Annotated in this window: 59 protein-coding genes, 1 pseudogene and 1 riboswitch (2 of these 61 running past the window's edge); of the genes and pseudogenes, 24 read left to right on the top strand and 36 right to left on the bottom strand. The window is 44.7% G+C overall.

Features of this window, described 5'->3' with window-relative positions:
• Together IEV27_RS08660 and IEV27_RS08655 are read right to left on the bottom strand one after the other, a co-directional pair.
• A protein-coding gene (locus IEV27_RS08660; RefSeq protein ID WP_188377073.1) for a VOC family protein crosses the window boundary here: on the bottom strand, positions 1-143 show its start. The gene continues 268 nt to the left of window position 1, outside the view; only the first 143 of its 411 coding nucleotides appear in the window; its start codon is at positions 141-143; the stop codon falls past the left edge of the window.
• A complete protein-coding gene (locus tag IEV27_RS08655) occupies positions 143-781 on the bottom strand; it encodes a class I SAM-dependent methyltransferase (protein ID WP_188377072.1) in 639 nt (212 codons plus the stop codon). Before IEV27_RS08655 ends, IEV27_RS08660 begins: the two co-directional genes overlap by 1 nt.
• 309 nt (positions 782-1,090) lie before the next feature.
• On the opposite strand from IEV27_RS08655, the gene IEV27_RS08650 reads away from it, so the two are divergent.
• Positions 1,091-2,287, top strand: a complete 1,197-nt coding sequence (locus IEV27_RS08650) for a cytochrome P450 family protein (RefSeq protein WP_188377071.1) — start codon at positions 1,091-1,093, stop codon at positions 2,285-2,287.
• A gap of 113 nt (positions 2,288-2,400) precedes the next feature.
• On the opposite strand, the gene IEV27_RS08645 is transcribed toward IEV27_RS08650, so the two are convergent.
• Positions 2,401-2,595 (bottom strand): aspartyl-phosphate phosphatase Spo0E family protein, encoded by a 195-nt coding sequence (locus IEV27_RS08645; RefSeq protein ID WP_229735017.1) that lies wholly within the window; start codon positions 2,593-2,595, stop codon positions 2,401-2,403.
• Between the two features lie 150 nt (positions 2,596-2,745).
• Between IEV27_RS08645 and IEV27_RS08640 the strand changes: the two genes are divergently transcribed.
• Positions 2,746-3,612, top strand: a complete 867-nt coding sequence (locus tag IEV27_RS08640) for a methyl-accepting chemotaxis protein (RefSeq protein WP_281063586.1) — start codon at positions 2,746-2,748, stop codon at positions 3,610-3,612.
• Between the two features lie 202 nt (positions 3,613-3,814).
• Entirely contained in the window at positions 3,815-4,849 is a 1,035-nt protein-coding gene (locus IEV27_RS08635; RefSeq protein ID WP_188377069.1) for an ATP-grasp domain-containing protein, read from the top strand.
• An 89-nt stretch (positions 4,850-4,938) separates the two neighbouring features.
• On the opposite strand, the gene crcB (IEV27_RS08630) is transcribed toward IEV27_RS08635, so the two are convergent.
• The 5 genes from crcB (IEV27_RS08630) to IEV27_RS08610 form a co-directional block, all read right to left on the bottom strand.
• On the bottom strand, positions 4,939-5,301 hold the full coding sequence (crcB, locus tag IEV27_RS08630; protein WP_188377068.1) for a fluoride efflux transporter CrcB: 363 nt from the start codon (positions 5,299-5,301) through the stop codon (positions 4,939-4,941).
• The gene (gene crcB, locus IEV27_RS08625) at positions 5,298-5,675 is read right to left on the bottom strand and encodes a fluoride efflux transporter CrcB (RefSeq protein ID WP_188377067.1); all 378 of its coding nucleotides are present in this window, start codon (positions 5,673-5,675) and stop codon (positions 5,298-5,300) included. The genes crcB (IEV27_RS08630) and crcB (IEV27_RS08625) overlap by 4 nt, the downstream gene beginning before the upstream one ends.
• Before the next feature lie 152 nt (positions 5,676-5,827).
• Positions 5,828-6,508, bottom strand: coding sequence for an LrgB family protein (locus IEV27_RS08620; protein WP_229735015.1), 681 nt, complete (start codon positions 6,506-6,508; stop codon positions 5,828-5,830).
• A 1-nt stretch (position 6,509) separates the two neighbouring features.
• Positions 6,510-6,881, bottom strand: a complete 372-nt coding sequence (locus tag IEV27_RS08615; RefSeq protein ID WP_188377066.1) for a CidA/LrgA family protein — start codon at positions 6,879-6,881, stop codon at positions 6,510-6,512.
• 225 nt (positions 6,882-7,106) lie between these two features.
• The gene (locus IEV27_RS08610) at positions 7,107-7,640 is read right to left on the bottom strand and encodes a 2'-5' RNA ligase family protein (protein ID WP_188377065.1); all 534 of its coding nucleotides are present in this window, start codon (positions 7,638-7,640) and stop codon (positions 7,107-7,109) included.
• Positions 7,641-7,783: 143 nt separating this feature from the next.
• Between IEV27_RS08610 and IEV27_RS08605 the strand changes: the two genes are divergently transcribed.
• The 3 genes from IEV27_RS08605 (at position 7,784) to IEV27_RS08595 (ending at position 10,220) form a co-directional block, all read left to right on the top strand.
• Positions 7,784-7,969 (top strand): hypothetical protein, encoded by a 186-nt coding sequence (locus IEV27_RS08605; RefSeq protein ID WP_188377064.1) that lies wholly within the window; start codon positions 7,784-7,786, stop codon positions 7,967-7,969.
• 70 nt (positions 7,970-8,039) lie between these two features.
• Positions 8,040-8,786: a DUF4397 domain-containing protein gene (locus IEV27_RS08600; protein WP_188377063.1), complete on the top strand. Its 747-nt coding sequence runs from the start codon at positions 8,040-8,042 to the stop codon at positions 8,784-8,786.
• Between the two features lie 636 nt (positions 8,787-9,422).
• The gene (locus tag IEV27_RS08595) at positions 9,423-10,220 is read left to right on the top strand and encodes a LysM peptidoglycan-binding domain-containing protein (protein ID WP_188377062.1); all 798 of its coding nucleotides are present in this window, start codon (positions 9,423-9,425) and stop codon (positions 10,218-10,220) included.
• A 124-nt stretch (positions 10,221-10,344) separates the two neighbouring features.
• Here the strand turns inward: IEV27_RS08595 and IEV27_RS08590 are convergent, their stop codons facing one another.
• From IEV27_RS08590 to IEV27_RS08550, 9 genes are all read right to left on the bottom strand, one after another.
• Positions 10,345-11,052: a LutC/YkgG family protein gene (locus IEV27_RS08590; RefSeq protein ID WP_188377061.1), complete on the bottom strand. Its 708-nt coding sequence runs from the start codon at positions 11,050-11,052 to the stop codon at positions 10,345-10,347.
• Entirely contained in the window at positions 11,049-12,476 is a 1,428-nt protein-coding gene (locus IEV27_RS08585; RefSeq protein ID WP_188377060.1) for a LutB/LldF family L-lactate oxidation iron-sulfur protein, read from the bottom strand. The genes IEV27_RS08590 and IEV27_RS08585 overlap by 4 nt, the downstream gene beginning before the upstream one ends.
• 15 nt (positions 12,477-12,491) lie before the next feature.
• Complete coding sequence (locus IEV27_RS08580) at positions 12,492-13,208, bottom strand: (Fe-S)-binding protein (RefSeq protein WP_188377561.1); 717 nt, start codon at positions 13,206-13,208, stop codon at positions 12,492-12,494.
• Between the two features lie 23 nt (positions 13,209-13,231).
• On the bottom strand, positions 13,232-13,939 hold the full coding sequence (locus IEV27_RS08575; RefSeq protein ID WP_188377059.1) for a FadR/GntR family transcriptional regulator: 708 nt from the start codon (positions 13,937-13,939) through the stop codon (positions 13,232-13,234).
• A 166-nt stretch (positions 13,940-14,105) separates the two neighbouring features.
• The gene (locus tag IEV27_RS08570; RefSeq protein ID WP_188377058.1) at positions 14,106-15,692 is read right to left on the bottom strand and encodes an L-lactate permease; all 1,587 of its coding nucleotides are present in this window, start codon (positions 15,690-15,692) and stop codon (positions 14,106-14,108) included.
• Between the two features lie 216 nt (positions 15,693-15,908).
• Entirely contained in the window at positions 15,909-17,828 is a 1,920-nt protein-coding gene (locus IEV27_RS08565) for an endonuclease MutS2 (RefSeq protein WP_188377057.1), read from the bottom strand.
• 363 nt (positions 17,829-18,191) lie between these two features.
• The gene (locus IEV27_RS08560; protein WP_188377056.1) at positions 18,192-18,404 is read right to left on the bottom strand and encodes a hypothetical protein; all 213 of its coding nucleotides are present in this window, start codon (positions 18,402-18,404) and stop codon (positions 18,192-18,194) included.
• A gap of 22 nt (positions 18,405-18,426) precedes the next feature.
• Complete coding sequence (locus IEV27_RS08555) at positions 18,427-19,110, bottom strand: LppM family (lipo)protein (RefSeq protein WP_188377055.1); 684 nt, start codon at positions 19,108-19,110, stop codon at positions 18,427-18,429.
• A gap of 21 nt (positions 19,111-19,131) precedes the next feature.
• Complete coding sequence (locus IEV27_RS08550; RefSeq protein WP_188377054.1) at positions 19,132-19,554, bottom strand: hypothetical protein; 423 nt, start codon at positions 19,552-19,554, stop codon at positions 19,132-19,134.
• 192 nt (positions 19,555-19,746) lie between these two features.
• Here IEV27_RS08550 and IEV27_RS08545 point away from each other — a divergent pair, with 192 nt between their 5' ends.
• Genes IEV27_RS08545 through IEV27_RS08500 form a run of 10 tightly spaced genes read left to right on the top strand, consistent with a single transcriptional unit; the run spans position 19,747 to position 28,649 of the window.
• Entirely contained in the window at positions 19,747-20,106 is a 360-nt protein-coding gene (locus tag IEV27_RS08545; protein WP_188377053.1) for a hydrogenase maturation nickel metallochaperone HypA/HybF, read from the top strand.
• Positions 20,103-20,762, top strand: coding sequence for a hydrogenase nickel incorporation protein HypB (gene hypB, locus IEV27_RS08540; protein WP_188377052.1), 660 nt, complete (start codon positions 20,103-20,105; stop codon positions 20,760-20,762). The genes IEV27_RS08545 and hypB overlap by 4 nt, the downstream gene beginning before the upstream one ends.
• On the top strand, positions 20,747-23,026 hold the full coding sequence (gene hypF / locus IEV27_RS08535; protein ID WP_188377051.1) for a carbamoyltransferase HypF: 2,280 nt from the start codon (positions 20,747-20,749) through the stop codon (positions 23,024-23,026). The genes hypB and hypF overlap by 16 nt, the downstream gene beginning before the upstream one ends.
• 14 nt (positions 23,027-23,040) lie before the next feature.
• On the top strand, positions 23,041-23,262 hold the full coding sequence (locus IEV27_RS08530) for a HypC/HybG/HupF family hydrogenase formation chaperone (protein WP_188377050.1): 222 nt from the start codon (positions 23,041-23,043) through the stop codon (positions 23,260-23,262).
• Positions 23,249-24,355 (top strand): hydrogenase formation protein HypD, encoded by a 1,107-nt coding sequence (hypD, locus tag IEV27_RS08525; RefSeq protein ID WP_188377049.1) that lies wholly within the window; start codon positions 23,249-23,251, stop codon positions 24,353-24,355. Before IEV27_RS08530 ends, hypD begins: the two co-directional genes overlap by 14 nt.
• Before the next feature lie 2 nt (positions 24,356-24,357).
• Positions 24,358-25,368, top strand: coding sequence for a hydrogenase expression/formation protein HypE (gene hypE / locus IEV27_RS08520; RefSeq protein ID WP_188377048.1), 1,011 nt, complete (start codon positions 24,358-24,360; stop codon positions 25,366-25,368).
• 30 nt (positions 25,369-25,398) lie between these two features.
• A complete protein-coding gene (locus tag IEV27_RS08515) occupies positions 25,399-25,881 on the top strand; it encodes a cytochrome b5 domain-containing protein (RefSeq protein ID WP_188377047.1) in 483 nt (160 codons plus the stop codon).
• A complete protein-coding gene (locus tag IEV27_RS08510) occupies positions 25,881-26,786 on the top strand; it encodes a hydrogenase small subunit (RefSeq protein WP_188377046.1) in 906 nt (301 codons plus the stop codon). Before IEV27_RS08515 ends, IEV27_RS08510 begins: the two co-directional genes overlap by 1 nt.
• Positions 26,779-28,185 (top strand): nickel-dependent hydrogenase large subunit, encoded by a 1,407-nt coding sequence (locus IEV27_RS08505; RefSeq protein WP_188377045.1) that lies wholly within the window; start codon positions 26,779-26,781, stop codon positions 28,183-28,185. Before IEV27_RS08510 ends, IEV27_RS08505 begins: the two co-directional genes overlap by 8 nt.
• Entirely contained in the window at positions 28,185-28,649 is a 465-nt protein-coding gene (locus tag IEV27_RS08500; RefSeq protein ID WP_188377044.1) for a hydrogenase maturation protease, read from the top strand. Before IEV27_RS08505 ends, IEV27_RS08500 begins: the two co-directional genes overlap by 1 nt.
• A gap of 43 nt (positions 28,650-28,692) precedes the next feature.
• On the opposite strand, the gene IEV27_RS08495 is transcribed toward IEV27_RS08500, so the two are convergent.
• Both IEV27_RS08495 and IEV27_RS08490 read right to left on the bottom strand, forming a co-directional pair.
• On the bottom strand, positions 28,693-31,044 hold the full coding sequence (locus IEV27_RS08495; RefSeq protein WP_245345407.1) for an immune inhibitor A domain-containing protein: 2,352 nt from the start codon (positions 31,042-31,044) through the stop codon (positions 28,693-28,695).
• A 241-nt stretch (positions 31,045-31,285) separates the two neighbouring features.
• Complete coding sequence (locus IEV27_RS08490; RefSeq protein WP_188377042.1) at positions 31,286-32,224, bottom strand: LCP family glycopolymer transferase; 939 nt, start codon at positions 32,222-32,224, stop codon at positions 31,286-31,288.
• Positions 32,225-32,367: 143 nt separating this feature from the next.
• Between IEV27_RS08490 and IEV27_RS08485 the strand changes: the two genes are divergently transcribed.
• Positions 32,368-33,018 (top strand): YdeI/OmpD-associated family protein, encoded by a 651-nt coding sequence (locus tag IEV27_RS08485; protein ID WP_188377041.1) that lies wholly within the window; start codon positions 32,368-32,370, stop codon positions 33,016-33,018.
• Positions 33,019-33,113: 95 nt separating this feature from the next.
• Here the strand turns inward: IEV27_RS08485 and IEV27_RS08480 are convergent, their stop codons facing one another.
• From IEV27_RS08480 to IEV27_RS08465, 4 genes are all read right to left on the bottom strand, one after another.
• A complete protein-coding gene (locus IEV27_RS08480) occupies positions 33,114-33,716 on the bottom strand; it encodes a class I SAM-dependent methyltransferase (protein ID WP_188377040.1) in 603 nt (200 codons plus the stop codon).
• Positions 33,717-33,728: 12 nt separating this feature from the next.
• Positions 33,729-33,899 (bottom strand): hypothetical protein, encoded by a 171-nt coding sequence (locus IEV27_RS08475; RefSeq protein ID WP_188377039.1) that lies wholly within the window; start codon positions 33,897-33,899, stop codon positions 33,729-33,731.
• 94 nt (positions 33,900-33,993) lie between these two features.
• Complete coding sequence (locus IEV27_RS08470; RefSeq protein ID WP_188377038.1) at positions 33,994-34,893, bottom strand: DMT family transporter; 900 nt, start codon at positions 34,891-34,893, stop codon at positions 33,994-33,996.
• Positions 34,894-35,008: 115 nt separating this feature from the next.
• A complete protein-coding gene (locus IEV27_RS08465; protein WP_188377037.1) occupies positions 35,009-35,722 on the bottom strand; it encodes a sulfite exporter TauE/SafE family protein in 714 nt (237 codons plus the stop codon).
• Positions 35,723-35,830: 108 nt separating this feature from the next.
• Here IEV27_RS08465 and IEV27_RS08460 point away from each other — a divergent pair, with 108 nt between their 5' ends.
• From IEV27_RS08460 to IEV27_RS08445, 4 genes are all read left to right on the top strand, one after another.
• Positions 35,831-36,208 carry a VOC family protein gene (locus IEV27_RS08460; protein ID WP_188377036.1) on the top strand — a complete coding sequence of 126 codons (378 nt, stop codon included), beginning with the start codon at positions 35,831-35,833 and terminating at the stop codon, positions 36,206-36,208.
• Between the two features lie 158 nt (positions 36,209-36,366).
• Positions 36,367-37,641: an L-lactate MFS transporter gene (locus IEV27_RS08455; protein WP_188377035.1), complete on the top strand. Its 1,275-nt coding sequence runs from the start codon at positions 36,367-36,369 to the stop codon at positions 37,639-37,641.
• A 214-nt stretch (positions 37,642-37,855) separates the two neighbouring features.
• A riboswitch (SAM riboswitch) is annotated at positions 37,856-37,961 on the top strand.
• Between the two features lie 83 nt (positions 37,962-38,044).
• Positions 38,045-38,527, top strand: coding sequence for an OsmC family protein (locus tag IEV27_RS08450; protein ID WP_188377034.1), 483 nt, complete (start codon positions 38,045-38,047; stop codon positions 38,525-38,527).
• Complete coding sequence (locus tag IEV27_RS08445) at positions 38,524-40,137, top strand: sodium:solute symporter family protein (RefSeq protein WP_188377033.1); 1,614 nt, start codon at positions 38,524-38,526, stop codon at positions 40,135-40,137. The genes IEV27_RS08450 and IEV27_RS08445 overlap by 4 nt, the downstream gene beginning before the upstream one ends.
• 361 nt (positions 40,138-40,498) lie before the next feature.
• Here IEV27_RS08445 and IEV27_RS08440 read toward each other — a convergent pair whose 3' ends face one another.
• From IEV27_RS08440 to IEV27_RS20015, 3 genes are all read right to left on the bottom strand, one after another.
• A complete protein-coding gene (locus IEV27_RS08440; protein WP_188377032.1) occupies positions 40,499-43,666 on the bottom strand; it encodes a bifunctional cytochrome P450/NADPH--P450 reductase in 3,168 nt (1,055 codons plus the stop codon).
• A gap of 80 nt (positions 43,667-43,746) precedes the next feature.
• Positions 43,747-44,322, bottom strand: coding sequence for a TetR/AcrR family transcriptional regulator (locus IEV27_RS08435; RefSeq protein ID WP_188377031.1), 576 nt, complete (start codon positions 44,320-44,322; stop codon positions 43,747-43,749).
• 357 nt (positions 44,323-44,679) lie between these two features.
• The gene (locus IEV27_RS20015; RefSeq protein WP_188377030.1) at positions 44,680-45,426 is read right to left on the bottom strand and encodes a L,D-transpeptidase family protein; all 747 of its coding nucleotides are present in this window, start codon (positions 45,424-45,426) and stop codon (positions 44,680-44,682) included.
• Between the two features lie 977 nt (positions 45,427-46,403).
• Here IEV27_RS20015 and IEV27_RS08425 point away from each other — a divergent pair.
• Positions 46,404-47,054 (top strand): LysE family translocator, encoded by a 651-nt coding sequence (locus IEV27_RS08425; protein WP_188377029.1) that lies wholly within the window; start codon positions 46,404-46,406, stop codon positions 47,052-47,054.
• 34 nt (positions 47,055-47,088) lie between these two features.
• Here the strand turns inward: IEV27_RS08425 and IEV27_RS08420 are convergent.
• The 10 genes and pseudogenes from IEV27_RS08420 to IEV27_RS08375 form a co-directional block, all read right to left on the bottom strand.
• Positions 47,089-47,526 (bottom strand): annotated as a pseudogene (locus IEV27_RS08420) (DinB family protein); the annotation flags it as partial.
• 118 nt (positions 47,527-47,644) lie between these two features.
• Positions 47,645-48,124 (bottom strand): hypothetical protein, encoded by a 480-nt coding sequence (locus tag IEV27_RS08415; protein ID WP_188377028.1) that lies wholly within the window; start codon positions 48,122-48,124, stop codon positions 47,645-47,647.
• Between the two features lie 120 nt (positions 48,125-48,244).
• Entirely contained in the window at positions 48,245-49,681 is a 1,437-nt protein-coding gene (locus tag IEV27_RS08410) for a sodium:solute symporter family protein (protein ID WP_188377027.1), read from the bottom strand.
• Between the two features lie 14 nt (positions 49,682-49,695).
• Complete coding sequence (locus tag IEV27_RS08405) at positions 49,696-49,908, bottom strand: hypothetical protein (protein WP_188377559.1); 213 nt, start codon at positions 49,906-49,908, stop codon at positions 49,696-49,698.
• Between the two features lie 25 nt (positions 49,909-49,933).
• The gene (locus IEV27_RS08400; RefSeq protein ID WP_188377026.1) at positions 49,934-50,869 is read right to left on the bottom strand and encodes an ornithine cyclodeaminase family protein; all 936 of its coding nucleotides are present in this window, start codon (positions 50,867-50,869) and stop codon (positions 49,934-49,936) included.
• A gap of 112 nt (positions 50,870-50,981) precedes the next feature.
• Complete coding sequence (locus IEV27_RS08395) at positions 50,982-51,116, bottom strand: YrzI family small protein (RefSeq protein WP_188377025.1); 135 nt, start codon at positions 51,114-51,116, stop codon at positions 50,982-50,984.
• Between the two features lie 35 nt (positions 51,117-51,151).
• Positions 51,152-52,348, bottom strand: a complete 1,197-nt coding sequence (locus IEV27_RS08390; RefSeq protein WP_188377024.1) for a hypothetical protein — start codon at positions 52,346-52,348, stop codon at positions 51,152-51,154.
• Positions 52,348-52,812, bottom strand: a complete 465-nt coding sequence (locus IEV27_RS08385; protein WP_188377023.1) for an RNA polymerase sigma factor — start codon at positions 52,810-52,812, stop codon at positions 52,348-52,350. Before IEV27_RS08385 ends, IEV27_RS08390 begins: the two co-directional genes overlap by 1 nt.
• A gap of 274 nt (positions 52,813-53,086) precedes the next feature.
• Positions 53,087-53,530 (bottom strand): RDD family protein, encoded by a 444-nt coding sequence (locus IEV27_RS08380; protein WP_188377022.1) that lies wholly within the window; start codon positions 53,528-53,530, stop codon positions 53,087-53,089.
• Positions 53,531-53,639: 109 nt separating this feature from the next.
• Complete coding sequence (locus IEV27_RS08375) at positions 53,640-54,350, bottom strand: GntR family transcriptional regulator (RefSeq protein WP_188377021.1); 711 nt, start codon at positions 54,348-54,350, stop codon at positions 53,640-53,642.
• A gap of 173 nt (positions 54,351-54,523) precedes the next feature.
• Here IEV27_RS08375 and IEV27_RS08370 point away from each other — a divergent pair, with 173 nt between their 5' ends.
• The gene (locus tag IEV27_RS08370) at positions 54,524-56,437 is read left to right on the top strand and encodes a beta-glucoside-specific PTS transporter subunit IIABC (protein WP_188377020.1); all 1,914 of its coding nucleotides are present in this window, start codon (positions 54,524-54,526) and stop codon (positions 56,435-56,437) included.
• A 12-nt stretch (positions 56,438-56,449) separates the two neighbouring features.
• Positions 56,450-57,671 carry the 5' portion of a 6-phospho-beta-glucosidase BglA gene (gene bglA, locus IEV27_RS08365; protein WP_188377019.1) on the top strand. It continues 242 nt past the right edge of the window, so 1,222 of the gene's 1,464 nt are visible here — the first part of the coding sequence; it begins with the start codon at positions 56,450-56,452; the stop codon falls past the right edge of the window.

Below are 57,671 nucleotides of genomic sequence, written 5' to 3'. Positions count from 1 at the left end.
GGTAAACCAAACAGCAATCCGTGATAGCCGTTATGGTTGAATTCACCAATTTTCTCAAGCTTCAGCACTTGTTCGTAAAAGGTCCGCATCTCCTCAAGTTTATTCGTAGGACGGGCAATTCTCATGTAATTCCATGCTTCCATTAATCGTTCCCCCTTTTCCTCAATTCGATGACACCACCGCAGTGAGAGACCGGATGAAACTCACACGTGCAGACGCCTTTTAACATGTTTTTCAATTCCTCCACCACAAAATAAAACTCATCGTCGTCCCAAACATCTATATTGTCCATCCTGCACGCCTCTAGCTGTTGACGTGATTGAAAAGCAACATCACCTATAAGAATTTTACCTTTTTCCTTTAACAAAGGAAGCAGACGCTTAATGACGCGTACCTTTTCTTCATCTCTTACATGATGTAAAGCATAGGTGCTAATGATCGAGTCAAAGGCTTTCGATTGAACTTCGGCAGGAAGACCTTTTGAAATATCCCATTCCAGCAACTGAGCGTCAGGCATCTTAGATTGAGCAATAGAAATCATTTGCCTTGAAAAATCGATTCCTATGATTTCGTGATGATGCTCATAAAGCTTTGCTGCTAACACACCTGTGCCAAACCCAATATCCAAAATTGTCGATTGGTTTTGCTGCATGACTTCGTTATAAATGACAGTTAAAATTTGTTTATATCCCGCAAAAGGGTACTGGTTATTTTCTTCACTTAATTGGACGGTCTTATCATAGTGATTCGCCCACAAATCAAATCCTTTTTCGTTTAACATGAATGCTCCTCCAATATCGCTGTTTCGTCGAGCATCATCATGCGCTCGGCGATCAGCTGTTTATTTCCTCCACTTTTAAAATTTTCACGTTCTCTTTTATGTATTCCATTTAATCGACTACCTTTTTCATAATTATTTAAATTTTACCACTTGACTCAATTATTTGTCATATAAGACAAAATGTTTCACGTGAAACATTTCTATGATTAATAAATTTTCCATATATTGTTTGAGTTCCATCTTCCCTTTCTTTTATACTTAACCTATACTGACCGATCAGTCAGATCATAGGATAGGGGGATTGATCCCATGGAAAGTATGGAAACGATCTATGAATCTCAATTTAAAAAAGGAGCTTACCCTTTTTTTAAAAAATTACGTCAAGAACAACCTATATTTCCGATGTCGCAGCAAAGCGATCAATCGACGTGGCTGGTAACCAAATACGATGATGTCAAAGAGCTATTAAAACAGCCCAGCTTTATTAAAGATCAAAAGAAATTATTTCAAACCGCAGCCAATCAAGCGAAGTCAGATGACGTTAACATTTTTGAAAATATGATGCTTGATGTTGATCCTCCTGACCACACGAGACTCCGCAAGCTTGTACAGCCATTTTTCAATCCTAAAACCATTAAACAATTAGAACCTAGAATTGTTGAAATAGCCGATCAGCTGCTTGCACAAATGGAACAGAAATCATCCCCGGTGGATCTAATCGATGATTATGCGTTCCCTCTTCCCATCATTGTCATTAGCGAGCTGCTAGGTGTTCCTTCAGAGGACCGTGATCGCTTCCGTAAGTGGTCCAACACAATTATCGCTGCTTCTAATGAATTCGAAACTGATTTCATCGAAGACGTGGAAGCTTTCACGAGTTATTTAACAAGCCTTTTTGAAGAGCGCAAGCAGCACCCCCAGGATGATCTCATTACTAAACTTCTACAGGCAGAGGAAGAAGGCGAACAATTAAGTAAAGATGAATTGTATTCTATGGTGGTTCTTCTCATCATTGCCGGGCACGAAACGACGGTTAATTTAATTGCGAATACGATGTATGCCTTATTTCAACATCCTGATCAGCTAAAAAAACTAAAGGACGATCCCTCATTAGTGGAACCAGCGATTGAAGAAGGGCTGCGCTATTATAGCCCCGTTGACTTCTCGACTGCACGCTGGGCGCAGGAGGATATGGCATTTCATGGACAAACCATTCGCCGGGGCGACTTAGTGCTCGCTTCCATTAGTTCAGCCAATCGAGATGAGGATAAATTTGAGAATCCTTCACAACTCGATATAACGAGATCCCGAAACGCTCATATCGCATTTGGTTATGGGATCCACTTTTGTTTAGGGGCTCCGTTAGCGCGTCTAGAAGGTAAAATTGCTCTTGAGCGGTTACTTTCAACTTTCCCTCAGATTCACTTGAGTGAAAATAATCCAGAATGGCGTACCGTCTTTTTACTGCGAGGATTAGAACATTTACAAATACAAACAAAAAGCTAGAGCCGTCAACTGCAGGCTCTAGCTTTTTGTTTCACGTGAAGCATTCTTTCTCTATCCTCTGTGTTTAAATGACTTACTTTTCCCTTCTGCCTCAAGACGCCTTTACTCATCTTTTACCCTGTTTGCCTTTGACGGTCTAGTTCATTTAAAAGTTCATCTAAGGACTGTGATATTCGTACTAACCGGGGGTCTTGAGGATTTTCTAAATAAAGCTCCTGCATGGCTTTTCTCAGAAGCTCAACTTGCTCTTCCAAGTCATGAATGTTGATGGTAACACCCCCATTTAAACTATTTACCCAATTTTCCAATAAAATAACTTTTTAATTGCCAATGTCATAAGAATGATATTATTGTTAATAAATTGTGTTCACTCATTATATTTGACCTATAAAAAAGGTTTATTTTACTAAAAGAAGTGGTAAATGCTAAAGGTTAGTAACAGAAATCGGGGGTACAAGATGACGACAAATCGAAAAATCGTACAATTACAGAATCAATCTACTAAAAATGAAAGTCTGCTGCTGGATTCCTTTATTCAAGTCCTGCCCACTATTCACGCCATGCTTCCAGACATCGCCATCGGACTTACCAACCGCGAAGAATGGATGACATATTTACCGAGCAGAAAGATTAATTTAGGGGTTAAACCTGGAACAAAAATAAATCCTAGAGAACCTTTGGCTGATTGTATTCGCAGCAACAAGGTCATACGAACAGAAGTGGATACTGAATTTTTCGGCTTTCCTTTCACAGGACTTGCTAACCCTATCTGTGAAAACGGACGAGTAGTAGGAGCCATTGCCATTCAGCTCCAAGAACAAAACGAGAAAGAACTTTTAAATATATCTGATCAAATTGTGACTTCTTTAACCCAGGCGAACACAGAAGTTTCTAATGTGGCCAAAAGCGCGGAAGACTTATCAGAGACGAGCGGCATCTTATATGAACAGGCCCGGAAAGCTGCAACAGAAGTTAAAAATACAGATGAAGTATTAACTTTTATTAAAAGAATTGCCGATCAAACGAATTTACTGGGATTAAATGCTTCGATTGAAGCGGCACGAGCAGGAGATATGGGAAGAGGATTTGGAGTTGTGGCTGATGAGATTAGAAAGCTTTCTAATGAAACGGTAGCCTCTACAGAAAAAATCAGAACCACCCTTACAAACATTCAATCGTCTATGAAAGAGATTTCTTCTTCTATTGAACAGGTCGTTGCCGTCGGTAAGCAGCAGGCTTCATCTACTGAGGAAATATCTTCTTTTATTAGTGAAATTGAGAAGAAGAGTAAAGAGTTAAATAAATATGCTTCAGAATTATTGTAATTGAGACTTACAAATCGTAGGAAACCGTGTTCTCTATTGCTTTTCGTTCATTCATAGAGGACACTTTTTTATATGGAAAAAACTTCAGCCTGTTTCTTTGTGCTTATCCATATGAACATTTATAATAGAATGATAGATCATTTTGACTAGTCCGATAAATAGACAAAATTAGATACCGACAACTTAGTGAGGGAGATGACAAATGAAGAGAATCAACGTTTTGGTAACTGGCATAGGTGGCCCAACTGCTCAAGGAATCCTGCAGGGTCTAAGAGAAAAAGAAAACGTCCACATTATTGGAGCCGACAGACGACGAGTCACTTCCGGCAACCAGTTTTGTCATAAAACGTATCAGATTCCCCGTTTTACCCAGGAAGGTGAATACAAGAAAGCTATTGCAGAGATCGTAGAAAAAGAAAAGATCGATACGGTCTACCCTTCCCTCCATGAAGAGATTGAGATTTACGAAACCTTTAGAGATGAATTATCCGCTGTTGTGGCCCTTCCTCAAAGTAATCATTTTGAGATTCTCATGAATAAAGAAAGCATTTATGAATATTTAAACGAAATGAACCTGGCTTCCTATGTTCCACGATATGTTGGATTTAACCATCCAAAAGAGCTGCTTCAGCTTGTTAACACTCATTTCTCGCAGGATGAATACATCGTGGCGAAACAAGTAGAAGGACATGGAGCCATGGGGTATGCTGTATTAACCAACCGAGATAATTTCTTAAAAGCTTTGAAAAAAGGACAGAACAAGATTGTGGATTTAGAAGATTACTGTGAAGTGGATTCTAGCGAACGCCGGATTGCGATGGAATACCTGGAAGGAATGGAATACAGCGTCGATGTACTTATTCATGAAGGAGAAGTGGTTACAGCCATACCCAGGGAGCGTGACGGCGTGTCAAGCGGGCTCGTTTTAGACGGCAAAGTCGTTTACAACGAAGAACTTATTGAAGCAGCCACTGCGATTACAGAAAAACTTGTAACCAATGGTTTTATTAACATACAGTTCATTGAGTCTGCAGAAGGATTTAAATTAACAGATGTAAACCCCCGCTTTTGCGGCAGCCAGATTATGAGCCTCGGAGCAGAAGTGAATTTTCCCTACCTTTTTCTCCAGTACAATGTGTTAGGGGAATATCCATCCGTCGACCCGAAATGGAACATTCGAATGATTCGCTATCGTGACCATCTTTTTGTAGATGAAAGTGAAGAAACGACTTCTTAATCGACAGACTTCATACATATGGGCTGGATGCAGTAATAAAGTGCGGACCTTCTTAAACAAAGGTCCAGCACTTTTTTCTTTTGCTCCCCTCATAAACGTCCGATCATAAAGCCGACAAACGCTAACACTATGCCTCCTCCATAGCTGAGGCTGTTATAAGCAATGAATGTCTTCCACTTTCTATTTACATGGAGCTGGATTCCCTCTAATTTAAATGTTGAAAAAGTGGTTAAGGAACCCATTAACCCTACCCCCAGCAGGAGATAGATGGGTTCCGATGCTTCTGCTCCCATAATGAGCCCCAATAAGAAGGAGCCTGCTAAATTAACGATGAGCGTAGCAACCGGCAATTGAAAGGCGTACCTTTTGTTTACGAATTGGCTGACAGCAAAACGCAAAATGGCTCCTACAAACCCTCCAGCCCCGACGAACAATAGATGAACGAGGTTCATGCCCTTCTCCTCCCTTTACCTATAGAATAACCGAGGTTCGAGAACAACAGTCCACCCGCAATACTCACAGAAATATAGAGTATCCCTAAGAACAAGCTGCCTCTTTCAAATAACGCCACGGTCTCCACACTTAACGTTGAAAAAGTTGTAAAGGAACCAACAAACCCTGTCCCAATAGCTGCCTTCAGCTTCGACGAAATGGCGTATTTATGTACAAGTTGATATGTAAACCAGGCCAGCAAGAAGCTGCCGATTAAATTGACGGATAGTGTTGAAAACGGAAAATAGAGATCGGCATCATAGAGAAGAACTCCAATTACATACCTTAAGCATGCCCCCAGGAAACCTGCAGCCCCTACCCATAAATAAACCATCGCCATGCCTCCTTTTCGATCAAAAAACTCCTACTAGCAGTATACTAGTAGGAGTGTCATTAGTCTGTCGTTAACGCCTCTATGGACATTATATGCCTCTATGGTGCACCAATCAACTTAACGAAAGAAAAAGGTGACCGATAACCAGACCGTTAAATATGGAACAACCACACAAATAACGGCCCGATTACAGATCCAAACACAGCACTTAAACTCATAGCTACAGAGCTCATCGAAGCCGGTTCTTGCCCATATTCAAATGCCTTTGACGTGCCGAGCGCATGCGAGGCACTGCCAAGCGCCATTCCCATTCCAAGAGCACCTTTTATTCCTATTAATCGAAGGAACAACGGTCCCGCTACAATCCCCGTAAAGCCAGCAACCATTGTAAAAACAATGGCCATCGAAGGAATTCCGCCAATCTCTGCAGAAACTGGAATGGCCACCGGAGTGGTTAAGGACTTCGGTACCATCGTTAAAATAAACGTACGGTCCACCCCAACTAGTTTAGCAAACCAGAATCCTGTCGTTAACGCTGTAAACAGCCCGGAAAGTACGCCCATCATGATGGGCAGCATGTATTTGGTAATTTCTTTTCTCTGGCGATACATCGGATAAGCCAGCGCGACAACGGCGGGACCTAAAAACGAGTCAATCCACTTCCCTCCTGTCATATAACTTTCATAAGGGATTTGAAAGATAACAAGAGTTGAAGCAATGATAATGGTTGAGGTGAGCACAGGTACAAACAAAGGATTGTACAAGCGAGCATATAGCCGGCTCATCAGTACAAAGACACCGATCGTAAAGGCAATCATGAATATGGCGAACATTCTATTTCGCTTCCTTTCTGCTCTGTCTCAGCTGGAAAAACTGGCTGACCCATCCAGCCGCTGCCATAGTCGCTAGTGTACTAATGATGACAATGATCACCAGCAGCAATCCTGTCCAGGACAAGAAATCAGGATAGTTAATGACCCCCACCGTCGCCGGAATAAAAAATAACGGCAAATACGTTAAGATCAACCGGGCGCCGTCTTCAATCCATTCCACAGGAACGATGTGAAAAGCTAAAGCTGTAAACAGGAGGAGCAGTCCAATGATGCTTCCGGGGATCGGAATTTGCAGGAGAGATTGGATGCTTTCTCCTAAAAAATAAATGCCGTACAATACGGCAATTTGTATGATTGTTTTTATGATTTTCATAACGATTAACCTTTCTTTAGCTAACTACATTCTGATTATAACTTCGAACGATCGAAGTGGAACACTTTACAAAATACCACGTCTACTGAAGATGTCAATTCTTCTAAGCTGGAGCCGGATGTCACTTTTCACAGTTATCATTTCCTGGATTTTAAAAAGAACGTTCACCTTTCGAAAGTCCTTTCTCTTATTCTATTGATTTTCTCTAGAAAAAGCGTAGACATTCTAACGTAGTAAAGGAAGGTCTACGAGTTTTATGTACTGATTTGGTTTTCGTTCTCGATAGACTCTCACAAAGGTAACATCGACAGTTGGAAAAGGACCAAGTTCCTCTTCTGCCGATTTTGCCATTTCTTTAAGTTCTTGCTTTGTTAAACCATAACTCGTTTTCCCTAAAGTCATGTGTGGTACAAAATCATCAAGTTCATAGTACTTCTTAATTAAGTCGGCAGAAGGAGAGATTGCGCTAACCATATGATTATGCAGGTTATATAGTTCACTTGAGACAGCACGTAAATAAAGAATGTCGTCACCAAAGAACTTGGGTGGGCCTAATGACACTTGAAATGAATGAAAGTGATCACACACTTCTTTGACTTCACTTAGCCACTTCTCATCTGTTGTTAACCCTCCTTGAGCTTTAAGAGTAATATGCGGTTCCACCACCTCCGTAATCGAATGATTTTTCCAGTTTTGCTGGAACTCTATTACTCTCAACTTGTATGCTTCTGAAGGTACAACCCCTATAAAATAGTGCACATCATCTCCTCCTTCATAAAACTTCCAACGAGCCTTCTTTCCATAGTAACATAACCTTCCTTCAGGGCAGATCAGTTTTTTGTATGAGGAAAAGGCGACATGGTAAAGCTGATACCAAACGGTTCGTAAAGGAGCTTTCGCCAGTGAATGAGAACAAAGGTCACCACATGGTTATCGGTATTATGACAGGAATTATGATCGCGGTCGGTTATCAAATCGGTAAAGCTCTTACAGAGGAGCTGCTGCTTAGTGTGTTAGCCGCTCTAACCGCCGGCTTGATTACTCGTCTGATCGGTTATGCGGTTGCCCCCTCTTCCCGCAGCAGCTAAACAGCAAGTTCTACTTTTTTTATAAAATGAATAGGCTATTGATGGTACTTCGTACGAGAGGAGAGGGAGTATGTATCATCAAAACGCCGATCAATTGGCCTGGCAAGCCGCTCAATATGATTTGATGTCGAATTATTACAAGTACATTGACCCAAACAAGCATATTTACTACTATCAAAAACATCTAGAATGCATGCGTCAGCTAATGAATCAACGTCAAGATACGATGGGCATGAATGGAAATTCAATGGTCCGTGTCCTGCATGCCTCGCCTGATGCACCAGCCGTGGACATTTATGTGAATGGACAACAAGTGTTACAAGGGATCTCTTACAAACAACACAGTGATTATTTAAGCGTTCCTGCGGGACAATATCAAATTGATATTTTTCCAGAAGGCGAATCCAATGGGCCTGTTTTATCCCAAATGGTAGAGGTGGAGCCCGGAAAAATGTACACGGTGGCAGCTGCAGGTACAGTAGAAGAATTGCAGCTTATTGCAGCTGTAGATAGTGAAGGGGTGTCACCTGGAAAAGCCAAGGTGAGATTCTGGCACTTATCCCCTAACGCACCTGCCGTTGATATTGCTGTAAAAGGAGGAGACGTTCTTTTCCGTAATGTTCCGTTCGGTAAATCGACCCGTTACGTAACGCTTTCACCGACTACGGCAGATTTAGAAGTTCGCGTCGCTGGTTCTAATGACGTTGCGCTTACCATTCCTGATGTATCCTTAAACCCTAACCAGGCTTATACGGCTGTAGCCGTCGGGCTTGCAGGAGAAGATCCTCCGCTTGAAGCTATTTTCTTAAAACCATAAAAGGCTGCTCCATTTGGGAGGTCACTGAAATAGGAGCTGTCACAGTTTGTTGTTGATTCCACGAATCGCTTGCCGTGGGCACGACCTCAGCTAACTTGGTCAAGAAGACCACTTCACCAAGTGGATCTTCGGATCGTGCTGTTCCCGCGACCCACCGGACGTGCTAGTGTCGATGTTGGCCACAGGACGTGGCCGGTTTTAATCGACCAGGCGTGACCACCGATCGTTCATTGGGGAATCACCAAAGTCCTATCTAAAAAGAGTGATTTTCTTTGCTTTATAAAAGAATAATTTCTCTTTGTACAAGTAAGACGCTACTTTCAAAACATCGAACTTCAACTCCTGGGCTCGAAGGCATGCGCATTCAAGGTGCGATAGCAGTTTTCAAGGCTAATGCGAAAAGAATCGTTAAACTTATGAAGGAAATAGATATCTTAGAATCCGTTAAAATTAAAAGACAAAAGGGTCTGTATGGACATAAAACCATACAGACCCTTTTTTTCAACCCTCAGTTTTCCGCAGCCTCCCATTTAGGGCTGCCTTTTTTATTGAGGTGCATTGGACTCTTTACTCACCCCTCTGTTAGTAAACGAATACGATGAAGCAAACAGCTCTGAAAACGGAGGAGTGAAGCATATGGCAATTGTTGATCGATCTTCTTTTATTTATACGGTTCAGCCTGGCGATACATTGTATTCCATTGCGGCAAGGCTGGGGAGTCAAATTCCTTTAATCGAGACGGCTAATGCCCTCTACCCGCCTTTCACCGATCCCGGTCTCATTTATCCAGGTCAGGTCCTCGTCGTTCCTGTGTTTCATCATAATCAAGTCAATCAAATCATCAGCCAGGGAAATACGCTCTATCAACTCGCACAAAATTATTCAACGAGTATCGATTTAATTCAAGGATTAAACCCTGAAATCCAGCACCCTGACTTTATTTACATCGGCCAAGTGATCCGTATTCCCGTATTTATCTATGAAGTCGAGCAAGGCGACACGCTGAACGCCATTTCTCAGCGTTTCGGCCTCTCTCTGTCTGCCGTCCTTCAAGCGAATCAAAACCGACCCGGCTTATCTCCCGACGTGATCTTTCCAGGCTATCAGTTAATCATTCCCTATCCATCATCGCGAAATATGCTGGTTCTCCGCCCCTTTCCCGGAAGTAAGGTACGCGATGGGCAAACGTTGAGTGGATACGCTCGCGCTTTTGAAGGGAGCATTCTCTACCAAATGAAAGACAGCAGCGGTCAGACAATTATTCGAGAGACAGCTGTGCAGACCTCTGCCGGCGCTCCCTCGTATGGTTCGTTCTCTGAATCTATGAATTTTGAACGTACCCCTACAGCTTCTTCTGGGGAACTGTGGGTGTATACGAGAAGTGCGAAGGATGGAAGTATTCAGGATTTAGTGAAAGTAAGTGTAAGATTTTAAAACAAAAAACAAAAACAAATGAGGAAACGATACACGATCAGCCGGATCAAACATACCCTTGTTTATACTAAAAAATCAGCCTTCGCATTAGGCGCGTCGGCTGATCTTTTTTATGAGCGAAACTCTACATATCATCAACGACGATATACGTCGCTTTGACCGGACCGTGAACGCCGACAATCAAGTTCATCTCGATATCAGCACTGTTGCTCGGTCCTGTTACAAAGCTGACACAGGAGGAGACGGGGTTTCCTTTGCTTTCTTCAGCGTGAATCAGCCTTCCTGCCTGCGTCATGCGCGGCACGAGCGTGCTTTTAGGTACAATGGCGATAAACGTTTCAGGGAGCAGACTGATCGAGCGGCCATTAAAGCGATCGTTAAACAGCGCCACGGTCCCTGATTCGGCAAGCGTAAGATCGCTAAACACAATGCCGGCGCCTGCGCGTTCAGCAAACTCAACATTGCTTCGGCCTTCCTGTTCATCCCACACACGAACCTCATACCCTTCGCCGCTTAACCGATCGTAAAACTCATCCATGCCGCTCACCTGATTCCGCGGCCCGCCTGCTGCTACGACTGAGCGCACGCCATACGCGTTCAGTACCTTCCGCAAGACTTCGGGCAATGTTTCAACTGTCGCTTTTTCCAGATTGGTATGAATGACTTCACATTGTTTTTCCAAAACGTCAACGAGTTCATCAGCCCTTGCTCCAGCAAGCACTCGATCCTGCGGCTGCACGGAGTAAACGGGCGGTTCGACCTCTGTCCGGCGCGGACGCCCCAGCTGCTCAGCGATTTCATTTAAAAAATGTTCACGATGGTGAATGGTCATCCGTCATTCCTCCTCTTCTCCCGTTGTTTGTACCAGTTGCGGAAGCTTTGCCGAGCGGGAGCAGGGAAGTCTCGGGACGCTGTCCATCCTTTGAGCGGTCCTGGCCCGTTTGAAATGTAGTCATCCTCCGTCCACGGCTTTAAGGCCGTGTGCGCCATCTTCGTACTCAGCTTGTAAGCAGCTGAAGTGGAGGCCCATTTCGCATAGCCTTTCATCATGACAGCTTCGGCTTTTGATCCCATCTGTTCCCGCTCCACAATGATCTCACGGTGGCGGATTAAATGCTCGTGGAGCGGAATTTTTACAGGACAGGCTTCTGTACAGGCGGCACACAAAGTAGAAGCATACGGTAAATCTTTATGATCTTCATACCCATCGAGCAGTGGAGTGAGGACGGCACCAATCGGTCCAGGATAAATGGAGCCGTATGAGTGACCGCCGACGTGACGATAAACGGGACACGCATTAATGCAGGCAGCACAGCGAATGCAGTGCAGGGCCGATTGAAACTCAGTGCCGAGAATTTTCGAACGGCCGTTATCAACGATGACGAGGTGGAACTCTTCTGGACCATCGACTTCTCCTTCCAGCTTCGTCCCTGTCAGAGCCGTAATATAACTGGTCAGCTTTTGGCCGACAGCTGCTCGGGTTAAAAGACTAACGACGACTTCGAGGTCCTCCCACGTCGGCACAATTCGCTCCATCCCCATGACGGAAATTTGCGTATCGGGAAGCGATGTGACCATACGTGCATTGCCTTCGTTTGTGACGAGTGTCACCGCCCCAGACTCGGCCACGGCAAAGTTACAGCCGGTAACACCAATGTCCGCAGACAGAAAGTCCTGTCGCAGTTGCTCACGCGCAAACGCGGCGAGCTCTTCCGGCTGATCCGACCCTGTATAGCCTTTTTTCTCCGCAAACGTTTCGCGGATTTGTTCTTTATTTTTGTGCAGGGCGGGGGTGACGATGTGTGAAGGCGGATCTTCGTCTAATTGGAGAATCCACTCTCCTAAATCGGATTCGACGACCTCACACCCGCTCTCTTCCAGTGCTTCATTTAAGCCGATTTCTTCAGTCACCATGGACTTTGATTTCACGACTTTCTTTGCTTCTTTTTCACGAGCAATTTTCTGAACGTATTGATTCGCTTCCTCTGCCGTTTTGGCAAAAAACACCGTGCCGCCGCGCTTTTCTACTTGTTCACTGAGCTGATAGAGGTAGTAATCGAGATTTTCCATCGTATGATGGCGGATTTCTTCTCCCAGCGTCCGCCACTCTTCCCAGTCGCCAAGATCTTCCGCTGCTTTCAGACGGCCTGATCTGAATCGCCCCTGCGCTGAAGAAACCGCCTGCCTCATAAATGCATTGTCGATGCCGTCCTGAATCCGTTCCGCGTACGTCTTCTTACCAATTTTTATGCTCATTTTTCCGCTCCTTTCTTATTGACTGTTCAGCACTTGCGCAATATGCAGCACTTTAACGTCCTGATCATTCCGCCTTAAACGTCCGCCCATATTCATGAGACACCCCATGTCCCCGCCAATTAAGTAATCTGCTTTCGTTTCACTGATATGTTCTGCTTTTTCATGGACCATCTGCTCAGAAACAGCTGCATTTTTCACGGCAAACGTTCCGCCAAATCCACAGCAGTCTTCTTTTAACGGAAGATCGATGATTTCGAGCCCCTTCACGTTTTCCAGTAAAATGCGCGGTGCATCTTTTACCCCGAGCAAGCGGGTCATATGGCAGGAAGGGTGGTACGTCGCTTTCCCTTGAAACGTAGACCCAACGTCTTTCACCTCAAGCACCTCAACGAGAAACTGGGTCAGTTCATACGTTTTGTCGACAAGGGCTTCGGCGCGCCTTTTCCATTCTGGCTCCTCACTCAGCACCTTCGGATATTCTTTCAGCATATGAACACACGATCCCGACGGGCCAACGACATACTCACTATCTTCAAATGCTTGAATCATCTGCTTCATCGCCTGCTTTGATTCCTTTACGTAACCGCTGTTGTACGCCGGCTGACCGCAGCACGTCTGCCCTTCTGGAAAATCAACCTCGCACCCAAAACGCTCCAGCAGCTGCACCGTATCCTTACCGACATCCGGTGTCAGCGTGTCACATAAACACGTTATGAACAAAGAAACTCTCATCATCGTCTTCTCCCTTTCCTAAGTTAGATTGTTATATAATTTTCTAGTGAAGCTTCGACATTGCTTAAGTGCTTATACATCGCGTCTTTCGCGCCCTGTTCATCACGCGCAGCCACCGCTGCAAAGATTTGCCGATGCTCTTCAAGCAGGCGCTCCGTCCCTTCTTCTGTATGAAGCAGCTTTCGCGTTTCCCGCATCGCCTGCACCATAATATCCGCCACGCTTTTCATAAGATGAATGAACATTTGATTATGCGTAGCCTGAACGAGGGCTACATGAAAATCAAGATCAGCCTGCTCTCCGAGTTCGCCATTTCCTTTGGCTTCTTCCATCGCAAGCAATGCGTCCTCCATCGGCTTTAAATCTTCTTCTGTGTAGTGAAGCGCAGCTGAACCGGCCGCTCCCACTTCAAGAACGTGGCGCACTTCAAGTAAATCCTTTAAATCCTCACGCCTCATTAAAAACGCAACAGAGACGGGCAGTGAAAACCTGGATGCATCAAACGCTTTGACATACGTTCCTTCCCCCTGGCGCATCTCCAGAATGCCCATCGCCCTTAAGGCACTTAACGCTTCACGGATGGCCGAGCGCCCTACATTAAAGTTTTTTGCTAAATGTTCGACGCTGTCGAGCTTGTCTCCTGGCCTCAACTCTCCTTTTTTTAGTGACTCGAGCAGTGCATCAGCGACTTGCTCATAAATCTTTTTCGAACGAACGGGTTTATATTCCACGGCTATGACCTCTCTTACGTTTAATTGTGATTAGGTCATCAGATGACCTGCTTTATTTTATTGTAGGCTTTTTTATTGGAAAAAACAAGGAGGGATTGCTGCGGCTTTTTTTGTGGTCGAAACGGAAACAGAGCAGATCACCTCTTCAATCGATCTGCTCAACAAATTACATGAATAAGCTTACTATCCACGCTATAATCCCGGCTGCAGCACCATATAGGAGAGCTGGACCTAGCGTTTTTCGAATAATATCGCCTTCTTTTCCAGAAAGACCAACCACAGTACCCGCGGCTACGACGTTATGCACACAAATCATATTCCCTGCCGAAGCACCGATCACCTGAAGAGAGAGAACCGTATTGGTGTCAAGTCCTGTCTCTTGTGCGATATTATATTGGATCGGAGAAAACGTTAATTGTGAAACAGTCGCACTACCTGTAATAAAAGAGCCAAGCTCGCCAAGAAAAGGAGCGACAAAGATCCACATCGGACCAAAACTTCCTGCCAGCGTTTGCGCAATATATTCCGGCATACTGACTAAATCCTGAGCATTGAGCCCTGAGTTTGTGAATACTTGAACAAGAGCCAGCGTAGCAATGAGCGCAAGCGCTGCATCTTTCATCGATTGCACCGACTCTTTAGACGCTTCCATAAAATGACGGAAAGATGCTCGTTGGATCACGATAGCAAGCAGCGCCGCTGCCACCAGTACCGTTCCTGGAGAATAGAGGACTTCCCAATCTGAAGTAATCCCTTCAACGCCAAGAATATTCGTCCACGTCAGATCGACCCATGTCATAGCAGCGTCTTTGACAACAGGAATAATTCGTGTGACTAACAGTAAAACAACAATAATCAAATAAGGAGACCACGCGGTAACTAAAGACATTGAAGACTGCTCGTTTACTTCTTCTGCATCGTCTGCAAGTGCGTCCTGCCAATTGCTTTTCGGGATAAGGAATCCTTTGCTCGCTGTAGTAGTTGCTACAACCAGAGCGGTCAGTGAAGCTAAAATAGCTACAAATTCGTGTCCGAACAACGTTGCATAAAGCCACGCCGAAGAGGTGTAGGAAATACCGACCAAAAAGGCCCACGGAAACAATCCGAATGCATCCTTAAATCCTTTTCTTTTTCCAAAAAACAGCGTTAAGACGATAACTAAGACAAATGGAATAAACGTACCAGCAAATAAATCGATAAACGCTACTTGAGCACCAATCTCTTGGTATAATGGAATTCCAGCATCAGGTAAATTGCTTAACCCCACTTGAATGGGTGTCCCGACTGCTCCATAAGACACCGCTGAACTGTCCGCTATTAAAGCAAGAGCAGCTGCCGCCATCGGAGTAAATCCGAGGGCAACCATTAAAGGGCCCGTAACCGCAGCAGGTGTACCAAATCCTGAAGCTCCTTCAATTAACGACCCGAACAAAAAGGCTACAATAATGACTTGAACGCGCATATCCGTAGAGATGCTGCGAAATCCCTGATTAATCCGGTCTACTGCACCTGTCCGTCGAAGTGTATTTAATAAAACAATCGCCCCGAACAAAATGAGCAAGATCGTCAGCGTCTTATGAGCACCTTCAAGAACAGAAGCAGCGATCACTCTAGCGTCCATTCCCCATACCGTAAATGCTAAGGCGAGCACAATGAGTGCACTAAAGAACATCCCCTTCTTAGCCGACATTCGAAGAAGAACGAGAAAAACAAAAGGAGTAATAATTGCACTAAACGCTACCAGCAACAGCATATGGAATCCTCCTAGCATCTGATTACCTTTTAGAAGTAAGGTCATCTGATGACCTGATATTATACTTTTATTGTAAGCCTTTCCTTTTAAAAAAGCAATCCTTTTTGAGAACAAAACTACACGTTTTAACGTGCTGTTTCCGCCAACCCTTTTCACTCTCCAAGCGAATGAACAAAAAACCCGCTTTCTTATCGAAAACGGGTCCTCGTATAACGATTAAATTTCTTCCTCTTCAATGGTCAGCCCTTCGATATGCTTACGATCGAGCTGCTTTGTCACTTTACGATATTCCTTTGATTTAAAAATAATATCAAAATCGTAATCCGCCGGGTACAGCTCTTCTGCACGGATATAGAGCTCCAAACGTTTATGGTTGATCTTCAGCTTTTCTCCTTTTTGCTGAACGATATAATCGCCATTTTCGTCCGGCCCTTTGTATACAATGGCCGTTTCTCCTGTCGCTTTCACTTTCACGTTGTCCCCCATGTTAAAATGAGTCACAGCGCTCTCTTTAGGTGCAGCTGGTTTCTTTTTCACGTAACGGTTCACGATGATTTGCTGCTTCATTTCATTGCTTTTCAAAAGGGCTTCATCCACTTGATAGCTTTCCTTTTGCTGATAGGTGACTTCATGAGCCCTCTCAATAATCGATGGATGAAGCCCCAGCTTTAATGCGATTTGAAAAGCCTGACTCTCTCCTGCTTCCCCAATGACGAGTCGATACGTCGGCTGAAGCGTTTCTAAATCAAACGACATCGATCCATTGATAAAATCATTGCGTTTGTTCGCAAGCTCTTTCATTTCGGTAAAATGCGTCGTCACCATCAGCTTCGCTTTTTTCTCGACAAGCTTCTCTAAAATCGCCTGTGCCAGACCCATTCCTTCATTCGGCTCCGTTCCTGAGCCAATCTCATCGATTAAAGCCAGTGTGTGCGGCCCTGCCTTCCGCAAAATCTCAATAATATTGACGAGCCTGGAGCTGAACGTACTTAAGTTGGCTTCAATGCTTTGACCGTCGCCAATATCGCAAAAGATTTCGTCATAAATCATCACGTTCGATTCCCCACTTGCCGGTATCCATAAACCAGCCTGCGCCATCATCGTGAGCAATCCAGTCGTTTTTAGCGTGACGGTTTTTCCGCCCGTATTCGGTCCTGTGATCATTAAAGCCTGATCCTCTTCCTTCATGGTAATCGTCAAAGGAACTGCTTCTTTACCGAGCTGCGGATGACGCGCATCGATGAGCGATATAAAGTTTTCTTCATTTAAATGAGGAGGGCGGGCGTCGATCTCCATGGCATATTTCCCTTTTGCAAAAATCACATCATACTGATGCATGACGTCAACCGCAAGTTGTATCGCCGGCTTATGTTCCAGGACGAGGCCTGTTAAATAGTACATGATCTGCTCGACTTCGTGCTGCTCTGACAGCTTCAGCTGCTCAATGGCTGCCTGCCGATCCGCAAGCTCCGCTGGCTCGATAAAAAGCGTGGCACCTGAGGAGGACTGATCCATGACAGAACCTTTTACCTTTTGGCGGTGTTCTCTTTTGACCGGAAGGGTGAGCCTTCCATTTTTCTCAACGATCATCTGCTCCTGCAGGACCGAGGATCGTTTTTTCAAAAGCTCCTGCGCCCGGTTTCTCAGCTTCGTCTGCTCCTGCTGCAAGTCTCTGCGAAGCTTAAGCAGCGCTTTTGATGCATAATCATCAATTTGGCCATTTTTTAAACAGCGGCGCAGTTCTTCTTCAAGCTCTGTTAGATCCTCCATGGAATCGACGTAAACGGAAATGGTCGGTGCCGCATATCCTTTATCATCCATAAATCTTTTCAGCTTACGGCAGTGATCGAGGAAGTCGATCATTCGGCTGAGGGCTTCCACACGAATGTACCTCCCTTTTTCCCCTTCCTCTAAAGATCGAGTAACGGAATCAAGCGAATAGATCGGTACACTTGAGTTAATGTTAAGAATCGCAACCGCTTCTTTAATTTCCTGAAACGACCGCTCGATCCGCCGGCGCTCCGTCATTGGTTCCAATGCCTGAATCGTTTGTTTTCCTTTATTCGTTAACGCATAAGAGCTGATCTCTTTCACAATTTGATCAAACCCTAATTTGTGAATCGCTTGTTTATTCAATGTGAAATCTCCTTCATTTTTAAATTTTTTCATACAAAAAAACCACAGCAGGCGGATACACTCCTCCCTGCTGTGGCTGATCAACCAACCATTCTGCAGTTTCCAGATATAAAAAGGAACTACGACAGGCGCGTCATAGTTCTCCCTTCTATCTTCGGGTATGCCTGTTCTTAACTACCCTTGCTTTCGTTCAACACAAAGAGCACCTGACGATCAGGCGTTTTTTGAACGAGCAAGGATTATACGATTACGTATTAGTTAAGAACAGTCACACTCATAAAACAATCTCCTTTTAGATACCATAGTTGCAGAATGGTATGCTTTATTTATACGCTGGCAACGGTGACTTTGTCAATTATATTTTTATTTTTTACATTCGAATGAATAATCATTGGTGATATTATTATGAATCTCAAGGATGACTTCTCCCCCATGGTCATAGCATTGAGATGAGAATCTATTGATTTCTTTCGTATTAAAATAGCTGCTGGTCATAAGTACAAAGCTTCCGACGAGCATCAGCGTCACAAGCACAATGGACGCACTGATAAAATATTTGTTAGTTACTACCTTCATTACTGCCCCTCCTTATTTTGCTTCATCTTTTTTTACGCATCCATAGAAAAATCACAATTGCAATAACAGCAAGTGCTGCGGCACCAACAATGATAATATTCGTCACATTCGGGGCATCCGCTTCAACCATAATGTCATTACTGCCCGTCGGGTTAATGTCCCACGTCAGCGTGCTTCCGTCTTCCTCATCGGCATTATGCTCCTTCGCCTGAATCGGCAGATCAAGGGTAAATGTAAGATCCATTTGATTCGCGATCATTTGCTCGACACCGCCTAAATCAAACGCCCCGCCAAGATCGAAAGAGCCTTCTAGACGATAAGTGTCCGTAAAGAAGCCTTCGTCCACTGTAAAATTTATATCTTCCTGCGCAGCCGAAGGATCCACGTCTCCCTGTTCCATATTAGCCGTATCCGGGATGAAGTCCATCTCGCCTGCATCTTCAAACTCCTTCGTCGCTTTGATACCTATGTATCCTTCTTCATCAAGCTCTTCTACCGTATAACCCTGTGTTTCCAAATCCTGATTCGTGTCATCCAGCATCCCCTCGTCTCCGCCAAATTGAGCGAATGTGGCTTCTTCTACTCCTAAGGTAATGGTATTGACGCCGCTGCCATCTTTGTTGATTTCTACAGCGAAATCTCCTTTTACACAGCCTGCCAGCAACAAAGCGAGCACCATTAAGGCCATAATAATTCTTTTGTTCATCTTTACATCTCCTCTATTTGACTATGAAACGGCATGCCTTCGTTCGTATTGAATAATACCCATCAGCGCCAGTAACGCGACGAACACGGGAATAAAATAATAGATTAGCACCCCAATGAAGGAAGATAAATCTCCTTGATTGAGATCAAAAAAGAGAAACAGCCCGCTTGCAGTCATTAAAAAAACGAGCGCCAGCATGAATGTAGTTCCCCTCTTCCTTAAGAAAAGAAGCGAAGCCCCGGTTACCGTCATAGCCATTCCAGCAACTAACACAGCGAGGAGTGCACCGTTTCCTGCATCTCTACTTACCCAGCCCGTTGTGATGCTTACCCACAAGGTAAAAGCCGTACCTGTCAAAACAAAATGAATCCACGCCAATGCTTTCTTTCTTAACATGACGTAGATGAGAGGACTTAATAGAAACACCAGGATCAGGATCTCCATCAGCTTCCACCCTTTTTTCTTAGTTAAATGCCATATTATCATAATTTTTTCCAACAGAGAATGATCGAGACTGAATTTATTTCCCCCGTTCATCTGTTCGGGGAGATTCACTCTCTTAATCTCGTTTCATTAGAGTTCTACTATACAAAGTAACGCATAAGCATTACTAAAGATTAATAGAAGGTGGTTTGTATGCATGAAATGTCGCTTATGTCTGAAATCATTAACCTTGTCTCTGAAGATGCGAGGTTGCGGGCAATACAAAAGGTAAGCAAGATCGAAGTGATCGTTGGAAGTTTATCCAATGTATTACCAGAGGCCTTAGAAATCGCCTTTTTTTATTTTCAGAAGCAAGGATTGGAGCTGATTGATGAAGAAACCGAACTTCATATCATTCGTGAAACAGCCCAATCCAAATGTAAAAACTGTGGGTTTGAGTTTGAACCTGATTATCAAATCGCTCTTTGCCCTAAGTGCGAATGGACAGACTGTCTGCTTGTCAAAGGTGAAACATTTAAGGTCGAATCTTATGAAGGAAGTGATGGAACGTGAAAGTGAAGCTGAAAGAGAACGTGCTAAAAGATCTTACGATGGCTGCAAACTTTAACAGAAAGGTTTTTAAAGATCACAAGACACTTGTTATTAACGTGATGAGCTCTCCGGGAGCGGGAAAAACAACGCTGCTTGAGGAAACCGTAAAGTCTCTAGGGAACGACTATTCAATAGCCGTCATTGAAGGGGATCTGGCGACGGACCGGGATGCGGAACGAATGCGCTCGCTGGGGATAAAAACCGTCCAAATTAATACAGTTGGAGGTTGTCATCTGGATGCCCGAATGATTGCAAAAACGCTGCCGGAGTTTGATTTTCACGACATCGATCTTCTATTTATAGAGAACATCGGCAATCTCGTTTGTCCTTCGGGCTATGATTTAGGACAAGACTATAAAGTCGTTGTGCTAAGTGTTCCTGAAGGAAATGACAAAATTCCAAAATACCCCGTTATGTTCAGACGAACAGACGTAACGATTATTAACAAAATCGATTTACTTCCTTATTTGCCTTTTGATATAGAAGAAGCTAAGAAAGATCTAGCTTCGATCCACCCTAAAGCCGAATTCAAGCAGCTCTCGGCTCTCACGGGTGAAGGAATGGATGAGTGGATTCAGTGGATCAAGGATGCCTACCAAAAATGTATCAAGCCTTAAAGATCATCGTAACTGGCAGGATTCAAGGGGTGGGGTTCCGCCCGTTTATCTACTCCCTCGCCAAGAAATACAGCCTTAGAGGCACAGTCCAAAATAACCTGGGCACCGTGCAGATCATTGCGGAAGGAAAACAAGCAGCGCTCAGTGAAATGGTTCAAGAATTAACGTTTTCTCACCCGCCGTTAGCTAAAATTGATGAGCTGACTACTCATCAGCTTGCGCCTTCTTATTATGAGGATTTCACAATTATAGCGAGCGAGGAAAGCGGGAACGCCCTCCCATGGGTATCACCGGATGCCGCTATATGCGTGGATTGTTTAGAAGAATTTTCCAACCCTGAAAACCGTCGCTACCTCTACCCCTTTATCAATTGTACACAGTGTGGGCCGCGCTATACGATCACTGAACGTCTCCCTTATGACCGGACGCACACGACGATGAAAGAATTTGAAATGTGCGGACGCTGCCGTGAAGAGTATGACGACCCGACGAGCAGAAGGCATCATGCCCAGCCTATTTGCTGTGCGGAGTGCGGACCCGCACTTAAGCTCTATCATACAGCAGGGGACGTCATAAGCGGAGATCAGGGTGAAATCACTCAAGTAATCGACTTGATCAAACAAGGAAAGATCGTTGGGATCAAAGGGATTGGAGGCTATCATTTAGCATGTGATGCTTTTCAAGAGAAGGTGGTAGCGCGTCTAAGGCTTAAAAAGCGCAGACCGAAACGCCCGTTAGCCATTATGGTAAAGTCGCTGGCCGTCGCAAGGAAGTTTTGCCATCTATCGAAACAGGAAGAGGAAACCCTTACCGGTCAGACAAGACCCATTGTGGTGTTACGGAAGAAAGCGGAGGGTACGCTGCCAGACCTTTTATCGCCGGGTCTTTCCACCATCGGCATTATGCTCCCTTATACGCCGCTTCATTACTTATTGTTCGAAAATAATGAGTTAGACTGCTTAGTGATGACAAGCGCTAATCCTTCAGGTTTTCCCATTCAATATAAGGATGAGTCGCTTCATGATTTAGCTGATTATGTTTTAACCCATGATCGAAAAATCCACCTCCCAATCGACGATTCACTCGTCCAATGGGATGGTGATCGTTTACTGCATTTACGAAATGGGAGAGGGCTCGTTCCAGACCCTATTAAAACGAATGATCAAGTAGACGATATTATCGCGTTAGGTGGACAGCAAAAAAACACCTTTGCCCTCGGGCGACAAAATCATGTGATCATGAGTCCTCATATCGGAGATTTAGACAATGAAGAAATGATAGAGCACTTCGAATCCCAGCTTTCTCACTATAGAAAATGGCTTGGGGTGGAAGCAGCCTATGCTGCTGTTGACAAGCACCCTTTATATACAACGACTTCCCTGGCTAAAAACTTAACAAGCCACGTGATTCCCGTTCAACACCACCACGCCCATCACGTGTCATGCATGGAGGAAAATGGTTTGGGAGAACCCTCTCTAGGTATTATTTTAGATGGGACAGGTTACGGAGACGATGGACACCTATGGGGGTTTGAATTTCTATATGGAAATGCTGATTCTTTTGAACGGCTGGCTCACCTGCACTACTCTCCCCTTCCCGGCGGGGAAAAAGCTGTGAAAGAACCGTGGAGAAATGCAGTCGGGATGCTGCTTAATGGGTGCCCTGAAGAAGGAAAGAAATTATCGGTGGAACTTTTTCCTGAGAAAACAAAGCAAATTCATATCATTGAACAGATGGTGAAGCAGCAAATTCATTCGCCGATGGCTGGGTCGTGCGGCCGTTTATTTGATGCAGTAAGTGCCATACTTGGCATCAACCACCATTCTACGTATGAAGGAGAGCCCGCCATTACATTATCCGATTACATGAATAGAAGGTCCACTCACTCTTCAAATAAAATTTATACCTATTCTATTCATACGGGGAAGCCAGTCATGCAAATAGACTTTTATTCTATGATTCACGAAATTGTCCAGGACAAATTAAACAACGTCCCTCCCTCCTTAATTATTGAGGCTTTTCACAATACCATCATTTCTTGCTGCATCGAAATGATTCAAAAACTAGTGAAGAGAAGACCAGACCTCAATAAAAACGTCGTCCTTTCTGGAGGGTCCTTTCAAAATATTTATTTAACCCGTCACATACAAAAACGCCTTCACCTGGAAGGCTTCACCGTATATACACACAATAAAGTGCCCTGTCATGATGGTGGATTATCATTAGGACAGCTGATCATAGCCTCTCGGGCAGTAAACAAATAGGGTGGTGAAAGCTTTTGTGCTTAGGAGTACCAGCAAAAGTGATTAAAATTGAAGACGACCATGCCCTTGTTGATGTAATGGGGTCAAGGATGTACGTAGGTACAATATTTGTACCTGACGCGAAGATTGATGATTATGTATTGCTGCATGCGGGCCAGGCCATGACGATCGTGGATGAAGAATACGCGAAGGAAAGTATGACCGAATGGAGGAATCTTCTCGATGATAGAACTTGAACGATTTTCAGACCCAGATCTAAGCCGTCATTCGTTAGAAGCCGTCCTGGAGGCAGCGGAGAAATTTAAAGCAGCGAATGGCCGAAGCCCCGTCTTTATGGAAGTCTGCGGCTCACATACGATGGCGCTTGCTAAAACCGGAATTAAAGCTAGATTAAAAGATCATGTCCGCCTCATTGCAGGTCCTGGCTGTCCCGTCTGTGTCACCGATCAAAAGTCGATCGATGCCATGATTGCATTATCTAAAGGCCCTGATCGTATTCTTTGTACCTTTGGCGATATGATGCGTGTACCTGGTTCCAAATTCACTTTAATGAAAGCGAAAACGGAGGGAGAGGATATTCGCGTCGTCTACTCCCCGTTAGACAGCGTGAAAATGGCCGAAGAAAACCCTGAGAAGGAAGTCATTTTTTTAGGGATCGGCTTTGAAACGACGATTCCGATTCTTGCTCTCGCCATTCGTGAAGCAGAGAAGAAAAACTTACAAAACTTCAGCATATGGATGACGACGAAATTGGTAGAGCCTGTGTTACGAACCCTTCTTGACGCTGGAGAAGTGAAGCTGGACGGTTTCCTTTTGCCTGGTCACGTAGCCATCGTTTCTGGAAAGCGCAGCTTTGATTTTTTATCAAAAGAGTACAATATGCCGGGCGTCATCAGTGGATTTGAGCCTGTTCAGCTGCTAAGTGGAATGTATAAACTGTTACAGCTTCTTCTTGAAAAAAAGGTGGATATCCTCAATGACTATACATACCTTGTAAAAGATGAAGGTAATCTAGTGGCACAAAAGATGCTGGACGATTATTTAGAGCCTTATGACGAGGTATGGCGCGGGATGAGCACGATTCCAGGAAGCGGGTTAGTGCTTAAGGAAAAATATGCTTCATTCGATGCCAAGAAGAAATTTAACGTTTCGGTAGGAGAACCGCGAAAAACAAAGTGCCGCTGCGGCGAGATCATTAAAGGAACCATTACACCAGAAGAATGTATGTTGTTTGCTAAAGGCTGCACCCCCACTCACCCGATCGGTCCATGTATGGTGTCCACTGAAGGAACGTGCGCTGCTCATTATCAGTACATGAGGGAGGATTAATCTTGGTTAGGAGAATTAGCTTAGCTCATGGAGAAGGCGGAGAATTAACCCACCAGCTGATCCAGCATCTATTTATTCAGTCATTCGGACACCAGGATCAAACGCAATTCGATTCCGCTATTTTGCAAGGTCCTTTTGAGAATATTGCTGTCACGACCGACAGTTTTGTTGTAAACCCCATTTTCTTCCCAGGAGGAGATATAGGAAAGCTGGCCGTCACAGGCACGATAAACGACTTAGCTGTATCCGGTGCAATCCCTGAAGTTCTCACAGCTGGATTTATTATTGAAGAAGGATTTCCCCTTCCTGACTTAAAAAAAGTCGTCCATAGTATGGCTGCTGAAGCTGAGCACGCTGGTGTTAAAGTTGTAGCTGGTGATACGAAGGTCGTGGAAAAAGGCAGCGTCGATGGGTTATTTATTAATACGACAGGGATCGGGCGAATAACCGGCGAACATCAATTAAAACCTGAAACAATCAGGGAAGGGGATGCCGTCATGATCAGCGGGACGATCGGTGATCATGGTGTCTCTATCATGAGTGCACGGCAGGAGCTCGGATTATTGAATGAGGTACAAAGCGACTGTGCATCGCTCAATCACATGATCCATAAGCTTATGCAAGAAGTAAAAGGGATCCGCATCATGAGAGATCCCACGCGCGGAGGCCTGGCGACCACACTCGTGGAGCTTTGTGAAGAGTTTCATTGCACGGTAGAGGTGGATGAACTGGCAATCCCTATTCGCGATGCCGTTCATGGCGCATGCGACATCTTAGGGTTTGACCCTCTTTATCTAGCTAATGAAGGAAAGCTTGTGCTCATTGTCGATCGAGCATCCCAACAACAAGCATTAAATCTATTAAATAAACATCCGTTAGGAACCGAGGCTAAAGTGATTGGGCAAGTCACAGCTCAAGGGAATACGGCAGGAAAGCTGCACGTGCGGACACCGATTGGGACAACGAGAAGACTGCACCGACTCTCAGGGATGCTGCTGCCGAGGATTTGTTAACGAGGGATTCTGCCTTAAGGAGAGAACAACATGATCAACACCGAGATGATTAGACAAGAGATTAATCACCTTGTCACCCAGACACGATACGATCTTTCCATGCTTTCCCATATGGAGGATTCAGCAGAGAAAACCCAAACGTTTCAACGTTTATGGGACAGCCTGTCCTCCATTCATTTCCTTAGTGAATTGTTAGCCAATCAGATACACTCACAAGCTTATTTAGGGAATGAAACACTAATTCCATCCAATTCCCAAAACCAAACCACTCCAACAAACAATCAGCGAACGTTTACGATTGAAGAATTAGCCACTTTTGATGGTAAAAATGGCAGACCCGCATATGTAGCCGTCAACGGAATCGTATATGACGTAACAAACAATAGAGCCTGGGCTGCAGCTACGCATTTTGGTTTAACCTCCGGAAAAGATTACACGAACGAATTTGCTTCATGCCATGCAGGGCAGCAGTCGATTTTAGCTACTATGCCAATTGTCGGGAGGTTAGTGTAATGACAGAGCAGGTTTTTCCACCTGAATCCCTAACGAATGAAGCGATTGCCGAACGATTATCCACCACCGTCAGGAGAAGCGTGAATAAAGGGCTTATCCAAAAAAAGAAGGTCGTATATCTTGAATTAAATGGCTGTTCCGGCAATATTATTTCATTGTTAAATGGGCAGAATCCAAGCTTTGAGTACACCTTAACTTCCATGGTCGACCTCCGCTACAGCAACAGTTTAATGGCCGCTGAAGGAGAACAAGCGATGGAACAGCTGATGAGTACAATCGATGATGAATTTATTTTAGCCGTCGAGGGGGCTGTCGCTTTAAAAAACAACGGCTTATACAATGTCATAGGCCGCTATAAAGGCGAACCCCTCACCGGACTTCAGGCGGTAAAATGGTTTGGAGAAAAGGCTTCTCATATTTTAGCTGTTGGAGCGTGTGCGACCCACGGAGGTGTATCAGCCGCTAAACCAAATCCATCCGAGTCTGTCGGTTTAAAAGAAGTGCTTCCCGATAAAGACATCATCATGCTTCCAGGATGCCCCGTTCACCCGGACTGGTTTTTAGGCACGCTCGCGCACCTTATATTGTACGGCGAACCCGATATGGATAACTTAAATCGGCCGCTGATGTTTTACAGTACCCTCATTCATGACCGCTGCCCGAGGCGGCCGTTTTTCGACCGTGGGATTTTCGCGGAAAAATTAAGTGACAAAACGTGTTTGTTTAAGCTTGGCTGCCGCGGCCCTGTCACGAGAACCGACTGCCCGACCAGACAATGGAATGGTCACGTGAATTGGCCGATCGGTGATGACACCCCGTGCATCGGCTGCGCTTCCTTCGGTTTCCCTGATCGAATGGAACCATTCATAAGCTTTGACACGACGAGGACGGTTAAAGATGAATAAAAAAATTGTGATTAACCCACTAACGAGAATCAGCGGTTTTATGGAAATTGACGTCACTGTGGAGCACCATAAAGTCGTTGACGTAAAAACGAAAGGGAATCTATTTCGGGGCTTTGAACAAATGTTAGTGAATCGAAATCCATTTGATGCCGTATATTTCACCCAGCGAATATGCGGGATTTGTTCTGCTGCCCATTCCATGGCCTCTTCCCTTGCTTTAGAGGATGCATTAAACATCGAGCTGTTGGAGCAAGGCCGCTACTTAAGAGACATCATTCATTGCTGCGAGTTTTTACAGAACCATATCCGGCACTTTTATCAGTACACGGTCCCAGACTTTGTAAAGCTCGATCAAGTGTCCCTTGTCGAATCAAATCATGAGGACTTCCGGCTGCCACAAACCGTTAACGACCGTATGTCAAAGCACTATTTTGAGTCTCTGGCTATAAGCCGCTCTGCTCATCAGATGTTAGCGGTATTGGGTGGAAAAGCGCCTCATAATCATGGCGTTTTTATCGGCGGGATTACGACGAAAGCCACGAGCGAGAAAATCGTCTCCCTCGACTCTCTACTCCAACCCATTGCTCAATTTATTGAAGAAAAAATGATTCCAGATGTCTATGAGATTGCGTACTATTACCCCGAATATTTCCGCTTAGGCGGAGGGTACGGAAATCTATTAACCTATGGCGCTTTTAATGATTATAAAGAGCTCGGGACCTTATATGTAAACCCGCTTGTCTCTACACTAGATTCCGTTGAGACCTTTGACGAAACGAACATTCGCGAGAAAATAGATTACTCATGGTACAAAGCGAAAGAGAATACGTACAAACCTGAAGAACTCGTGGCCGAACCCGATATGGACAAAGAAAAAGCCTATTCGTGGGTAAAAGCGCCGCGATACAAGGACCTCCCTTTTGAAGTAGGTCCCCTGGCGCGACTCATTTTATCTGGAAGGAGTGACCTCGGTATTTCAGCTATGGACCGCACAATTGCCAGAGCACTCGAAGCAAAAAAAATCGTTGAAATCATGCAGACTCTATTAAACGAAGTGATTCCAAATGTCGAAACCCAGAAAAAGTACGAGCTGCCTGAAGCCGCATCAGGAAGAGGACTCGTCGATACCACCCGGGGAGCTTTAGGACACTGGCTGAAAATAAACGAAAAGAAAATATCCTTTTACCAAATCATCACCCCATCCACATGGGATTTCTCTACCAGGGATGAGAAAGGGCTGAGGGGTGTGGCTGAAGAAGCCTTAATCGGGACGCCTATCCAGAACCCTGACGCACCTGCAGAAATCGGAAGAATCCTCCGCTCCTTTGATCCATGTATGTCATGTGCCACTCACGTCTACAGCCCAGGAAATCAAGTCAAAACCATCAAGGTGTTTTAATGGAAAAAATCATCGTGCTGGGGATTGGCAATCAATTAATGATGGATGACGGCATCGGCATCTATCTCGTCGAGCAGCTCGCTAAACGTGATCACCCCGAAAACGTAGAATATCTCATTGGTGAATCAGATATTGATTATTGCCTTCAGCAAATAGAGGACGCTTCTTTTGTCATCATTTTAGATACGGTTTGTACGGGCTTGCATCCTGGAGATATAACGCTTTACCCGATCGAACAATTACATGAAAAGCAGCCGCTCGACCTTTCGCCGCATAACGTTCACCTCTTTCAATCGCTTTATCTGCAAAAAGATCGTATCCAGGGATTTCTCATTGGAGTTGAGCCTCATGAAATTAAATTTCATATCGGACTGAGCGCCCCAATAAACGAGATTTGGCGTTTACTTTTAGAAAAAGTGCAATCGATGATCGAGGACCTCATTAAAAACGAATCAGCCGAATAAACCAACAAAAAAGGAGCGCTCCCCCAAGCGCTCCTTTCTTAATTCAATCTCTTTTAATTAACACTTTTCCAACCGTTCGATCTTTCGCTTCGCCTGTGACTTCCATCTTCAACCCGTAATTCGGTACGTTGCGTCCGGCATCCGGCAGAGCTTTATTTAAGTAATTCTTACTATCGTCGAATTTTTTCACAAACTGTTTGTTCTTATCTTCAATCGTTCCTCCTAACGTGTCATGATAGTCAATAAACATTTTTTCATCATGCCGGAGACTAAATGCCGCGTCGTGCACCTGGAACCGCGTGGAGGCTGCTGCTCCATCATCCCAGAAAATCCCCTTCTGATCGGCATCCACTACACCTAGATAGCCTTCCCCTGGGTGCAATCCTGTCCAGTTATCGCTATATTTATTATCGGCGTACCAGATGACCAGTCCAGGATCATAGGACATTAAGCTGGCGCCGCGGCGGATATTTCCTAAACCTTTATCTACACCTTGATGGTTTCTCCATTCAAGTAAATAGTAGTGTTCCGAGTTTTTCACCCCGGTGTCTTTCGTAAATCCGTCTAACGTGACTTTCGGTTCTCCTTCTGCATCATCAAAAAGTAAATCAGTATCTGCTCCTTCAACGGAGACGTGAATGTCATCAACGTAAAGACCGGGGTTAATAGCTGCTACATCTGTCCAATAGTTAATTTTTACTTCCATGTTCTTACCGGCATAATCACTTAAATCAAATTCCGCATCTACCCAGCCGTCGGATTTCCCTGTGATGCCGTGCCCAGGGTTCTGCTCATGCGGGTCGGTGTCGGTCGTAATGTTGCCTGAAATGGCGTCCCACTCATCTGAACCCGCTTCCTTTACTTGAACCGATCCATAATCCCAATCGGTTTCAATATCGTACCATGCTTTAAAGCTGAGCTCGCCTCCTCCATTCGTTAAGTCCACTTTAAATTCAGCAGAATGATCAAGGTTATTTCCGCTGCCGCTGAAATATTGATACTCGCCGCTGTACGGTGTATTGATCACGGTTTCTTTATTCGGAAGATTAATACGCATCGCATCTAAATTGGTTCCTTTCGTATTCGCCTGATCGAGCACGACCTCCATTCCTTTTTTATCAATGTCCTTGAGATCTACTTCATCATATTTCAGCCAGTTGCCGCCGTGAGCCGCCTGCAGGTATTCCTTCGACCAGGCGCTGAATCCAGTCGGCTCCGTACCTGGAATGTCCCCGGCCCAGCTGCCGCTCGACATGATCGACCAGTAGGCTACCGGCTCCCCGGCACCGGAATACTGCGTGTCGTATTCATCCGGGAGGCCGAGATCGTGGGCATACTCATGAGCGAAAACGCCGGCTGCTCCGTCGGCTGGCTCGATCGTGTAATCATAAGCGGCCATTCCACCGCCCCAGTAACCTACTTCTGCCGCTGGTGCTCCGGGAATCCCATACACACCTCCGAGGTTCCAACGGTGCGACCAGATCGCATCTCCCGCTAATTGACCGCCTCCAGCCTCTTCCCCAACTGACGAATGAACCACCATTAAATGATCGACCAGACCATCCGGTTCACGTGTATTACCGTCCCCATCCAGGTCATAACGATCCTCCTGATCAAATTGTGATAAATCCAATTCAGGGTCCGCCGCTGCAGCTGCTAAAGCTTCTTTGACGAGGGACCGTGGTTCCTTATCATTGCCGTCCGGCTCCGGCACATTCGCACCGTAATATGCCGCTGGATGTTCGGCTTCGTACCAGCCGGCTACCGTTCCTTCAACGGTGTACGCTCCGTTTGTCTGTTCCTCATAAAACTGCTTCATCGATACGAGGTTCTCGCCGCCAGGCCCTTCATACCCGTCGTCGCCAAAAATCATATCCTCATAATGTTCTTTTACGTATTCTTCATAATACATGTCAGTGTCCTCGGACTTAATTTGATCCGCTTTGAAATCCGGGAATTCCACTAACAGGACGAGCACTTGATCGGTACGGACATCGCCGTCATAGTCCTCCTCTACGGCGGAATCAAGATTCTTCTTCCCTTTTTTCGCTTTATCTTTGGCTTTATTTTTATTGCCGTTTTTCAGTTTTTCTTTTACATCCTCCTCAAGCTTCTGTTTTTCTTCATTCAGCTCGCCATCGTCCTCCAGCTCTTTGAGACTTTCCGATTTCTTTTTCAAAAATTCTTCTAAGCCCTGCTGCGCTTCCTCGGGTGATGCTTTATTAGAAATATCACCGCGCTCCTTCAGCATTTCGATCAGTCGTTCTTCGTTTGCGACAGCTAAGTCAAACGGACCTTCGCCGTGCGCGTGTTCTTTGGTTGATTCTTCCGCCGACACAATCCAAGCTGGTGATGCGGTAAACAAGCTTGTACATAAAACTGCAATCAATACCATGGACCAAAACTTTTTCACTCTCAACTTCCCACTCTCCCGGTATGTATATTTTCGCAACGACTTAACTATATTCTAATTTCAGAAAATTGAGAATCATACCATGGTCTTATTGTTTCTACCTTTTTTTACACACATTTCCATCCGTTTTCTAGGATTCATCGGGATGTGACACAAAGCGGTTAAATTCCTGATCAACTCATCAAAAAAGGCCAGCTCCTTTGTAAAAGGAACTGACCTCCTGTTAGGATGTCTCTGGATAATCTTTAATCATGTGGTGAACTTTCTCTACTTCACCATCTGGAACGAGCAAATACCACACTTCACCGATATACGTGCCATCGCCTTCCACTTGATACGTATCTATGGTTTTCCGTGCGCCGCGATAATCCGTAGCCAGCGTACGCATATCAGAGAAATCCATATTGGTGCTGACATTGTCGCCTAACACATCTAAAATATCATGAAATTTATTCATGCTGCTGAAGCTTGCGCCTTTGCTAAGGACCCCTTCAATCACCTGACGCTGACGTTCATTACGGCCGGCATCGCCTTGAGGGTCGTCTTTTCTCATTCTTACATAAGCCAGCGCTTCGCGGCCATCTAAATAAAGTTCACCTTCAGGAAAGTCAAAGCGCCCATTTGAAAACGCCAGCTCATTCTCAACAGTAACGCCATCGACAGCATCCACAAGCTGCTCTAACCCTTCCATATTGACCGTAGAAAAGTAATCAATTTCAATATCGAGAAAATTCTCTACTGTGTCCACAGCCATATCACTGCCGCCAAAAGCATACGAGTGATTAATTTTGTCCGTTGTTCCGCGGCCGATGATTTCCGTACGCGTGTCTCTCGGGATACTCACCATCTGCATGCGTTCATTATTCGGGTCAAGCGTCAGTATGATCATCGTATCTGACCGTCCGCGGTCATTGGCTCTCTCATCCACCCCTAGTAAAAGGATGTTCAGCGGCTCTTGATCTTTTACCTTGCCCTTCGTTATGTCGTTATCTATCGAATCTACTGATTCATGGACGTCCTGATCGACCGTGCTCTTTACGTTATGGTAGACATAATAAAGCCACGTTCCCCCGCCTGCGATAAATAACGCCAGAATAACCAACGAAACTCTCCACCATCGAATTTTTCTTCTCTGTTTACTTTTTCTCTGCCTTCTGTTCATATGTACCCCCATCATCCTTTTCTCTCTAACTCACCATTATATCTTATTTTTATGAAATCTGTAAGAAAAATTTTCAAGTACGGGGGATAGGCTAGCTCGTAAATCTGTTATAATTTTACTATTACAGAAAAGGAGCCAGGCCGATGACAATGATCGATAAATTGAAGCTCGACAAGTATTCAACGCTGACTGTACTTAATGAACCCGCCGATTATGACCTGTTTTCAGGCTGCCCGTCTGACCTCACACAGAAGCATGACGCTATTTTTATTTTCATAGAAACAGTGGAAGAAATGAAAGATTATACGAAGCACATTATTAAAAATGACCTGCTGCTTGAGGGCGGCTATCTTTATTTCGCTTACCCGAAAAAAGGAAATAAGCGTTATGAGACGTATATTCACCGAGATGAGATTTTTCCAGCATTATCGATTGGAGACGATCGTTACGTCGACGGAAGCGATGTGAAGTTCTCACGAATGGTCAGTATGGATGATGTGTTTACGGTTACTGGATTAAAACGTGAGAAAAAGAGAGCAGTAAAATCCACAGCGGCAAGTCAGTCTGTAGCGGACTACGAGGATAAAATTGAGGATGTTAAAGAAATGCTCCGCCAGTACCCTGAGGAACTCGCCTTCTATGAAAAACTGACCCCGGGTTATCAAAAAGACTGGGCACGGCAGATTTTTTCCGCAAAGCAGGAGAAGACCCGTCAGAAACGCTGCCAGCAGATGGTGGACGTTTTATCGCAAGGGTATAAGACGCTGGATTTGTACCGGAGAAAACAAAGATAAGCTTAAGCTTCTAAGCATCATCTCGAAACGGCCAACTCTCTCGACTGAGTTGGCCGTTTCTCTATTCTATTCAGTGTTAAGGCAGAGCAATGATATCACGGCTTCTGCGCCACCACTTGAATCACATGACCAAGTCCAGTATGACGGTCCCCTTCATGACGTACCGCTTCGCCGTAGTAAAAATGAAGCACTTTGCAGCCTTCGATCCAATGCAGAACATCAGCTGGGTCATAAAGCAGATCCTTTGATGGCGGTCCGCCCGTGCCGTATTCCAGCTGTTCTTCGGAATAGACCTCAAACAAAATATAACCTCCAGGCTTTACTGAAGTGAAGATACTTTTCATAAGAAAGGGCTGACCCGACTTAGGCACGTGCCCAAACACCATGACCGCTGCGTCGCTGCTTAATGTTCCGACTTCATCTTTCGTTAAATCCGCCTGTACAGGAGTGACTTCTACACCTTGTTCGCGGGCAAGCTCGCTCATTTTATCAAGACCAATCTGCGACTGATCATAGGCCGTCACTTTATGACCCTGACCTGCTAAATAAACGGCGTTTCGTCCTTCACCTTCTGCAAAGCATGTCACCTTTGCATTCGCAGGTAAGATCCCGGCATGCTGCCTGATGAACTCATTCACTTTCGTTCCATAGACAAATCCTTCTTCAGCAAAACGCTCATCCCATTGATTCTTAGACATCATGAACTCCTCCTATTTTCGTTTGGATCCTCCAAATAACTTCAACATGAGTACATAGACCAGCGCGAAAAAGAAAGCCTGGATAACGTTCATCACCCAGTTGACTTCCTCAAAGCGTACGTAATCGATCACGCCGGCGCCGATAAATACGGCTAGAAAAAGAATGACAAATCTCCTGAACACCTCTTGACCCCTCCCGACCATTTTCTGTCTTATTAGTGTACCAGAAATTAAGAAATGCCGGTCAATTAAGACTTTGGCCGGCATTTCCATGAGGTTAAGCTGTTTTCCTTAAAGGAACCTTCTGCTTTTTCGCAAGGCCGTTGACTACAACGACACCTAAAATCGCTACTCCCCCTCCAACAAGAGAAAGCGTGCTCGGCCATTCCTGAAGCCATATCCAGGCGACGAGGATCGCCACGAGAGGTTCTAAGTACATCATGCTGGTCACTGAGCTTGCATTTCCGAGCGAGAGGGCGGTTGCCCACGTCACGTAAGCTACACCTGCTGGAAAAATTCCGACATAAAGGGCAGATAGATTCGCTTCAAGCGTCGCTCCCGTAACGGAATCCCATACCCCCGGCGAAAAAATCAGAAACGGAAGCGTTCCTGCCCATGTGAAATAAGCGGTCAATTCAAGCGGTCGATAGCGAGCAAATAACGGCTTTTGAAAAACAAAGAAAATAGACGTTGCTACCGCTGCCATTAACACGAGCCATGCTCCCGCAGATATGGAAAAAGAATCCCCTGAAGTCCCTAGTGTAATCAGAAGAATTCCGGTAAACCCGATGCCAAGACCGAGCCAGCCGAATAAGCCGAGCTGTTCCCTTAAAAACAGGACGGCAATGAGCGCAGTAAAAATCGGTGCAGAGCCTATGAGCATGCCTGCTGTGCCCGCGGAGACGGTGATTTCTCCAAAGGTGACGCCAATGTGATAAAGACTGATCCCGACCCAGCCAAGCAGACAAATTTTTAGAATGTCTTCCTTGCGAGGAAGGCGAAAACGAACCCCAGGCCATAACGCCAATAAAAGAAAGACAGCAGAAGCAATGAGATAACGGACCAGCACGAGGTGACCGGCGGTATATCCTCCGTGAAGACTGGCGCGTATCGCAGCGAATGTGGATCCCCAAATAATGATCGTTACTAAAGCCAGCATCATAGCTTTTGCATTCATGTGATCTCCCCCCTTTCCGCTTTCACACATTAGCGAATAGAAGTGTTCTTTTACTCTTCATCTTAAGGGGTGGTCACTGGAAAAACAAGAGAACACTGATCGTTTTTACCAATTATTATAAATTCTCGACCAATAAGTAAATACCCGTAAACAATAAAATCAGATAAGTAAACACCCGAAATAACTGAGGGCTTACCCAGTGAAACAGCCTTTGCCCTGCATACATCCCGCCGAAAACAAGAGGCAGTGCAAGGCCGCTCGACACCCAAATTTTCGGATTGGTGCCCGCAGCGAATACTTGAATAAGGAGGCTTGCCAAATAAATGAATAAATAAAAGGCAAGCGTCGTCGCTCGCAGTGTCTCTTTTTTTGTATCTGTTCCAGAAAAGTAAAGAAGAAGCGGCGGGCCCGGCATGCCGATACTCGTCGTCAGGATGCCTGAAATCCCGCCGACCCCGAGGTCTCTGCCCATTGTTTGATCCATGCGAAACTTTAAGATGAGAAGAATCGTTAACACTAAAATAATAACGCTGACCACAAGCTTCAGCCTGACGATATCAAGGCCAAGAAAGACAAACATTCCTAGAGGCAGACCAACCGCACTTCCCATCGCAAACCGTTTCACGATGCCGAAATCGACATCATGATAAATCTTGCGGATGAGGACCATTGATATAACCAGAGATAAAATTAAGTTGATTTGAATCGCTTCTTTTGGTTCAAACAAAAGCAACAAAAAAGGCGTGGCTAAAATGGAGAAGCCAAACCCTGTGCTCGTTTGAAGAATCGATGCGATCGCTATGATGACAATAAACAATACAATATCCAATTGAACTCCGACCTTTTCAAAATAAATTCCATTTCTATCTTATCATACGCCTTTCCCTCCCCTTGATCATGTATAATTTTAATAAAAAGATCCATAAGGAGAGAGACGATGTACACTGCAACCATTCGAAAGATCGGTCAAATTGGGGTTCCTGTACAAAATGTTGAACGAGCGCTTCATTTTTATCAACATCAATTAGGTCTTCAACTGCTGTTTCATACGGAAACGATGGCTTTCCTGGAATGCAATGACGTTCGCATCCTGTTAACTCTTCCTGAAAAAGAAAAGTTTTCTCTTCACAGTTCTGTGATTTACTTTCAATCAGATGATATTGAGCAAACCTATGAGGCACTGAAAGAAAAAGGTGTCTCCTTCATAGACGAGCCTCACGTCGTGGCTAAAATGGATCATTCGGAAACGTGGATGACGTTTTTTGAAGACACGGATGGAAACGTCCATGCTCTCATGAGCGAAACAACCATTTAATCTAAAATAAAAGCCGTGCTCTCGAGAATAACAGCTTCTGGAAAAACAGGTCTTTTTGTTCAGATTTTTTAAAGTTTTCTAAATAATTTGATTTTGCATTCCACACCGTGTATCCTCATTTGTATACGCTTACAAACCGTACATAGAGGAGGAACAACATGGAAGCAACGAAAAACAGATGGCTGATTGCTTTATCAGCTATTGCCATTCATCTCTCCATCGGGGGCGCGTACGCATACAGCGTTTACACGACTCCCGTCAGTGAAGCAATGGGCTGGACACCTACTCAAGTAACGATCGCATTTACAATTATGATGGCGCTCGCTGGTTCCTCAGCCGCCCTGTTTGGAAAATTTGTTGAAAAAAGCGGACCGCGTAAATCAGCGATGGTCTCCGCTGTGTTATTTGGAATAGGACAAGCTGGATCCGGAGTGGCCATTGCCGTCGAATCCCTTCCCCTTTTTCTGCTTACTTACGGGCTTGCAAGCGGCCTGGGACTTGGAATTGGTTATATTTCACCTGTTTCCACCCTTGTAAAGTGGTTCCCTGACCGAAGAGGATTAGCAACTGGATTAGCCGTACTGGGCTTTGGAACAGGAGCTCTTATTACAGCGCCCTTAGCTGACAGCTTAATGTCATCTGTAGGAATCTCTAATGCATTTTACTTACTAGGCGCTGCTTATTTTATATTTATTATGCTCGGTGCTTCATACATTGCACCGCCTCCAGAAGGCTGGATGCCGTCTTCTATGAAAAAAGATATGGCTTCCGGGAAAAAGGTCTTTAAAAAAGACTTGCAGCAATTAACGTCAAGAGAAGCGGTGAAGACAAGACGATTCTGGCTGTTATGGGGCATGATGCTCATTAACACGACCGCGGGAATTATGATGATTTCCGTTGCATCTCCGATGGCTCAGGAAGTCGTCGGTTTATCAGCCGCTGCAGCCGCAACGATGGTCGGGATCATGGGGATCTTTAATGGCGGAGGACGAATTGGCTGGGCCGCAGCTTCAGACTATCTTGGCCGGTCCAATGTTTTTTTCATCTTTTTCGTGATCCAAATGATTGCCTTTTTCACCCTTCCATTAACGACAAATGTTATCTTGTTCCAAGTGTTTATTTTCCTCGTCGTCAGCTGTTACGGAGGCGGATTCTCCAACCTTCCTGCGTTTATCGGCGACTTGTTTGGAACGAAGCAGCTCGGCTCCATTCACGGCTATCTCCTAACGACTTGGTCGCTCGGAGGCGTATTCGGCCCGATGCTTGTTTCACAAATTAGAGCACAAACCAATGGGTACACGGCCGTATTTTATGTATTCTTCGCGTTAATCACACTTGCGTTTATTCTTTCCATCTTTATGAAGCGAGACATTAAGAAGATTGAGAGAGAGATGCATGAGAAACAAAGAGAAGAAGAAGCGGTAAACTATTAATATATGAGCTAAAAACTCCGGTCTATGGCCGGAGTTTTTTTGATAGATAATCCGCGTAATTCAATGAGTCTACCTGGGGTCAAACTGTTTTATTAGCCTGTAAAACGTAAAGCGACTCGCTCGTCCCGCCTTTTCTTGTTTCCAAAGCTAATTTTAAAAAAACTATTGACAGACTATTCAATATACAAGTAGAATAGTCGTTAAATTCATAAAATTCTTATCGAGAGCGGTGGAGGAACCTGGTCCTTTGATCCCGCGGCAACCTGTTTAAAAAACAAGGTGCTCCTTCCAGCAGACACTTTCTGTCTGAAAGATAAGAGTCGGGACGTTCAAACCAACCCTTCTATTTTTCTAACAGAAAAGTAGAAGGGTTTTTTTATATTTTAAACGGAGGGAAAATTAAATGGCAGATCAACAAACACAGAAGAAGTCAGCATTACGTTCCATTGAGACGCAAAGCAAGCGCACCAGTCAGTTTCAGAATGAGCACGCGATTCGGGATTTTACGTTTACGATTGATGAACCAGAGAAGCTTGGCGGTTCAAATGAAGCATTAACACCTATGGAATATATCATCGGCTCGCTAAACGGCTGTTTCATGATCGTTGTTGAAATGGTGGCGAAGGAAAAAGAGTTAACGATTGAAAAGCTGGATGCTTCTTCTAGCGGAGCCATCGATCGCAGAGGATTGTTCGGGACAGCTGATGTGAGCCCGCACTTTCAAACCGTGACGCTGCAAGTGGACGTTACGTTTGCAGAGGAAGAAGTAGACGGAGAAGATTTTATTCAACGCGTACAGAAACGCTGTCCGGCTTACAACTTGTTTAAGGATGCAGACGTGAAAATTGAAGTGATTTGGAACATCAACAAGGAGGAACAAGCATGAGTTCATATGGATTTTGGGTCATTTCACTCGCCGTTTTATATACCCTTGCCCTCATCATCGCAGGTAATGTAGCAAAACGAAAAGCCAACAGAGGAGAGCAATATTTCGTAGGCGGGCGGACGTTTAGATGGTGGACGGTTGCCTTTTGTATTACCGGACTCTTCTCAGGGTCGACGTATATATCAATTGTCGAGCTTTCCTACCTGACCGGCATTTCAGCGATTTGGTACGGCGTAGCAGAAACACTTCAAGTCTTACTGATCGCCTTATTATTAATTAAGTCATTCCGTGAAAAGTTAATCGTCACGATTACCGGTTTAATCGGCGATCAATTCGGCAGACGCGCGAAAGCTTTATCAGGCGCGATTACGGCCTTTGCCTTTCCGATGTGGTCCGTAGCTACAGCCATTGCCTTTGCTTCTGCCTTTCACGTGTTTACCGGCGTTTCGTTATCCTTATCCGTCGCTTTTACAGCCCTCTTACTGTTTGTTTATTTACAGGCAGGCGGAATGTGGTCGGTCGCATTTACACAAACGATGAACACGTTTGTTTTTGCCATCATGTTTATCATTGGTACTGTGGCCTTCTTTATCAATCCAGGCATCTCCGGCTTGCAGCAGCTTGCAGCCGATCAGCCGAACATGTTTGATTGGGGCGGTGCCGGCCTTCAAGTGATCCTTGTATGGTTTGCCACTTTCCTAGTAAACGTGATTTTAGCGCAGGCTGCTTTTCAGATGGCGTTATCTTGTAAAACGCCGGAAGAAGGCCGCAAAGGCTTAATCGTTGCAGAAGTGATGAGTGTTCCTTTTATTCTATTAGGTATTTTATTTGGCTTATCTGCCGCTGCTGTTGTTCCAGACGCAAGTTTAGGACTCGTTGCTCTCCCACAATATTTAATGGAAGTGCTGCCCGCTCCATTCGTCGGTCTGTTCTTCTTAGGCATCTGGGCTTGTGCTCTCGGATGGGGAGCACCTTGTCAGTTCTCAGGAGCAACAAGTCTTGGTAAAGACGTCGGGAGCGCCATTTTCCCTGGAGCTTCTCCAGAACAGCTTGTGAAATATACAAAATGGTCACTGCTGCTGCTGACTGGACTTATGATCATCTTCGGCTTCCTGCGCACAGAACAAGCCGCCTGGTGGAACGTACTCGCCTGGACCATGAGAAACTCAGCCACCTTCGCACCAGTCGTCGCTGCTTTATTCTGGCCGCTCGTTACAAAGCGAGCCGTCCTCGGCGCCCTATTTGGCGGGTTCGCAGCAGGCTTGATCTGGTACCACTTAAGTAATTGGCACCCAACTGATTTCTTCTTGAATATCCACCCGGTTTGGGTAGGAATGAGCGTCAACATTCTTGTTATGGTTCTGTTTACCGTTGCTTTCAACTATGGAAATTGGAAGATTACCAACAATCGTTCTGTAAAAGGAGCCGTTGTGTTGACTACCCTTGCAGCGCTGCTTGTCGTTAACGGATTGTTCTATGAATCTCTTCACGCCGCTGGTGTTGTAGGCATGACACTCTTCCTTAATGTACTAGCCATATTTATCGGAAGCATTATTTATATCAAACCGAAAGTGACAGAAGAATCTGCTCAAGAGCAGGTCGTCTCTTAAAAAGATAGAAAAAGAAGTCGTTCAGAGCTGGTGGAGATAACTTTAACCGAAAATCATTAGCGTAGTCAAAATACCGAAACAGTGGAGCAGCTCTATTGCAGCAAGGGAACATAAGGGTACCAGGTACCGAAAAGCTGTAAAAGAGCGAAGTGCCAAGTGTGAATTTCGGTACCTTGTACCCGGCGCACTGAAAGCGAAGCATTTTGACGGAGCGATGTGTAATTTCTCTTTAACATAAATAATCCGAACTGATTTCTACAGAATCGTTCGGATTATTTTTTACTTTATTCAGTTTTGTGTCATCCTCTTTGTGCGTGAGGCTTTTTCTAATAATGCCCTGACCAAGAATTCGTAAAAAACCTTAAGATCCAGACCAGACATCCTTCGCCAAGCGACCCGATTGTTCAAGTCCTTCCAACCATGCAGCTGCTTCTTGATCGCTTGTCTGATGAAGGTCTTGATAACACCTGATCAGTGTATCCATCACTTCAGGAGCCATCTTGCTGCCATCCCCACAAATGTACAGGTGGCCTCCTTGATCTAAAAGAGAAAGAATCGTTTGTGCATTTTTCTTCATCAAATGCTGTACATACACCTTTTCTTCATTCTCCTGTCTAGAAAAAGCACTATGAAGTTCAATAAGCCCGAGGCGTTCGGCTTCCTTCAGTTCTTTTTCATATAAAAAGTCCTGTTCTGGATGACGGCATCCGAAGTACAGGTGAGCACTTCCCAGCGTTTTCCCTTCCTGCTGCATGATACGGCGAGCCTGGATGAATCCTCTAAATGGCGCGATTCCCGTTCCTGGTCCTACGAGAATCATCGGAGTTGCAGGGTCGTCAGGCAGCTGAAAGTCCGATTGAGGAGTGCGAATGAAACAGGCGATTTTGTCCCCCTTCTCTCGTGATGCCAGATAATTAGAAGCCACTCCCTCATACTCACCTTTGCCGCTCCAGGCCTCTCCACGGACGACACTGACCGTAATACTTGTTTGATGTTCGTCCACACGTGGAGAACTAGAGATCGAATAGTAACGGACTTTCAAGGATGGCAGCAATGAGATAAAGCGTTCAAATTCCATTTCACAGGAAGGATAAGCTTCCAGCAGTTCAAGCATGGTCTGGCGTTTTTCCAAAATCTCTCGTTTATAGATGTCATCCTCTACGAGTTGTTCAAGCTCCATTTTGTGTGGAGGGCAAGGATTGCTCGCTGCAAGCTCACGAATTTGTGCGCGAGTCGCAGGCTCTTGCAGTTCCACATAAGACGATAACAATTGCACAAGCTGAACAGGTTGGTTGGTAGGCAGGTGGTTCGCTCTCCCTGTACCTTCTCCAAGAATGACGTACTCTTCTCCTTTTATTCCAAACCGGCTCAACACCCTGTTTACAAGTGCTGATGGATTTTCGGGCAGCACGCCAAGGTGATCGCCCTCCTTGTAGGTGACGCCTGAAGGCAGCTGCACATCAATGTGACGAGTACTGCGATCACGAGAATTCAAGAGTTCCTGGTTGTCATGAACAACGGCTGAGAAAGCATCATACGTGCGGGCAACTGGTGTATAGCTGACCCCACTGACGAATTCCATAGACACGTGACTAGACGTATGATCCCCTTTCTCCAGCTCAAGATGAAAATGATCCGCTAAACACGGCCATAAACGCTCCTGCCATTTTTCAAAATCCCCATCAAAGTCTTCACTTGCATCTCCTTCTCCACGTTCAAGGAGTCTTGTGGCCCCTTTGGCTTCGAGTTCTCCATCGATAATGGCAGGAATGCGTTGATAGGTGTTCGCCCAATTACGATCCCCGCAGCCGAAGACAGCGTAGGTTACCCCTTCCAGATCAGCTTCGGCAGCAGAAGGAAGCCAATCCATAAAGGAGACCGCATTATCCGGCGGGTTTCCGTTATAGGACGCAGATACAACCAAGACAGCCCCTTCAGTGGGAAGTTTCCCAGCAAACTCATCAAGTGGAGCTGTCGTTACTTCAAATCCCTGATATCGAGCGGTTTCCGCAAGCTCTCGGGCTACCCCCTCTGCCGTTCCCAAATTAGATCCAAATAACACAAGTAATGGTGTGCCATGAGATTGGATGACTGGCTTCGCCTTCGATTCTACGGAGGTTTCTTTTTTATCTGCGTCTGCTGGCGCTTGGAATACCCTTGCTTCTTTTCTGGATTTCACTTTCATCGTTAATCCGTCTGGCTTAAATGTTAGCGTTTCTTTAACGTCCAGTTCATAATCCGTATGATCTTCAAGCTCAAAACACTGCAAGACCATGCCGAGAACGAGCGTCGCTTCATGAAGAGCGAACTGTTGCCCAATGCACGCCCGCTGCCCATTGCCAAAAGGTTTATAAGCATGATGCGGAATGTTTGCGGGATCTTCAAACCGCTCCGGTTTAAACGCTTCGGCATCTTCTCCCCAGACGGACGAGTCACGGTGCAGCTCCGGTATAAGGAGGGTGAACGTATCTCCTTTTTCAACCTCATATTCTCCATCAAGGGTCGTATCTTCCTTGGCAAAAACAGAAAAAGCCGGTGCAGTCGGCCATAATCGTAACGCTTCATTCAAGATCATCCGCACATATTTCAACTGTTTCACCTGTTTATAAGAAGGCGTATCATCACCAAGCACTTCATCCACTTCTTGATAGGCTTTCTGTAATTTCTCAGGATGTTTCAATAAAAAATAGGTCGCAAAAGAAAGGAGACCGCTCGTTGTTTCGTGCCCGGCAATGAGGAATGTGATGATTTGAAATCGGATGTTCTCATCATCCAGCGATTCCCCTGTTTCAGGGTCTTTTCCTTTCAACATGTGAGCAAGTAAATCGTCCTCTCCTTGATCACCCGCTTGTTTACGTTCTTCGATTAATTGATCGACAAGATTGAACATGTAATCAATATCTTCTTTATACTGTCGTTTAGACCGGACCATCAGCTTATCCTGAATACCCAGCCGCTGCGTCTGGCTCATCGATTCATCCATCGCACGAACCATTTTTTCTACGAATGGATGAGAATCTTCACGATAGAAGCTGTTGAAACGATAGTTGAATCCACACAAACCGATCGTGTCCAGCGTAAGGCGTGTCATGTCATCCGGAACATGAACTTCCTCGTTCGGATTAAGCCGGGCCCATTTTTGAACCAGCTGTGAAGCAAGATCGATCATTTTTTCATGATACCCCTTCATCGCTTGCTGGCTGAAACTAGGCAGCAAGATATTGTGGGCTTTCTTCCAATTCGGTTCCTCCGTCTCACTTGTGAACAAACCATCTCCACCAAAGGCGCGTACCTTTTGAAGGGCGGGTCCCAATTTTTTATCAAAGCGCGTTTCGTCACAGATTTCTGCAGCAAAACGAGCACTAGAAACGAAGTTGCTAACCCGGCCTGGAAAATGAAATTGGTAAATCGGTCCAAGCTCCCGAGCATGCTTCATGAACGATTGCACGGGTTTTTCTTTATCTATGCCCGGTAAATTTCCGAGCGGTCCATAGGATTTCGGTTGTGGAAGTTTTTCTATATGATTCATGAACAAACACCTCTTTCATGGAATTGAAAATACCGGAATGAATATTCATTCCTAAACTTAGAGAAGAAAACTGAGCCCCATCACTCAGGATGACGCACAGCGTCCCAGCAGCTTTCCTCTACGCCTGCCAATAATTCGTCCGATGCTTCGATGTCACCTGCACGAATCAATTTAAAAAGCTCAAGAAAACCACCAAATATAATAGCAATTAACGCCTTCGATGGAAGCTCCCGGATTTGCTTTTCTTCTTTCCCCTCATCTATGAAATTCTGGAGAATCATCAGCAGATGATTAAAATGCTCTCGACTCGTATCGTCAAGAAAGTAAGCAGCATTATGTGTTTTTATGAAATAAAGGGCATGCTCATGTTCATTTGTGAAACGAACCATCCCTTGAAACAAATGATGAAATTGATCACGGATACTATGGTCTTGGGGATAATTTTCCTCCAGCGTATTCGTGAACAAAGTCACATAATGTTGAAACAATGTATTGACGAGAACCTCTTTGTTCTCAAAATAGCGATATATGGTTCCTGCTCCCACGTTGGCATCATTGGCAATCATCGGAATCGTTGTGGCATCGAATCCACGTTCTGCAAATAAAGTCAGCGCACTATGCAAGATATGATCACGTTTACTTGTGGATGTTGGCATCTGAAACCTTCCTCCTTCTGTCGCGGAATGAACATTCATTCCTAATCAGTTTAGTACATCTTGCCATACAGTGCAAGCATACAAATAACTCAAAACGTTCGCGAGCTGGGGAGCTTCCGCAAAGAAGGTCTCAAAGTCTGTCTTCTGTTCCAATTGTGCTTCTAACTCTTCTTATCTCAAGCAGCAGATATATATTTCTTGAGTGATCTCCCTGATTCATGAAGACTGATTTCAAGATTACAAAGGGGTATTCGATTTTTTGAACATACAAAACCCCGAATATAGACATTCTTTAAGTATGTCTTTAATTCGGGGTATCATTCAGGGAGAGCTTTCCCATCTATTTTACTGATTCTTTTATTTACCGAATAATGCTTTCCTTGTTTTAGGCCCTACAATACCATCAGCCACTAACCCTTTTGACTTCTGAAATTTCTTTACAGCCTTTAAAGTCTGCGGTCCAAAGGATCCATCAGCAGTAATGCTGAGTTTTTTCTGTAAAATTTTCACGGCATCTCCTTTACTGCCATACTTTAAGTTGACGTTAAAGGTTTCATATCCTGCGACTACTTTTTTGGCTTTGGCAACCCCATATTTTTGTGCTAACGCCGGGAATGATGATGAAGCGCTTGTAATATAGACCGGAATATTATGATCTGCCCGGTCATACAACCAGATGACATCTTTATTATACATTCGAATACAACCGTTGGACGCGTAAGTTCCAATGGAGGACGGATTATTTGTTCCATGCACTCCATAAACATTTCCTGAGGTATGTCCCCAGTCTCCCGGTACTTTGAGCCCTAGCCATCTTGCGCCTAATGGATTCCGTGGATCACCACCTGGGATATTCTTTTTATACCATGGCCTGTTTTTAACCTTATTCACGAGAGAAAATTTCCCTTCCGGCGTTAAACCTTTCGTTTTTCCAGTTGCTACAGGTAACACTTTCACAAGTGTACCTTTTTCATAAAAAGCCAGTTGGTTGTTACTTTTGTTAATAATAATTGCTTCGTTCTGTGCGGCCTCTGCCGGCTTTACCATCAAACTAAAACTCATCCCCAAAATCCCTAATGCAAACACGATTTTTCTTAGCTGCATTCTCTTTCCTCCATTAATTCCCTTAGTTAGCTTGGAAATATTATACTCCGGGAAATGGGGAAAAAAGTGTCGAAAGCGGCTGTCGAAATATAGAAATTTTCAAGTAGATATGAGCCATCATATAGATACTTGAAAATGGAATTTCATAAGGAACTCACTGGGAAACCATCTTTGGATTTGGTCTATTTATGTACACCTTTCCAGTCATTTTCAGTTTTGAAAGGAGGTCGAATAAACTATGCAGCATTCGCCCCCTAAACTGAAGACTCGATTTCAATATAACTAATACTTCCTGCTTATGAGTTGTTTCGATTTAAATGGTAATATCCGAAAACGCAGATGGCATAAAGAGGTGCTGCTATACAAATAAAAATTATGCCTGAATATAACTTTTCTTCATCATAGAAATCTAGATTTGTGGCAAAGTGCAACAACCAAGAAGCCAGGGCTACTGAAGCAATTTAATAAAGAAATTTTTCTCCACTTAACTTATCTTTCTTTCTTCTAACCATTAACGAAACCACGCCTATATACTCTATAGCATACATACATAAACATATCTCCCTTGGAATAGTGAATGTGTCCGTTTTACTCATATTTACCACTTATAAACGACCTCTATGTTTATGTAAATAATGAGTTTCAAATTCTTAGCATCATCTCGAAAATGAGCCTTTCACAATCCTGCACTTATCTTGAAGACCTTAAATCGACAGAATCACAATACGTCAACAGTTATTATGATTCTGCTAATAAATTTGCTGATTTCACAAACTGAAAGCACCTTTTCCTATTAATTAAAATCGAGAATAAATCCTTTGGAATTTTACCTGCCATTTATATTATTTCTCGACGTTTTCTGAACCACTGATTTAAAAGTAGATGCCCCTCTTTTTTTACAGCCTTTTACTTCTAATTTACCTTGTCCAATCATTAACTATAAGGACAAACTTCTTTAATCCAGGGAGGCACTTGGCATGATCTTACTTTTAATCAGGCAGATTGTTCTTGGTTTATCACTGGCAGCCCCAATCGGACCGATTAACATAGAAATCATTAGAAGAGGGATTTATCAAGGATTCTGGCCTTCTTTGCTGGTAGGAGCAGGCGGCATGACGACGGATCTCGCCTTAATGTATCTTGTGTATCGTGGCCTTTCCGATTACTTAACCTTAAACGCCGTGCAGCTTACATTGTTAGTGTTTGGTGCCCTTGTTTTAACCTATACAGGCATCCAAAGCTTCTTAAATCGACCTGAACCGGTCATTGATTCATCCGATCATAGAGGAGAGCGTTTTAGCCCCGGGTTGCTTCGCCCTTACCTTACGGGTATTTCCATAGCAGCCTTCAATCCTTTAAACATTTTGTTTTGGTTAGGCATCTACGGATCAGTGCTTAGTGATTCGTTGCAAGACGAAAACGTGCTAAGAGCCTTTTACATTAACAGCGCGATTTTTATTGGGATCGGTTTATGGAATGTAAATTTGGCCCTCACCGTCCACTTTAGTAAATCATTGTTAAAGCCCGGGGCATTGAAGCTCATCTCTTTAACGGCGAGCTTGTTCTTAATAGGGCTTGGTGTTTACTTTGCTTTTAAGGCGGTTGTTAAAGTGACAGCGTTTTTTTAAAAAGCAGACAAGCGTCATACCTTTTGATTCTATATCACAAAAAGTATAAAACTACATCTGTATCGATGGGTTCGCAGCCTAGGTGTCGAACCATAGACAGGATCTGTCCTTTATGGTGAAATTCATGCGTCATCGTATGCGTGAACAGCCAAAGGACAGAGACCTCAAGTTCATGATCCTGCCAGGAAACCGCCTTTAATGTTAGGGAAGGATTCGTTTCGTATTCATGTAGAAATCCTTCGCCGAGCCCGTCTACCTGGTGAAATAAGCTTCGCATTTCCTCTACGTCCTTGATGACCTTCCCGTTAACTGCTAGAGGGTCTTTTAAAGCAAACTTTCCAATCCACGTTTGATAGCATTCAACCACGTGGGCATGAAGATGACGGATGGATCCCCATTCAAAGCCTTGAAGCTCTGCTGTATAATCTTCTGGCTTTATTCCTTCACAAAACTGGAAGAGAACCTCTCGAGTTTCACTAAACGATAGTGTTCGCTAAGAATGTTCTTTTTTTCTCTCCTATTAATCGATTCAAATCTCCATAAACAAATACCCTGCCTATGTTAGGGCAGGGCAGCAAACTCTATTTTTCCTACAACCGCCATTTTCCGCTTCCCCACAACTGACTCATATACTCCTCCGACTCGCCGGTATTTGCGTTAATGATGAACTCCTTTGTTAGGTAGCTAGAGTCAACGTGTACGTTCCAGAGCGGCAAGTACGTAAGGAACAGTTCTTCAAGCTGATAGCTGGGCTTCTTTAATACATAGCTGCGGTTGATTTGATTTTGCTGAATGTCTAGGATGTATGTCTCCTCGACCTGCTGCTTCGTCAACTGCGCGGGGACAACTTCACCGTTTTCTACTTCCCTATCGTTCATCGGCGGCACGGTTGGAAAAAGTCCGCGGTAGCCGGAAACGGCGTCAACGAACACCATGTTCGGCTTTTTTCTCGGTGGAAAAGGTTTACGATCAGCAATGACGAGCAGTTTGGCCACCCACATCGGGTGATACACACGCTTTGTGCTCGTGATGTGGTTTTTAATGTAATCAGCGTCGATGCTGCGGTTCATTTTCATCTGCACGCCCAAATTTTTATATAGGACGTTAGGCAGCTCGCTTTCGGTTATGCCTCCGCCTGTCCCGATGAGGCGGAGGTTTTTCTGTTTCAATGTTTCCATTGGCTTCATCCTTTATGACTCGATATGAGTGTGATAGCGATCCACTTCGCTTTGCATTTCTTCAGGTGGCGGAGACGTCATCAGGCTGACGACAATCACAAGAATCGCAGATACAGGGGCAGCGACGATTGGCTCAGCCACGAGAGCGAATGGCAAGGCGGCCATAATGATAAACGCCACGGATCCTCCGATCATCCCCGCCAATGCTCCAGCCATGTTCGCCCGCTTCCACCAAATGCCGAGGACAAGCGGGAAACCGAAGGCCGACAGCATGGCGCCACTGACCCAGCCCACCATAATCGCGATGAGCTGTGGTGGATCAATAGCGAAATAAATACCGACGAGACTGGCGAGCATCATGACGACAAACCCAATCCGCGTGACTGACTTTTCGGAGGCCTTTTTATTAATGTGTCCTTTATACAAATCATGAGCAACACCAGCCGACACGGCGAGCAGCATGGCATCAGCTGACGACATAATGGCAGCTAATAATCCAGCCAGCATAATCCCTGCGAGGATTGGCGGCATGTAATGCTCAATCACGGATATAAAAATCATGTCCTGATTATCCAGGGAACCGATAATGCCTAGACTTGCTCCGGCAGAAGCAATGATCGCGCCGAAAATAAAGACGCAAAGGTATAAAATACAGGCACCGAGCGCAGAACGACGGGCAGTTTTTGCATCACGTGAAGCGAAGTTACGCATCACAGCGGATGGCGATACGACACCAAACCATAGGAAGGCGATGAACAACCCAAAGTACGACATCCACGGCTGTGTGACCTCACCAAATGCAGGGTCGACAGCCAAAGCATCTTGAATTAACGTACCTACTCCTTCGTGATCGGCCAAAATAATGATGGAAAGCACGAGCATCCCAATCACCATGACGGCCCCTTGAATCAAGTCGGTATATGTAATCGCCCACATGCCGCCTAAGGCCGCATACAAGGTAAATCCAATCCCAAGAAAAATAACAGCGGTGGTATATTCAATGCCAAGCACGTAAGAACCGATTAAGCCTGAGGCTGTGAGCTGCGGCACCATATAGAACGTCATACTGAGAACGACGATGATGGCAGCTACAATTTGTACCGGTTTTCCAAAGCGTATTTTGAAAAACTCCGGCATCGTTTTTACGCCGGAGCGTCGAATCTGCCCCGCGATCAGAAAGAGAGCAAAGGATGGAATGGCTACCGCCCCGAATCCATAAGCGAATAAGAAAGGGAGGCCGAGTGCGACGCCTGATCCAACGGCTCCCATTAAGGAGCTTGAGCTTGCGACAGCGGCAAACAAAGCGAATGATCCTACGAAACTATTAATATTGCGTCCTGCGGTCCAGTAATCATCTTCTGATGAGTGAGCTCTCTTGGCAAAATAGATGCCGATGAGGGTCATGAAGATTAAGTAGAAGGCTAATATGGAGGTTTCCATTCCTTTCATCGTCTACAGCTCCTTTAGTTCGATCGTTTTTCTATCTTTTCAATCCAAATGACATAAATAAAGGTTAATAGCAGCCAAATAAAAAAGCAGAAGAACATCAGCCATCCGGCAAGGGAGATGCCCATCCAATACACTTCCGTCGGCCACCAGATCCAAACGATGGAGGAAATGATGGCGAGCGCAATTACCATGATAATGCCGGGGTCTTTCCATTTTGATTTCGTCATTTGTTTCACACGGACTCATCCTCTCTTATCGGATTTTTTCATATAAGGCTTTCGTTACGACTAAATCAAAAATCGCCGCTCCTACGGATTTGAAGATGATCGATTGTCCCTCTGGGTTCTGCGGACGATGATTGCGTTCAATGATCTCTTTAAGCGACAGCGTTTGTTCAGGGTCAACGCCAAGCTCCTGCGCACGAATCATATCGCCTGATTCACGGAAAGCACTCGGCGCATCGACGTAAACTTCATCCGCCTCCTTTAAGATGCTGTCAGGAATCTCCTGCATCGCCGGGTGGAATGAACCGACACCGACAATCTGCTTGCCTTTATAGGCTGCGGGATCAAGCTCAGGAAGCACGGGTTTTTCAGAGGTGGTTGTCGTGACAATAATGTCAGAATCACGGACTAATTCTTCCGGCGAAGCTTGTTCAATATGTAGTGCCGGAAAGGCCTCTCTCGCATGTTTAATAAATGTTGAAAGCTTATTCTGACTGCGGTTGTACACCTTCACGGTTTGAATCGAGCGAACTGCACAGGCGGACTGCAGGTGACTCCACCCTTGTGTCCCGGTTCCAATAATTCCGAGAGAAGAAGCCTCCTCCTTCGCTAAATACTTCATGCCAAGACCGCCAAGCGCCCCCGTACGAAGCCCGGTAATCGGCATCGCATCACACATTAAGAGAGGCTCCATCGTCTTGCGGCTGTACAGAATCATCAGTCCATGAATCGTCGGCTTCCCAAGTGACGTATTGTTCGGTGCTACACCGACGAGCTTCGTTGCATAATAATCACCATAATAGGAAGGCATTAAAAGACTTGTATTATCGCCGTCTTCGATATGCATGCGATCAGGCATGATCATATCCCCATTGCTGTCGTCTAAGTAGAATTGTTCAATGGAGCGAATCGTTTCGTCCATCGTCAATCGTTCGTTGACTTGTTCTGCTGTTAAATAGTCCATATAAGCCCTCCTTCGTTACTAGTAACGCTATACTACCACAATTTTCTGATTTATTAAAATAATGAAAAAATCCAACACATCTGCAAGTGTGCTGGATTTTTTAGTTATGAGATTAATACAAATTCCGATAAGTTGCTTTCCGGCTTAACAACTGTTCTTGAGCCTCGTTATGATGGTTATTCATAGGCATTTTATCTTTTTTGTTTCTCGTAATACGAATCGTAAAGATGAAAAAATGGATCGTCATCTTGCTCCTTCCTTTCTATAAGAAGCTAAGCATCGTTACAGCATCAACTCTCCTAAATTGCCTAAACTCGAATCTTTCGCCTTCATCCCCTCATCCTTAATCATTCCTGTATTCACTCGTATCACCTGCTGCAAGCTGCCTTTTAATGAAGGATTTTCTACAGCGACGATGCCAAGAATATCTAAGCTTTTAATTTTTGATGAAAGAACCTCAGGCGTGACACTATCGTCTATGATTAGTTGTCCGTCTACAATAAACGCGGTTGGATGGTCTAAAGCTTCCAGTTGTTCGTTCGTCCATCGCTCTTCCCCTTCGATAAATAGAAAACGGTCTTCGTACGACAAAACCTCTGTTTCCAGCAGCGGGGCTGTTTCATATACGAGATCCTCCAGTTCTTCTGGACAAATAACAATGGACGTCGAATGAATGGATGCTATAGAAAAAGCGTCACGCGTTACATCCGCTTCAATGATCAGCGGCTTGTTCGTGTAGAGCTTTTTGCCTTGGAATCGTTTAATGGAGCGGCTGTTTACGCGCAGCGGCTTCGTCAGCTGTAAGTAACCGTCAGGAATGACCTCCACCTTGCTGGAGGAAAGCGAACCTGCTTTTTTATAAAAATTCGTTTCTTGAGATTCATAGAGCCTGACCTTGCCATTGACATCGATCTGGTGAATTTTTTGCTGAAACAATGCCATGTCTAAATCCACAGGTAATCGCAGCTTGCCGTTTACGGTTAACCGAATAGCAAGATCGGCTGAATGCAAGTAGGCATTCGTTAACTCGAAATGCCCGTTTTCAAAACGCAGCTCTTCCTCTCCGTACGACTCCACATCCATGGCTCCATACGAGATGATGTGAAAAAGAGAGCCAGTCAGGTGGTCCGGACAATAAATGCTGCCGCTTACTCTAAGCTCAAGCAAGCTGTTCTTCAGCTCGTCAGCCTGCACATCTTGCTCAACAATGAGATTACCGTTTACGAACAGCTTCACTTCTTCCGTTAACGATTGAAAATACGCTTGATCTACGTGTAAGTTGCTATTCACCACTTGATACCCCTTTGGCAGCTCCACACATTGACCGATGTTGCCGACGTTTAATTTCGGCAGGAGGTACGCTTTTTCCTTAGGATATAAAATCATGCCAATGTTCTCGATCCTCTCCACATCTTGTAAGCTTTTTTCCGTAGCATTCATTAAATTTAACAGTCCGACATTTCCAATTCGTTGAGTCATCATTCATCCTCCTCTAAAAATTTACGTAATTGTTTCATTGCAGTCTGAAGCTTAAAGCGAACGGTAGAAGCAGGCAGCTCCAGCCGCTCACCGATTTCTTTACTCGATAATTCCAACCAGTACCGTTTAAACACAATGTCACTTAACTCCGGCGACAAGCGGGAGAGCAATTCGGTCATCTCCATTCGACTTAACGTCAGCTCATGAATGGGAAAATCCGCTTCATCATCCCACTCGGTTAAGCGCTGATCTTTTCTTCGTTCATCAATCAGCTTATTTTTCATTACTCGATAGAACCACGCTTTTTGCTTATGACGAGGCAGATCGAGCAGGTGCTCTTCCTTTAACGATTTGATCCACGCATCCTGCACAAGGTCCTTCCCTTCTTGTTCGTGACGCGCGATCGAAAAGGCGAATCGGAACAGGTCGCTTTTCAGTTCTTCATATAGATCACTTACTTCCATACGACCACTCACTTTGTCTAATTATTGGCTCCTTCACTTAGATAACGAATGAGGCGGAGGAAGTGATGGAGTTTTTTCAAAAAATAGGTGAATTTCTTTTGAAGGATTTGTCCGGGGATTGAAAAACGCTGATATATTCTCATTTTCGCTGATAAAGGAAAAAAAACGCTGATATAAGTATAGTTTAGCTGATAAAAGGTGATTTCCGCTGATATCTAAAATTAAAAAATAAGCAGCCGCGAACGGTCTGCTTATTTTATAGCTTCTACATCATTTACTTCACCGCGGCCTCTTCTTCCTGATCTTCCGGCGGTTCCTTAGTCACATACGTGCCCGCAATAAAGTCATGAATCGCCCGTTTATCTTCCCTCATTCCGACCATAAATGCACTGACGATCAGGCCGATCCCAAGTGTCACAATATAGACGAGCGTACCTACCACTTCTCTTAAAAGCATCGTACCAAAGCCAACATTCTGTCCGTTCATCCGTACGATACGGATTCCGATTAACTTGCGTCCTACCGTGTATCCATACCAAATGACCGGAAGCACAATCGCATAGACGTAGCCAAGTAGATCTACCGGGCTGTAACCATCGTGGAAAAAGCTGCCGTGGATAAGTATTGTCATCAATCCAAGTGGAATAGCCAATAAAAGACCATCTACAATTCTTGCTCCTAACCTGTTCCAGAACCCCGCCGGGTGATGTACTTCCATATAAAAAACCTCGCTTTCTTTCCATACTTATCGTACGAATCAACGTAAAATATGTTTCACAAGAATAATAAAAGCTTGATTTCCCCGTGAAGAAATCAAGCTTTCCGCTTTATAATATATGACTATTTGCCTGTAGAAAGAACTGTGAGTGTTTATAGTTATACGTCACTTTAGAAAAGTCAAACGGCTGCCCGTTTGTTAAATGAAATATGCTTTCCATGAAAAGCTTCGGATCCCCTTCTTTCAATCCTAAGTACGCGGCTTCTTCTTCATTCAGTTTATCGACGTGAAGGTAAATATCTGAGAAACCGACCTTCAATCCGAGACCTTCTTGAATGTAATGAAAGATCGACTCCGAGGCAATCTCCCGATTTAAGTAGGTTACCGACGATTTATTATAGTACGACTCCTCCAGACAAAGCGTCTGTCCGTTAATGTAGCGGATGCGTTTCACATAATAAACTTCCTGGTGCTGATCGATGTTCAAGTTATAAGCGGCTTCTTCTGTCGGTTGACAAACCTTTAACTCCACCACCTCAGATGTGACATTAAATTCTTCCAGGTCCTTTTTAAATCCCTGGTTTGATAACAGACTGATGTACCCTTCTCTGTTATGTCTTCGAACAAAAATCCCGCTGCCCCTTACTTGATATACGACTCCCTTTTTCTCCAACAGATCCAGGGATTTCGTAATCGTGCTCTTACTCACGTTAAATCGTGCCATCAGATTTTCAAGGACAGGCAGTTTATCCCTTTGCTGAAGGTTATGCTCTTCAATATATTTTTCGATGTCGATTGCGATTTGCTGATACTTTAACATAAACATTCCTCTTTACCTTTTTAATCCTTACATTACCAGCATTATAGCATAAACAGCCCTGGGGCTCATTCACGCATTTTAAACATATATAATTATTTTGTTAGGGTATTGATTAATTGTATCGATACAATTATAATGTAAGCGAATACTCAAATTAAAAAGGAGGGTTTCATTTGGCGAAAAAAGTGAGAGATTACTCTAAGCTTGCAGGGGACATATTAGAGGCAGTCGGCGGGGAAGAGAACATCATTAAGGTATCACGGTGTGCCACGCGGCTCCGACTCGTGCTTAAGCGATCGAAACCGCAGGCCAAGGAACAAGTGACGTCTTTACCCGGGGTTATTACGGTTGTAGAGAACAACGGTCAGTTCCAGGTCGTCATTGGTCAGCATGTAGGTGAGGTTTACGAAGCATTTGCCAGTCTGGTAAACATGGACATGGGGGACGATGATCAAAGTGAAAAGCAAGGGACGATCGTCAACCGTGTCATTGCTACGATGTCAGCCGTTTTCGCTCCCTTTATTTACATTTTAGCGGCTGCTGGTATTCTTCAGGGCTCGTTGATTTTAATTAATTTGTTATTTTCCGGATTTCAGGAAACAGGGACCTATGAAGTGTTGAGCTTTATTTCATGGGCGCCCTTTACCTTCTTACCTATTTTTATTGCAATGACCGCAGCGAAACATTTTAAGGTCAACACGTATATTGCGGTTGCCTGTAGTGCAGCTTTAGTCAGTCCGACGTGGACAGCAATGGCTGATCAGATTGCTTCAGGAGAAACGATTTCTTTCCTCGGCATTGCATTATCAGAAACGGTGTACACTTCTTCTGTACTGCCGCCGCTATTCTTAGTCTGGCTCTTATCCTATCTTGAGAAGTTTCTAAATAAAAACATGAATGAAGTCGTACGTCCGTTATTCGTACCGCTCATCTGTATGGTCGTCATGGTGCCGTTAACAATTCTATTAATCGGTCCGCTTTCCACATTAGGAGCCAACGGGATTGCGAACGGCTACAATTTCTTAGCGGAAAATGCACCAGCCCTGGCTGGAGCGATTATTGGATCGCTATGGCAGGTGCTCGTTATTTTCGGCGTTCACTGGGGCGTTACACCAATGGTGCTCGCTAACTTTGACCAGTACGGCCGCGATTCCTTCCAGGCGTATCAGACCATTGCGGTTATTGCCCAGGTTGGCGCCGTTCTTGGGGTCGTCCTGAAGGCGAAAAGCCAGGAAACGAAAAAAGTCGGTGTATCGGCTGGAGTAACCGGGATCTTCGGGATTACAGAACCTGCGATTTACGGGGTCAACCTGCGATTTAAAAAGCCGTTTATTTTTGGATGTATTGCAGGGGCCGTCGGTGCGATAACGGCAAGCTTTTTTAACCCGTATTATTTTGCCTATGCCGGACTGCCGGGTCCATTAACCATTGTAAACGGCATAGACAGCGCCTACCCGATGTCAATATGGGGAATTGTGATCGGCTCCCTGATCGCCATTGTCCTTCCTGTCGTACTCATTCAAATTTTCGGATTTGGAGAAGATACAGCAAAACAGGCTGGCAGTGAAGCGTTAGTTGAGGAACAAGGACAGGCTGGCGAGACTGCTGCGGCTGTAGATGATGCAAAAGTGAATGAAGAAGTCGTGGATGCTCCGTTCAGCGGTAACGTCATTCCGCTTTCAGAGGTGCCCGATGAAGTATTCAGTTCAGGAGCGATGGGTAAAGGAGTCGCGATTCAGCCGACGGAAAATAAACTTTATGCTCCATTTGATGGCACCGTCGTCATGATCGCACCTACCAAGCATGCGATCGGGTTACGTTCAGAGACTGGAGTTGAGTTACTCGTGCACATAGGAATCGATACAGTCAAACTCGACGGAAGTCCTTTTAACTTACATGTAGAAGACGAGGCTGTGTTTAAAAAGGGAGAAATCCTTGTTGAATTTGATGAAGAAGCCATTCGGGGACATGGGCTCGAAACGATCACTCCGGTCATCGTTACGAATGCCGGGGCTTACGAAGAAGTGATCATTGAAGACCTTAAGCAAAGCATATTCAATCAAAAACTAATGACAGTCGTAAAATAAGGAGGAAGAAACATGACACAAATGCCAAAAGATTTTCTATGGGGCGGGGCTTTAGCTGCTCACCAATTCGAAGGCGGATGGAACGAAGGCGGCAAAGGACCGAGCGTCGTTGACGTTATGACCGCAGGAGAGCATGGCGTTCCTAGAAAAATCACCGAAAATATTGAGGAAGATGAGTTTTATCCAAACCATGAAGCCATTGATTTTTACCATCATTATAAGGAGGACATCGCGTTATTTGCTGAAATGGGATTGAAATGCCTGCGTACCTCCATTGGGTGGACCCGTATTTTTCCGAAAGGGGACGAAGCGGAGCCGAACGAGGAAGGGCTGCAATTCTATGATGATGTGTTTGACGAATTATTAAAGCATGGCATCGAGCCTGTAATTACCCTCTCTCACTTTGAAATGCCGCTCCACTTAGCCAGAGAATACGGCGGGTTCCGCAGCCGAAAAGTAGTCGACTATTTCGCTAAATTCGCAGAAGTCTGCTTCAACCGCTACAAAGACAAAGTGAAATACTGGATGACGTTTAATGAAATTAACAACAAAATGGACGTCAACAACCCGATTTTTCTATGGACAAATTCCGGAGTTACTGTAAAAGAAGGAGAAAACGCAAAGGAAATTATGTACCAGGCCGGCCACCACGAATTACTGGCCAGTGCCTTAGCCGTTGCGAAAGGAAAGGAAATCAATCCAGACTTCGAAATCGGCGCCATGGTTTCTCACGTTCCGATCTACCCTTATTCTTCTAACCCAGAAGATGTCATGCTGGCTGAAGAAATGATGAGGCAGCGCTACTTCTTCCCTGATGTGCACGTACGCGGATATTATCCGAGCTATGCGTTAAAAGAATTTGAGCGTGAAGGCTATCACGTTCCATTTGAAGAAGGCGACGAAGAAATTTTACGTAACGGAACGGTTGATTATCTAGGCTTCAGCTATTACATGTCCACGACGGTTAAAAGTGACGTAGAACAAGATAACAGCGGTGATATCGTCAACGGCGGCCTGCCAAATGGAGTCGAAAACCCGTACATTAAATCAAGCGACTGGGGCTGGGCGATTGATCCAACGGGGCTGCGCTATACACTCAACCGCTTCTACGACCGCTATCAGATTCCTTTATTCATCGTCGAAAATGGATTTGGTGCTGTCGATACAGTAGAAGAAGACGGTTCGATCCACGATAAAGCAAGAATCGAATATTTAAAGTCTCACATTGAAGCTG

Source organism: Halobacillus andaensis, from assembly GCF_014636475.1.
Lineage (GTDB): Bacteria > Bacillota > Bacilli > Bacillales > Halobacillaceae > Halobacillus_A > Halobacillus_A andaensis.
The sequence above is the reverse complement of the archived record's forward strand: the minus strand, read 5'-3'. Positions and strand labels throughout refer to the sequence as shown.

Coding starts and splice junctions, on each gene's coding strand:
- IEV27_RS08655 (WP_188377072.1), bottom strand. CDS start 781: ATGTTAAACGAAAAAGGATTTGATTTGTGGGCGAATCACTATGATAAG.
- IEV27_RS08650 (WP_188377071.1), top strand. CDS start 1,091: ATGGAAAGTATGGAAACGATCTATGAATCTCAATTTAAAAAAGGAGCT.
- IEV27_RS08640 (WP_281063586.1), top strand. CDS start 2,746: ATGACGACAAATCGAAAAATCGTACAATTACAGAATCAATCTACTAAA.
- IEV27_RS08635 (WP_188377069.1), top strand. CDS start 3,815: ATGAAGAGAATCAACGTTTTGGTAACTGGCATAGGTGGCCCAACTGCT.
- crcB (WP_188377068.1), bottom strand. CDS start 5,301: ATGAACCTCGTTCATCTATTGTTCGTCGGGGCTGGAGGGTTTGTAGGA.
- crcB (WP_188377067.1), bottom strand. CDS start 5,675: ATGGTTTATTTATGGGTAGGGGCTGCAGGTTTCCTGGGGGCATGCTTA.
- IEV27_RS08620 (WP_229735015.1), bottom strand. CDS start 6,508: ATGTTCGCCATATTCATGATTGCCTTTACGATCGGTGTCTTTGTACTG.
- IEV27_RS08615 (WP_188377066.1), bottom strand. CDS start 6,881: ATGAAAATCATAAAAACAATCATACAAATTGCCGTATTGTACGGCATT.
- IEV27_RS08600 (WP_188377063.1), top strand. CDS start 8,040: ATGTATCATCAAAACGCCGATCAATTGGCCTGGCAAGCCGCTCAATAT.
- IEV27_RS08595 (WP_188377062.1), top strand. CDS start 9,423: ATGGCAATTGTTGATCGATCTTCTTTTATTTATACGGTTCAGCCTGGC.
- IEV27_RS08590 (WP_188377061.1), bottom strand. CDS start 11,052: ATGACCATTCACCATCGTGAACATTTTTTAAATGAAATCGCTGAGCAG.
- IEV27_RS08585 (WP_188377060.1), bottom strand. CDS start 12,476: ATGAGCATAAAAATTGGTAAGAAGACGTACGCGGAACGGATTCAGGAC.
- IEV27_RS08580 (WP_188377561.1), bottom strand. CDS start 13,208: ATGAGAGTTTCTTTGTTCATAACGTGTTTATGTGACACGCTGACACCG.
- IEV27_RS08570 (WP_188377058.1), bottom strand. CDS start 15,692: ATGCTGTTGCTGGTAGCGTTTAGTGCAATTATTACTCCTTTTGTTTTT.
- IEV27_RS08560 (WP_188377056.1), bottom strand. CDS start 18,404: ATGAAGGTAGTAACTAACAAATATTTTATCAGTGCGTCCATTGTGCTT.
- IEV27_RS08555 (WP_188377055.1), bottom strand. CDS start 19,110: ATGAACAAAAGAATTATTATGGCCTTAATGGTGCTCGCTTTGTTGCTG.
- IEV27_RS08550 (WP_188377054.1), bottom strand. CDS start 19,554: ATGGAGATCCTGATCCTGGTGTTTCTATTAAGTCCTCTCATCTACGTC.
- IEV27_RS08545 (WP_188377053.1), top strand. CDS start 19,747: ATGCATGAAATGTCGCTTATGTCTGAAATCATTAACCTTGTCTCTGAA.
- hypF (WP_188377051.1), top strand. CDS start 20,747: ATGTATCAAGCCTTAAAGATCATCGTAACTGGCAGGATTCAAGGGGTG.
- hypD (WP_188377049.1), top strand. CDS start 23,249: ATGATAGAACTTGAACGATTTTCAGACCCAGATCTAAGCCGTCATTCG.
- IEV27_RS08515 (WP_188377047.1), top strand. CDS start 25,399: ATGATCAACACCGAGATGATTAGACAAGAGATTAATCACCTTGTCACC.
- IEV27_RS08510 (WP_188377046.1), top strand. CDS start 25,881: ATGACAGAGCAGGTTTTTCCACCTGAATCCCTAACGAATGAAGCGATT.
- IEV27_RS08505 (WP_188377045.1), top strand. CDS start 26,779: ATGAATAAAAAAATTGTGATTAACCCACTAACGAGAATCAGCGGTTTT.
- IEV27_RS08500 (WP_188377044.1), top strand. CDS start 28,185: ATGGAAAAAATCATCGTGCTGGGGATTGGCAATCAATTAATGATGGAT.
- IEV27_RS08495 (WP_245345407.1), bottom strand. CDS start 31,044: ATGGTATTGATTGCAGTTTTATGTACAAGCTTGTTTACCGCATCACCA.
- IEV27_RS08490 (WP_188377042.1), bottom strand. CDS start 32,224: ATGAACAGAAGGCAGAGAAAAAGTAAACAGAGAAGAAAAATTCGATGG.
- IEV27_RS08485 (WP_188377041.1), top strand. CDS start 32,368: ATGACAATGATCGATAAATTGAAGCTCGACAAGTATTCAACGCTGACT.
- IEV27_RS08480 (WP_188377040.1), bottom strand. CDS start 33,716: ATGTCTAAGAATCAATGGGATGAGCGTTTTGCTGAAGAAGGATTTGTC.
- IEV27_RS08470 (WP_188377038.1), bottom strand. CDS start 34,893: ATGAATGCAAAAGCTATGATGCTGGCTTTAGTAACGATCATTATTTGG.
- IEV27_RS08460 (WP_188377036.1), top strand. CDS start 35,831: ATGTACACTGCAACCATTCGAAAGATCGGTCAAATTGGGGTTCCTGTA.
- IEV27_RS08455 (WP_188377035.1), top strand. CDS start 36,367: ATGGAAGCAACGAAAAACAGATGGCTGATTGCTTTATCAGCTATTGCC.
- IEV27_RS08450 (WP_188377034.1), top strand. CDS start 38,045: ATGGCAGATCAACAAACACAGAAGAAGTCAGCATTACGTTCCATTGAG.
- IEV27_RS08445 (WP_188377033.1), top strand. CDS start 38,524: ATGAGTTCATATGGATTTTGGGTCATTTCACTCGCCGTTTTATATACC.
- IEV27_RS08440 (WP_188377032.1), bottom strand. CDS start 43,666: ATGAATCATATAGAAAAACTTCCACAACCGAAATCCTATGGACCGCTC.
- IEV27_RS08435 (WP_188377031.1), bottom strand. CDS start 44,322: ATGCCAACATCCACAAGTAAACGTGATCATATCTTGCATAGTGCGCTG.
- IEV27_RS20015 (WP_188377030.1), bottom strand. CDS start 45,426: ATGCAGCTAAGAAAAATCGTGTTTGCATTAGGGATTTTGGGGATGAGT.
- IEV27_RS08425 (WP_188377029.1), top strand. CDS start 46,404: ATGATCTTACTTTTAATCAGGCAGATTGTTCTTGGTTTATCACTGGCA.
- IEV27_RS08415 (WP_188377028.1), bottom strand. CDS start 48,124: ATGAACCGCAGCATCGACGCTGATTACATTAAAAACCACATCACGAGC.
- IEV27_RS08410 (WP_188377027.1), bottom strand. CDS start 49,681: ATGAAAGGAATGGAAACCTCCATATTAGCCTTCTACTTAATCTTCATG.
- IEV27_RS08405 (WP_188377559.1), bottom strand. CDS start 49,908: ATGACGAAATCAAAATGGAAAGACCCCGGCATTATCATGGTAATTGCG.
- IEV27_RS08400 (WP_188377026.1), bottom strand. CDS start 50,869: ATGGACTATTTAACAGCAGAACAAGTCAACGAACGATTGACGATGGAC.
- IEV27_RS08395 (WP_188377025.1), bottom strand. CDS start 51,116: ATGACGATCCATTTTTTCATCTTTACGATTCGTATTACGAGAAACAAA.
- IEV27_RS08390 (WP_188377024.1), bottom strand. CDS start 52,348: ATGACTCAACGAATTGGAAATGTCGGACTGTTAAATTTAATGAATGCT.
- IEV27_RS08385 (WP_188377023.1), bottom strand. CDS start 52,812: ATGGAAGTAAGTGATCTATATGAAGAACTGAAAAGCGACCTGTTCCGA.
- IEV27_RS08380 (WP_188377022.1), bottom strand. CDS start 53,530: ATGGAAGTACATCACCCGGCGGGGTTCTGGAACAGGTTAGGAGCAAGA.
- IEV27_RS08375 (WP_188377021.1), bottom strand. CDS start 54,350: ATGTTAAAGTATCAGCAAATCGCAATCGACATCGAAAAATATATTGAA.